Here is a 49,916-nt window from a genome sequence, read left to right on the forward strand (position 1 = left end):
GCCTGCGGCAGGACGACCGCGGTCCACACCCGCGACCTCGGGAGGTTCAGCGCGGTCGCGGCCTCCCACTGTCCTTTCGGGACAGCCTCGATCCCGGCACGGTAGACCTCGGCCGCGTACGTCGCGTAATGCACGCCGAGCGCGATGACGCCGGTGGCGAACGGGGACAAGGTCATGCCACCCACCGGCTGGATCACGTAGTAGAGCACGAACACCTGGATCAGCAAGGGCGTGCTGCGGACGAACTCGATGAACAGCAGAACCGCCTGGGACAACACGGGAATCCCCGTCCGGCGGATCAGCGCGAACACCAGGCCGAGCGCGTACGCGACCACCGAGGCCAGCAAGGTGATCTCGACGGTGACGAGAAGCCCTTCCAGCAGAAGGGGAACCGATTTCGCGGCGGATTCCCAGCTCCAATCCATCACACACCTCCCGCGGTGGCCGTCATCTTGGCCGGGGCCCGGCCGAGACGCCGCGCGGCGATCCGTTCCAGCAGCCGCATCCCGCTGGTGATCAGCAACGCGAGCAGGAGGTAGAGCACGAGTTCGGTGCCGTAGATCCAGCCGAGCTCGGCGCCGAACACCGGCCGCAAAAGTTCACCTTGCCGCGCCATCTCCGGGACGGCGATGAACGACAGCAGCGCGGTGCTCTTCAGCAACTGGATGAAGAGATTGTTGAACGGTGGCAGCATTTCCGCGAACGCCTGTGGCAGGATCACCCGCCGCATCCGCTGGGCCGGGCTCAGGTTGAGCGCGACGGCGCCCTCGAACTGCGCGCGCGGGACCGAATTCACCGCGCCGCGGACGATCTCCGCGCCGTAGGCCCCGTGGTTGAGCCCCAGCACCAGGATCCCGGCGAACATCGGCACCAGCTGGAAGCCGACCAGCACCGGGAGCACGAAGTACAGCCAGAACAGCTGGACGACTTCCGAGGTGCCGCGGAAGATCTCGACGTACACACGGGAAATCCCCCGCACCGTCCGGGACGGCGATCCCAGCGCGAGCCCGGCGGCCAGCGAGAGCACCACGGTGAGCGCGATCCCGCCGACGGCGGCGACAACGGTCGCGGTCAGTCCACTGAGGACGGACGTGATGATATGCGATACCGACGAGGACATGTGGTTCGCCCCGTCACACCGCGCAGAGTTTCTCGGTGGTGACGTCGGCCTTCGGCAGGTTGTCCGCCGAGAAGCCGAACGGCGTCACGATCTTGGTCCATTCGCCGCTGTCGTGCAGCTTCTTGAGTTCGGCGTTGAACGCCTCACGCAACGGGTTGTCGTCCTTGCGGAAGACGAAGGCACCCGCGGACACGACCGGCTTGCCGTCCTTGACCGGTGCGAAGCCGGGCGTGACCTCGGCCGCCGCGCCGGGGCTCTTCGCCAGGACGTCCTTGAGGGAAATGTCGGTGAGCGCGGCGCAGTAGACGCGGCCGTCGGTGACCGCGCGGAGCATGTTGTCCTGCGAATCGAGGGTGACGATCTGGTCCTCGACGACGCCGGAGTCGGTGGCGTACCCCTTTTCCACGGCCGCCGAGAGCACGGCGACCTTGACCTTCTTGGCCGCGATGTCCTCGAACTTCAGCACCTGCTGCGGATTTCCCTTGGGTACCAGCAAAGCGGTCAGCGCCGAGTAGTCGGGGATCGAGAAGGCCGCCGCGTCGCACCGTTCCTTCTTGATGTTCATCCCGGCCGCGACGACGTCGTACTTCCTGGCGTTGAGCGCGGGGATCAGCTGGTCGAAGGAGACCGCTTCGGCTTCCACGTTGTCGATGCCCATGGCCTTGAAGACGGCGCGGGCGACCTCGGGCGCCTCGCCGGTGACCTTGCCGCTCTGGTCCGTGAAGCCGTACGGCGCTTCGTTCGCGATCCCGATCTTGATCTTCTTCGCGTCCTTGGCCGCCTGCAGCGCGTCCCCGGAGGACGTAGACGTGCACGCGGACAGCAGCACCGGACCACCGATCGTCACCGCACCCAGAACCGCTGACCGCCGGAAGAACTCCCGCCTCGACCATTCGCCGTGCACCATCGCGGCACCTCTTTTCGATTAATCGGTTTAATCGAAACGTAGGTGGGTACCCAGGCGTGAGCAGTGTGAGCGGGTGACGAACCACCCGCTGTTACGGTACCGAGATTTACGGTGACTTTAGGTGCTCAGACCGTGGCGCTCCCGTACCAATCCGACAATCCCGTCCATGATGTCGGTGAGTTCGTAGTCCTTCGGCGTGAACACTTTCGCGATCCCCCGCTCCAGAAGGAGCTTCTCGTCGTCCGGCGGGATGATGCCGCCGACGATGACCGGGATGTCGCCCGCGCCCGCGGCCCGCAAGCCGTCCACCACCTGCGGCACGACCTCGAGATGCGAACCAGAGAGCACCGAAAGCCCGACGACGTGCACGCCCTCCTGGACGGCGGCCGCGACGATCTGCTCCGGGGTGAGCCGGATGCCCTGGTACACCACCTCGAAACCGACGTCACGCGCCCGCACGGCCACCTGCTCGGCGCCGTTGGAATGCCCGTCGAGGCCGGGTTTGCCGACCAGGATCCGCAGCCGCTCGCCGATCTCGGTGTTCGTCGCCTTGACCCGCTCGCGGACCCGGCGGATCTCCTCGTTGCCCTCACCCGCGGCCGCCGACGCGGAAACCCCGGTGGGAGCGCGGTATTCGCCGAACACCTCGCGCAGCGCGCCCGACCATTCGCCGGTGGTGACCCCGGCACGGGCACACTCGATCGTGGCCTCGAACAGGTTCTCCGACGTCTTCGCGATGGCCTTCAGCTTCTCCAGCGCCGACTCGGCGGCCGCGTTGTCGCGGTGCGTCCGCCATTCCTCGATCGCGGTGACCGCCTGCTTCTCGACGGCGGGGTCGATCGTTTCGATCGCCTTGGCCCCTTCGGCTTGCAGCGGGGACGGCTCGGTGGTCTCGAACTTGTTGACCCCGACCAGGATCCGCTCGCCGTTCTCCATACCCCGCCGGTACTCCGCGAGCGAGGCGACAAGCTGGGACTTCATGTAGCCGCTCTCGACGGCCGCCACCGCGCCGCCGAGATCCTGCACGCGCGCGATCTCCTCGCGCGCGCCCGTCATGATCTCGTCGACCTTGGCCTGGATGACGTGCGAGCCGTCGAAGATGTCCTCGTACTCCAGCAGGTCGGTCTCGAACGCGAGCACCTGCTGCATCCGCAGCGCCCACTGCTGATCCCACGGCCGGGGCAGGCCGAGCGCCTCGTTCCACGCGGGCAGCTGGATCGCGCGCGCCCTGGCGCCGCGGGAAAGCGAGACCGCGAGCATCTCCAGCACGATGCGCTGGACGTTGTTCTCGGGCTGCGCCTCGGTCAGGCCCAGCGAGTTGACCTGCACGCCGTAGCGCAGCCGTCGCGCCTTGGGATCCGTGACGCCGTAACGATCCCGGGTGATCTCGTCCCAGAGCGCGGTGAACGCGCGCATCTTCGACATCTCTTCGACGAACCGCACGCCGGCGTTGACGAAGAACGAGATCCGCGCGACCACCTTGGCCATGTCGTCCTGTTCGACCTGTCCGGAGTCGCGGACCGCGTCGAGGACGGCGATGGCGGTGCACAACGCGTACGCGACCTCTTGCGTCGGCGTCGCGCCGGCTTCCTGCAGGTGATAGCTGCAGATGTTGATCGGGTTCCACTTCGGTACATGGTGCACGGTCCACGCGATCATGTCGGTGATCAGGCGGAGGCTCGGGCCCGGCGGGAAGATGTAGGTACCTCGGGAGAGGTATTCCTTGATGATGTCGTTCTGCGTGGTGCCGGTGAGCTTGGCCAGCACCTCGTCCACGTCACGGCCCTCGGCTTCGGCCTGCTCGCGCGCGACGGAGACGTAGAGCGCCAGCAGCCACATGGCGGGCGCGTTGATCGTCATCGAGGTGTTGGCCTCGGCGAGCGGGATGCCGTCGAAGAGGCGCCGCATGTCGCCGATATGCGAAACCGGGACGCCGACCTTGCCGACCTCGCCCTTGGACAGCTGGTGATCCGGGTCGTAGCCGGTCTGCGTCGGCAGATCGAAGGCGACCGAGAGGCCGGTCTGCCCCTTCGCGAGGTTACGGCGGTACAGCTCGTTGGACGCGGCCGCGGACGAGTGGCCCGCGTAGGTCCGCATCACCCAGGGGCGGTCCCGTTCACGGTCCGTGGGATAGGGCACGGTGCACCTCCGGCGCTGGACGACCGCCCGAGTGTACCGGCCGGTAACATCAGTCGCGCAGTTGAATCGGACACAGTCGGGTCATTCTCAGGCGGCTGAATCGGACACAGTCGGGTCATTCTCCGGCCATCGATCGCTGGCGCTGTCGTGCCTCGTCGACGGCTTTCGCGAGCTTCTCGCGTACTTTCGCCACGTCACTGACACCCACGAGGATGACCGGCGGCTCGCGGTCCTTCCCGGTACCCGCGCCGAAGTTCGCCGACGCCCACGCCAGCACGCCGAGCCTGCCGAAAGTGATCGTCCCGGTCTTGCCCGGCCCGGGCGTGACGACGGGATCCGCCAGTCCGGCCAGCGCCGCGGACTCCTCCTTGCGGCGGACGAGCGAACTGGTCGCGATGACCCTGCCGTCCGTGACGGCATAAGTCGTCGAAGCAAGCCTGAGGTAGCGGATCAGGGGCCTGCCGGCGAGATGGAAGACGCCCGCGGCGGTGAGCACGACCCACACGGCCATGTGGAACGCCGTGTCGTGGTTGGCGGCGAAGAACGCCGTGACGCCACCGAGCCAGAGCAGTCCGACGGGGAGGTTGAACCGGTCACCGGGATTGAAGAGGGGCCTGCGCACCGGCTGCCCGGCCCAGATGACCCGTTCGCCCGGAAGGAGGTCGATCTGCCCCTCATGCATGCCACGGCATGCTACCCGTCCGGGGGGCGGGCGACAGTGTCCGTTCGTCGGTGAAATTCCGGGCCGAACGGACCTATCCGAGTCGTCGGCGCGGGTGGGTCGTGAGTGTGACCGAAATCCGCGAGACTCGCCCGTGCCCGGCGTCTAGCGTGGGTGACCGTGACGTGGAGTTCGTACAGCAGCTATCTGGTCATCGTCGTCCTGATCGTCCTCGCGCCGGGGCCGGACACGATGGTGATGCTCAAGAACTCGCTCTCCGGCGGCACCCGCGGCGGGTTCCTCGCCACGGCCGGGATCTTCGTGGCCAACGCCGTCCAGGGCACCGCCGCCGCGCTCGGCCTCGGCGTCGTCATCGCGCAGTCGCAGCCGGTGTTCGTGACGCTCAAATGGGTCGGTGCCGCCTACCTGGTCTTCCTCGGTTTCCAGGCACTGCGCGGCGCGTGGCGAGGTGACTACTCCGGTGTCGCGGCGGTGAAGCAGCAACGATCGAGCGGGTTCCGCCGCTTCCGTGAGGGCTTCCTTTCCAACATCACCAACCCGAAGGTGCTCGTGCTGTACCTGTCGGTGCTGCCGCAGTTCCTCGACCCCGTGACGACGTCGGCGTGGCACGCGCTACTGCTCGCCTACACCGTCGCGGTGCTGGGCGCGGTCTGGCTGCTGACGCTGTTGTTCTTCGTGCACCGCGTGCGGGCTTGGCTGGAGCGCCGCAAGGTCCGGCGCGCGCTCGACGGCGTCACCGGGACCGCGCTGGTCGGCTTCGGCGCCGCTCTCGTCCTCGAGTAACCCCTTCGGTCGTTTACGCGATACTCCGGATGTCGCAATGGCGCGACCTTAGGAGGCTTCGATGAACAAGAAGACCTACGGCGTTCTCGCCGGAGCCGCCTTCTCCCTCATTCTCCTCGGCGCGGCCCCGGCCGAGGCCGGCGAGCGCGGCAACGGCGGCACACCGCCGGGACGCGCCCAGGACACCACCAAACCGCGGCCTCCGTCCAAAGCGGACTTCTCCGGGCGCGGCGCCAACAAGCACGGGCCCTATGACTCCACACGCGACGGTTCGCCGTCGGCCAACGGCAACGGCGGCGGTGAAGCCGCTGGGAAGCCCTGCGCCGGCTGCGTCGGCAAGGCCGACAACAAGAACCCGCCCGGACAGCTGCCCGGCGGCTCGGACGCCAACGCGGGTTACGAATGCGACCGCAACCACGGCGTCGGGCGCGGCAATCCCGCGCACACCGCCTGCGTGCCGGACCGGACACCGCCCGCCACGAACCCTCCGGCCGAGACTCCCCCGCGCGGGGGACCGCACGGCGAGGTCGTTCGTCCCGCGGTCGTGCCGGCGGCGGCCCACACCGCGGCCGTCGCACCTCGCGCCGCCAGCGCGGTCAACGCGGTCGCGAGTCCCCCTTCGCTGGCCAAGACCGGTTTCGATCTCGAACCCGTGTTGCTGACCGGGCTGGGTTCGCTGGCCGCGGGTGCCGCGCTGTACACGGGGACCCGGCGGCGCAGGGACGCGTGACTACTTTCGGCGGATGACTTTCCCGCGTCCACCACGTTGAATCCCGTCTCCAGAAGCACGAGACGAGGAGGCCCTTCGTGAGGTTCACCCCCGCCGCCGCCGTCGCGGCGATGGCCGCCGCCCTGCTGCTGGGCGGCGCCACCGCCGCGCCCGCGATCAACTCCTACAACGCCACGCCCGCACCGGAGCGCACCGAGGTCGGTGCCCTCGTCGCGACCTGGGACAACGACGGCGACCCCGCCACCCCCGACCGGGTCGACTGGGTGTGCTCGGGCACGATGGTCGACGCCGACACCTTCCTCACCGCCGCGCACTGCACCACCGATTGGCCCGCCAACGTGCGGTTCTTCGTCTCGCTCGACCAGGACGTGCAAGCGGGTCTCGACGCGGCGGCGAAGAAGTACCCCGGCGACCCGGCGGCGATCGCCAAGGCCGTCGCGGTGGAAGGGGTCGCGCACAACGAGCCCGGGTACCCCGGCAACTCGGCCGACTCGCACGACATCGCCGTCGTCCAGGTGCCCGCGAAGCAGGTCTCCGCGCGCTGGACCTTCACTCCCGCCACGCTGCCGAGCGCCGGCCAGCTCGACGCGCTCGGGCCGCAAGCGCTGAACTCGACGCCGTTCGTGGTCGCCGGCTACGGCACGCAGGAGGCCGTGAACGCGCCGGGCGGGCACACCCATCCGGGCGGCGGAGTCCGGATGAAGGCGCCGGTCACCTTCAACGCGCTGAACAACACGTGGGTGCGGCTGGCGATGACGGCGCCCCAGGGCAACGGCGGCGCCTGTTACGGCGACTCCGGCGGGCCGAACTTCGCCACCATCGGCGGCGAGCGCGTCCTGGTGTCGACGACCATCACCGGCGACGGACCCTGCTACGCCACCAACGTCACCTACCGGCTGGACTCACCGACGTCGCGTGACTTCCTCGCGCCGTTCGTCGCCCTGCCCTGATCAAGCCCGGTCAGGCTCCCCGGCCACGCGCTCGATCCTGGCACCGAGCCGGTTCAGGTTCTCCACGAAGTGCGGGTAACCGCGGTCGATGTGGAAGACGTCCCAGACCTCGGTGACGCCGTCCGCGCACAGCCCGGCCAGCACCAGCCCGGCACCGGCGCGGATGTCCGCGGCCCACACCGGAGCACTCGAGAGCTTCTCCACGCCGCGCACGACGGCGTGGTGGCCATCGGTACGCGCGTCGCCGGAAAGCCGCATCATCTCTTCGATGAACCGGAACCGGGCCTCGTAGATGTTCTCCGTGATCATCGACGTGCCTTCGGAGACCGCGGACAGCGCCACCGCGAACGGCTGCAGGTCGGTCGCGAAACCGGGGTACGGCAGCGTCACCCAGTCGACGGCCTTCGGGCGCTCGTTCTGGACGATGCGGAAACCCTTGTCGTCGAACGTCTCGACCTCGGCGCCCGCCAGGCGGAGCTTGTCGAGGACCAGGTCGAGGTAGTGCGGGTTGACGCCGCGGACGGTCAGGTCGCCCCTGGTCATCGCGGCGGCGAACGCCCAGGTCGCACCGACGATCCGGTCGCCGATCACGCGGTGCTCGGTGGGGTGCAGCTTCTCGACGCCCTCGACGGTGAGGGTCGAGGTGCCCGCGCCTTCGACCTTCGCGCCCATCTCGATCAGCATCGTGCAGATGTCGACGATCTCGGGCTCACGCGCGGCGTTGTCGATGACCGTGGTGCCCTCGGCGAGCACAGCGGCCATCAGGATGTTCTCGGTGGCGCCGACACTCGGGAAGTCCAGCCAGATCTGCGCGCCGCGCAGCCCGTCGGCCTTCGCCACGACACAGCCGTGCTCGATGGTGCTGGTGGCGCCCAGCTTGCGCAGTCCGTTCTGGTGCATGTCCAGCGGACGGGAACCGATGGCGTCACCGCCCGGCAGCGCGACGACGGCCTGCTTGAGCCGTCCGACCAGCGGACCCAGCACGCACACCGACGCGCGCAGCTTGCCCATCGCGGCCGAATCGGCCCGGTGCGACAGCTCTGCCGGAGTGGTGATCTTGGCGGTGTCGCCGTCGATGACGACGTCGCAGCCGACACTGCGCAGGACGTCGCCCATCAGGGGGACGTCCAGGATCTGGGGGCAGTTCGTGATGGTCGTCGTACCCTCGGCCAGCAGGGCCGCGGCCATCAGTTTCAGGACGCTGTTCTTGGCCCCGACCACGTCGACCTCGCCGACCAGCCGTGCTCCGCCGTGCACGTCGAAGTGCTCGCTCATGGGCGCCAATCATGCCCTCTCGCCCGGATTTGCCTTACGCCGGGCCGGTAGAGTCGGCTTCATGGTCGTACGCATCAACCGCGTGTACACGAAGGTCGGCGACAACGGCACCACGGCGCTCGGCGACGGCTCCCGCGTGCCGAAGACATCGCCACGGCTGGGTGCGTACGCCGACGTCGACGAAGCCAACTCCGTCATCGGGCTCGCGCTCGCGATGGGTGGTCTCCCCGAGGAGATCACGCAGGTGCTGCGTGCGGTGCAGAACGATCTCTTCGACGTCGGCGCGGATCTGTGCGCGCCGATCGTGGAGAACCCGCCGTACGAGCCGCTGCGGATCACCGAGCGGTACATCGAGCGGCTGGAAGGCTGGTGCGACGAGTTCAACGAGCGAGTGCCGAAGCTGACGTCGTTCATCCTGCCGGGTGGCACCCCGGGTGCGGCGTTCCTGCACCAGGCCCGCACGGTCGCGCGGCGGGCGGAGCGTTCCGGCTGGACGCTTTTCGAGGCCGAGCAGGCCACGACCAATCAGCTGGCGATCAAGTACCTGAACCGGCTCTCGGATCTGCTGTTCATCCTGTCCCGGCTGGCGAATCCGGACGGCGACATCCTGTGGCAGCCCGGCGGCGCGAGCTGAAGGGGACTTTCCCCTCGTAAGAAGCGGTGAAGGACGCTTTCCCCACATCGGATGCGGGGAAAGCGTCCTTCAGCTCACAATCGGCCCTGTTCCTGTGCTGCCCAATAGCGCTCGAGGTCGACGTCGGGCGTGCCGTCCTTGCCCGGGTCGATCGCCTTCATCGTGATCGTGTCCTCCAGGGACACGGGCTCGGGAAGGTGGCTCCAGCGGTTCGTGTCCTCGCTCTGAGTCATATGCCGAGAATAGCCGCGCGGCTCACCGGAAGGCCGGTAGAAATGCCGCTTCGTGATGATCCCATGTTTCCGCGGGCGCGTTCAGAGGACTAAATGCCCCAGGAAGCCCGCAGTGAAGCGAGAGCGTCGTGGAAACCCGGGAACGTCTTCTTCACGCAACCCGGGTCGTCCAGCGTGATCCCCGGCGTCCGCAGCCCCGTGACGCTGAACGACATCGCGATCCGGTGATCCCGCCGGCACTTCACCAGCGTCCCCGTCGGCACACCCGGCTGGACCTCGATCCAGTCCCGCCCCGTCTCGACCGAGACACCCATCGCGCGCAGGTTCTCCTCGCATGCCGCGAGCCGGTCGCATTCCTTGATCCGCGTGTTGTAGACGTCCTCGATCCGCACCGGCCCGTCCGCGAACGGCGCGATGGCCGCGAGCGTCGGCACGGTGTCGGAGATGTCGCGCATGTTCACCGTGACGCCGCGCAGCCCGCCCGTCCCGGTCACGGTCACGGCGTCCGGGCCCACCTCGACGTCCGCGCCCATCTGCCGCAAGACTTCGACGAAGGCCAGATCTCCCTGCAGGGCACGGTCACCCAGGCCCGGCACGGTCACCGAGTTGCCGGTCAGCGCGGCGGCCGCGAAGAAGTAGCTGGACGTCGACGCGTCGGGCTCGATCTCGTAGTGGCAAGCCCGGTAAGGCGTGGGCGGCACGACGAACGTGTCGCCGTCCCGGACGACCTCGACGCCGAAGCGCCGCATCATCGCGATGGTGATCTCGACGTAGGGCACCGAAACGAGGTCCGTCACGGTGATCCGCAGTCCCTCGGACGTCAGCGGCCCGACCAGCAGCAACGCGGTCAGGAACTGGGAGGACAGCCCCGCGTCCAGCGTCAGCTCCCCGCCCTTGATCCCGTCGGCCCGCACGACCAGCGGATGGTGCCCCGGCGAGCCTTCGAAGGTCAGGTCGACGCCCAGCTCCTGCAACGCGTCGGTCAGCGGCCCCAGCGGCCGGGCGCGCATCTGCTCGGAGGCGTCGAAGCGGAAGGTGCCGTGCCCGGCGGCGGCCAGCGCGGGCAGGAAACGCGCGGTGGTGGCGCCGTCGCGGCAAAAGACGTCGGCGCTGTCGACGGCTGGGCCCTCGGGCCTGCCGGAAATGGTCCACTCCGACTCGGAGCGGGAGACCTGGTAGCCGAGCTTGAGAAGGCCTTCGGCGAAGCCCTCGGAGTCATCCGAACGCAGCGGCCTGCCCAGCACGGTCGTCCCGTGGGCGGCGGCCGCGAGGAACAGGCCTCGGGCGGTGATCGACTTCGAACCGGGGATGTCGACGATGGTCACGGCGTGAGCATACGGCGTGCCCGAACGGCGAACTCGCGTGATCGAAGGCGGAACTCAGGAGGCGCGTGGGAGACGGCGGCCCGGCGGGGCCGACTCCAGCCAGGAGAGGAAACCGGTGAGGGCACCGGGCCCCATCGCGATCTCGATCGCCTCCTGCGTGGCGGACTCACACCGCAGGACGATCGAACCTTCGGGGACGGCGTACGCCTCCGTGCCGGAGGGATCGCGCCGGTCCGCGATCTCCATACTCGCCCGCTGGAAGACCCGGTCCGGGCCGGTCCGCAGGCTCCACACCCGGAACCAGACGAACTCGTCGCCCTCGTAGCGGCCCAGCCCCAGATGCCAGCTGGACCGCGCCTCGTCCGGACGCCACCGCAGGGCGACACTCACGCCACCACCGCGGCGCATCCGGACCCACCGCAACGAATACCAGGCCACGACGACGGCCAGGATGGTCAGGGCCCCGAGAACACCCACGGCGATTTCCACGGCCCGGCCCCTGTCCTTCGCCCGGTCAGACTGACTGACCGGCCGCGCGAAGCTGGGCGGTCGCCCTAGCCCGCTCTTGCTCGTCTTCGCCGGTCAGCGCCTTCTTGGCCGCGTCGACGTCGATCTCGTCCGAAAGCTCCGCGCTTTCGGCGAGGATGCTCACACCGGTCGCGGTGACCGACAGGAACCCGCCGTGCACCGCGGCGGTCACGGTCTCGCCGTCCGTGGTCGTCACCTTCACGACGCCACCCTCGACGAGCTGGCCCAGAACCGGCTCGTGACCGGCCATGATGCCGATCTCGCCCTCGGTGGTCTGCGCCACCACGAACGTGGCGGTACCGGACCACAGACGGCGCTCGACGGCTACCAGCTCGACAGAAATCTCAGCCACGTAGCTTCCCTTCACCTCAGGTGCTGGCACCGAGTGTAATAGTCAATGATCCCGGTAAGCGAACGACGGGACCAGCGTCCACAGTAGACACTGATCCCGCCGCTCATCGGAACATCACTTCTTGGTGATTTCCTTGTACTTCTTCTCGAGGTCTTCGAGGCCACCGATACCCAGGAACGCCTGCTCCGGGTAGTGGTCGAAGTCGCCCTTGGTGATGCGGTCGAAGGACTCGATGGTCTCCGACAGCGGCACGGTCGAGCCCGGCTGACCGGTGAACGCCTCGGCGACCAGCATGTTCTGCGACAGGAACCGCTCGATGCGGCGCGCGCGCTGAACGGTGAGCTTGTCCTCTTCCGACAGCTCGTCCATACCGAGGATCGCGATGATGTCCTGCAGCTCCTTGTACTTCTGCAGGATCCGGATGACCTCGGAGGCCACGCGGTAGTGGTCCTCACCGACGATGGCCGGGTCGAGAATGGTCGACGTCGACGCCAGCGGGTCCACCGCCGGGAAGATGCCCTTCTGGAACACGCCACGGGAAAGCTCCGTGGTGGCGTCCAGGTGGGCGAACGTCGTCGCCGGGGCCGGGTCGGTGTAGTCGTCCGCGGGGACGTAGATCGCCTGCATCGAGGTGATCGAACGACCACGGGTCGAGGTGATCCGCTCCTGGAGCTGACCCATCTCGTCGGCCAGCGTCGGCTGGTAACCCACGGCCGAAGGCATCCGGCCCAGCAGGGTCGACACCTCGGAACCGGCCTGGGTGAACCGGAAGATGTTGTCGATGAAGAGCAGCACGTCCTGGTTCTGCACATCGCGGAAGTACTCCGCCATGGTCAGCGCGGACAGCGCGACCCGCATACGGGTGCCCGGCGGCTCGTCCATCTGACCGAAGACGAGGGCGGTGTCGTTGATGACGCCGTCCTCCGACATCTCCAGGAAGAGGTCGTTGCCCTCACGGGTGCGCTCGCCGACACCGGCGAACACCGAGGTACCACCGAAGTTCCGGGCGACACGGGTGATCATCTCCTTGATGAGCACCGTCTTGCCGACGCCGGCACCGCCGAACAGGCCGATCTTGCCACCCTGCACGTACGGGGTCAGCAGGTCGACGACCTTGAGGCCGGTCTCCAGCATCTCCGTCTTGCCTTCGAGCTGGTCGAAGGAGGGCGGGTTGCGGTGGATGCCCCAGCGCTCGAGGTCCTCGCCGTAGCCGGGCTCGTCGAGGCACTCGCCGAGCGCGTTGTAGACGTGGCCCTTGACCTTGTCGCCGACCGGCACCGTGATGGGGCCGCCGGTGTCGGTGACCTCGGCGCCACGGACGAGGCCGTCCTGCGGCTGGAGCGAAATGGTGCGGACGAGGTTGTCACCGAGGTGGCTGGCGACCTCGAGCGTCACCGTCTTGCGGAGCTGCTCGAACTCGATTTCGACCTTGAGCGCGTTGAACTGGTCGGGAACGGAACCGCGCGGGAATTCGACGTCGACGACCGGGCCGGTCACCGAGACGATGCGCCCCTTGGCACGGGCTTCAGTACTGGTCATCAGTCATCACTTCCTGCTGCGGTGAGAGCGTTCGCCCCACCGACGATTTCGGAGATCTCCTGGGTGATCTGCGCCTGGCGGGCCTGGTTCGCCTCCCGCGTCAGCGTGTTCACCAGTTCGTTCGCGTTGTCCGACGCCGCCTTCATCGCGGTGCGGCGGGCCGCGAGTTCGGACGCCGCCGACTCGAGCATCGCCGCGAAGAGCCGCGTGTTGATGTACTTCGGCAGCAACGCGGCGAGCAGCTTCTCGGCGCTGGGCTCGAACTCGTAGCTCGGGAGCAGGCTGTCGGGCTTCTCCTCTTCGCCCTCGGTGTACTCGACCTCGAGCGGCGCGACGCGCTTGGCGACGGGACGCTGGGTGAGCATCGAGACGAACTCGGTGTAGACGACGTGGATCTCGTCGACACCCAGGATGCCGTCGGCGTTGCCTGCCTCGTCGTCGGCGCCGTTCAGGAACGACTCGACGATGAGCTCACCGGCCTCCGCGGCGTTGACGTAGCCGGGCTGGTCGGAGAAGCCCGTCCAGCTTTCGGCCACCTCACGCCCGCGGAACCGGTAGAAGCTCAAGCCCTTGTTGCCGGTCACGTACAGCACCGGCTCCTTGCCCTGCTCACGCAGCAGCGTGAGGAGCTCCTCGGTCGCCTTCAGCACGTTGGAGTTGTACCCACCGCACTGGCCCTTGTCGCTGGTGATCACGAGGACCGCCGCGCGCTTCGGGTTCGGACGCTCGACCAGCAACGGGTGGTCGAGGTTCGCCGAGGCTCCGGCCAGGGCCGAGAGCACGTTCGTGATCTCGTCCGAGTACGGCCGGGAAGCCGCGACCTTCGCCCGCGCCTTGGTGATGCGCGCGGTGGCGATGAGCTCCATCGCCTTGGTGATCTTGCCGATGGACTTGGTCGCCTTGATACGCGACCGGAGTTCTCGGAGTTGTGCGGCCATGAGCTATCAGCTCACTTCTTCGGGGCGGGCTTGTTGACCTTGACGGTCTCCTGCCCGACCTTCTCGGCGTCCATCGCGTCGGAGACCTCGACCAGGCTCTTGCCCTCGGAGGTGGTGAACTCCTTCTTGAACTCGTTCACCGCGTCGACCAGCCCGGAAGCGGTCTCCTTGGAGAACTTGCCCGACTCGCGGATGTCCTTGAGGAGCTCTCCGTGCTTGCGACGCGCGGAGTCGACGAACTCGTCGCGGAAGCGGCGCACGTCCTCGGTCGGAACGGTGTCGAAGTGACCGTTCGTGCCGAGGTACACCGTGACGACCTGCTCCTCGACCGGGATCGGCGAGTACTGCGGCTGCTTGAGCACCTCGTACAGGCGGGCACCACGCTCGAGCTGCGCCTTCGACGCGTCGTCGAGGTCCGAAGCGAAGGCCGCGAAGGCCTCCAGCTCGCGGTACTGCGACAGGTCGATACGGAGCGAACCCGAAACGTCCTTCATCGCCTTGACCTGCGCGGCACCACCCACGCGGGAAACCGAGATACCCACGTCGATGGCCGGGCGCTGACCGGCGTTGAACAGGTCCGACTGGAAGAAGCACTGACCGTCGGTGATCGAAATGACGTTCGTCGGGATGTAGGCCGACACGTCGTTCGCCTTGGTCTCGATGATCGGGAGACCGGTCAGCGAGCCCGCGCCCAGCTCGTCCGAGAGCTTCGCGCAACGCTCGAGGAGACGGGAGTGCAAGTAGAAGACGTCGCCGGGGAAGGCTTCGCGGCCCGGCGGGCGACGCAGCAGCAGCGAGATCGCGCGGTAGGCGTCGGCCTGCTTGGTCAGGTCGTCGAACACGATGAGGACGTGCTTGCCCTCGTACATCCAGTGCTGGCCGATGGCCGAGCCGGTGTACGGCGCGATCCACTTGAAGCCGGCGGAGTCCGACGCGGGGGCCGCGACGATGGTGGTGTACTCCATCGCGCCGGCGTCCTCGAGGGACTTCTTCACCGCGGCGATCGTGGAGCCCTTCTGGCCGACCGCGACGTAGATGCAGCGAACCTGCTTCTTCGGGTCGCCGGTCTCCCAGTTGGCCTTCTGGTTGATGATCGTGTCCACCGCGACGGCCGTCTTACCGGTCTTGCGGTCACCGATGATCAGCTGACGCTGGCCACGGCCGATCGGGGTCATCGCGTCGATCGCGGTGATACCGGTCTGCAGCGGCTCCGACACCGGCTGGCGCTCGACCACCGAAGCGGCCTTGACCTCCAGCGGGCGGCGGTCGGTGGTCTCGATCTCGCCGAGGCCGTCGATCGGGGCGCCCAGCGGGTTCACGACCCGGCCGAGGTAGCCCTCGCCGACCGGAACCGAGAGGACCTGACCGGTCCGCTTGACTTCCTGACCTTCGACGACGGTCTCGAAGTCACCGAGGATCGCGGCACCGATGGAGCGCGCGTCCAGGTTCAGCGCCACGCCGAGGACCCCGCCGGGGAACTCGAGCAGTTCGTTGGCCATCGCCGAGGGAAGACCCTCGATGTGGGCGATACCGTCACCGGCGTCGACGACGACGCCGACCTCTTCCCGGCTCACGTCCGGGGCGTAACTCGAGACGTAGTTCTCGATCGCGCTACGGATCTCATCCGAGGAGATCGTCAGCTCCGCCATTTCGTTCCCGCTCTCGCTTCGTTCGTGCCAGTGTGCAAAGTCGTTGTTGTGGGTTCAGCCGGCCAACCGGCGACGCAGGGCGTCGATCCGCCCCGCGGTGCTGCCGTCGATGACCTCGTCGCCGACGCGGACGACGAGTCCGCCGCCGAGTGACGGGTCGACCTCGACGTGCAGCGCGAGCTGCCGCCCGTAAAGGGCGTTGAGCTTCTCGCTCAGCCGGGCCTGCTGTTCGTCGGACAGCGCGCTCGCGCTGGTCACCCGGGCGACCGAACGTTCACGGCGTTCCGCGGCCAGCTGGACCAGCTCTTCGAGGGCGTTGCCGACCCCACGGCCCTTGGCGCGCAGGACGACCTGCTCGACGAGGGTCTTGGTGACCACGTCCACCTTGTCGGCGAACAGGGTGCGGACCAGGGTCCGCTTCGCCTCCGCGGGGGCGGTCAGGTCGGACAGTGCCCGTTCGAGCTCCGGCTCACCCGCGACGATACGACTGACCCGGAACAGCTGGTCTTCGACAGCGTCGATGTTCCCGGACTTCTCCGCACTGGTGAGCAGCGCCGAGCGGCCGAGGGCCTCGAGCCCGTCGGTCAGTTCGCGCGGGCTCGACCAGCGGCTGCCAGCCACGGAGTCGAGCACCTGCAGGGCCGGCTCGGAAACCTTGCCCGCGAGGATCCCGCGGGCGAGGCCGATCCGGGCTTCGGACGAGGCCGAACCGTCGGCGACGGCCCGGCGCAGGCCGATCTCCCGGTCCAGCAGGGCGACGACCGAAAGCAACTCGTCGCCGACCGTCGCCGGGTCCGTACCCGCGGCGGCCAGAACCTCGCCGAGACGCTTCTCGGCGAGGTCGAGCGCTTCACGGCTCGCAGCATGCAGCGTCATTCTGGTCTACTTCCCCGCTCCGAGACCGGCACCGTTGGCGCCTGCGGTCTCCAATTCGGCCAGGAACCGGTCCACGGTGCCGTGACGGCGCGCGTCGTCCGCGAGCGACTCGCCGACGATGCGGCTGGCCAGCTCGACGGAGTTACGGCCGAGTTCGGCGCGCAGTTCGGCGATGATCTGCGCCTTCTGGGCCTGCAGCTGAGCCTGGCCCTGGGCGACGATGCGCTGGGACTCGGACTCCGCCTCGGCCCGCAGCTCCGCCTTGATCTGCTCGGCTTCGAGCCGGGCGTCGTCGCGGATCTTCGCGGCCTCGGAACGGGCTTCCGCCAGCTGCGCCTTGTACTGCGCAAGGTTTTCTTCGGCTTCGGCCTGAGCCTTCTCGGCCCGCTCGATGCCACCCTCGATCAGCTTGGTCCGCTCTTCGTAGGTCGCCTCGAAACGAGGGACCACGTACTTCTTCAGAACGAACAGCAGCAGAAGGAAGGCGATGAACCCGAGGATGAGCTCGGGAACGTGCGGCACGATCGGGTTGGGCGCCTCTTCGGCGGCCAACACCAATTCGGTCTTCAGCACAACGTCTCCTTAAGCGATGAGCGGAACTCAGCCCTAGGCGGAGGCGAGGAAGTAGATGACGATACCGATCAGCGCGAGCACCTCGGTCAGCACGAAGGTCGAGAAGGCGATGCCCTGCAGCTTGCCCTGGGCCTCCGGCTGACGGGCGGTTCCGTTGATGACCGCGGCGAAGATGAGACCCACACCGATACCGGGGCCGATCGCGCCGAGGCCGTAACCGATGGCGGCAAGACCCTTGTTGATGCTGACGGCCTCGGTGGCGGCCTGCGCAAGAACGATGTTGCTCACGTGCGTTTCCCTTCAAACTCGGTCCGCGCGACTCACGCGGATCGGGGGCTTTTGGTGTTTCTCAGTGCTCCGACGCCAGCGCGGCGCCGATGTACCCTGCGGACAGCAGCGCGAAGATGTACGCCTGCAGGATCTGGATGAAGGCCTCCAGGAACGTCATCGCGATGGCGAAGAGGAACGCCACCGGCGACGCGACCTTCACGATGCCTTCGCCCTCGGTCAGCAGGAAACTCCCGCCGAGCGTGAAGACCATGATGATGAGGTGCCCGGCGAACATCGCCGCGAAGACTCGGATGGCCAGGGTGGCCGGTGCGATGAAGAACTTCTGCGCGAACTCGATGGTGGAGTACAGCGGCAGAACGAATCCGGGAATACCCGCCGGAGCCAGTTCCTTCTTGAGGTAACCCTTGAAACCGTGGCGCTTGAACCCGACGTAGTGGTACACCGGGTAAACGACAAGGAACGCGAGGGCGACCGGGAAGCCGATTCGCGCCATGGTCGGGAACTGGAAGAACGGGATGATTCCGAAGAGGTTGTTCACCAGCACGAAGCTGAACAGCCCCAGGATCAGCGGAATGAACGGCTTGAAGTCGGCCGATCCGATCTGCTCACGCGCGATGTTGTTGCGGCCGAAGTTGTAAATGCTTTCGGCGATGAACTGTCCCTTGCCGGGAACGACCTTGAGGCGGCGCGACGTCACCATGAAGTAGGTGACGATGATGATCAGTGAGATGACCACCAGCAGCATCGGCTTGGTGAAGCTCAACCAATAGCCGGAGCCGAACAACGGCGGCAGGTTGAAGTCTTTGACACCAGGCGGCGCGAACTCCGCACCCTCGGCTAGTACCAGCGCGCCCACTGGGCTCCTTCCGGTTCTCCCGGCCGGCGTTCACTCCGCCGGGGGAATCGTCACGATCTGGACTTAACGTACCCGACACGTATCGGGCCGTCGGAGGCGGCCACCCCACGATGTGCTGAACACGGCTTCACGTTCCGCACACGAGGATTCTCGATGCAGTGCTCCCGGGAGACAGACGCCTACCAGCGGGTAAGAGGGACGATTCAACGCCGTCGCCACACTGCTGTTCGGGGTTCGTCATCAGGAGCCGGCGACCGAGGCCGCCGCCCATACGCGGACCATATCAGGGGGTACCGGCGGGCCGTACAGGCGTACTACATTGCCCCCGATCGGCCGAGGACCTAGGTCCCGCCCCAGGTCAGGACCTCGGTCCTCCGAATCAGCGGGAGGCGGGGATGATCGTCGGGATCTTGGTCTTCCGGAAGGCCGCGAACTCCACCGCGGCGGCCACCAGGATCGCGACGATCATGGTGACGCCCAAGGCCATCGGGTGGATCGAGCTGACCCCACGGAGCAGGGTCAGCGCCCCGAACAGGAGGACGATCTTGAGCACGTAACCACCGAGAGCGATCACCATCACGAACATCGGGTCCATGCCGGCGCTGAAGCGCATCAGGCCCAGCGTCGCGAGAGCGGACACGATGGCGAGCACGCCGCCGACGACCGAGCCGAGCAGGCCCGGGAGTCCATTGAGGATGGTGAAGACGACAATGCAGATCAGCACCGCGGGCGGAACCAGCTTCAGGGAAGCCTTCGTCATCGCGTTGGCCGCCTGCAGGACCACCTTGGCGTGAGGGTTCTCCTCCGTCTCGGCGGTCTTCTCGGTCTCGCTCACAGAAAACTCCCTGATCGTCTCAGCCCGCCAGTGTAGGCCCGCACCGATACGGCCGTTCAAGCAGTCCGGTTCCGGGACCGCAGCCGGGGCACGATCGACACCAGGGTCGCCAGCAGGAAGCCGAAGCCGACGATCCAGAAGACCGCGGCGCTGTCGAACAGCGTGACCGAAACCGCGCCGAACGCGAGCAGGCCCGCCCACAAGTAGATGAGCAGCACCGCGCGGCGCTGGGAGTGGCCGATCTCCAGCAGGCGGTGGTGCAGGTGCATCTTGTCCGCGGCGAACGGGCTCTCGCCGCGACGGGTGCGGCGGATGACCGCCATGATCAGGTCGAGCATCGGCACGAACAGCACCGCGGCGACCACGACAAGCGGCGAAAGCAACGCGAGTGCGTCCTTTCCGCTGAACTGCGGGTACGGCACGCGGCCCGACGCGGACGTCGTCGCGCCCGCCAGCATGAGGCCGATCATCATCGAACCCGAGTCGCCCATGAAGATCTTCGCGGGCTGGAAGTTGTACGGCAGGAAGCCGAGACAGGCCCCGGCGAGCGTGGCGGCGATGAGGGCGGGCGGGTACGCGCCGACGTCGCCACCCGAGGAGTCGAGCAGGCCGAGAGAGAAGGAACAGGTCGCCGCGGCGGCGATGAAGCCGAGGCCGCCGGCGAGCCCGTCGAGGCCGTCGACGAAGTTCATCGCGTTGACCATGACGACCACCAGCACGACGGTCAGCAGCGCGCCCTGGTTCTTGTCCAGCACCAGCACCTGGCCGAAGGACTCGCCACCGCCGCCCCACGGCACCCAGAACGACACCCACTGCACACCGAAGATCACCAGGATCCCGGCGCACATGACCTGGCCGGCCAGTTTCGTCCAGGCGTCCAGCTCGAACCGGTCGTCGAGGGCGCCGATCAGGGAGATCACCCCGGCGGCGAGCAGGACGCCCAGCGAATCGAAGGAGAAGTCGAAACCGCGGCTCAGCGCGGGCAGCTGGTGCGCGAGCCCCATCGCGGCGGCGACGCCGAGGAAGATCCCGATGCCGCCCATCCGCGGGATCGGGGTGACGTGGACGTCGCGGGCCCGCGGGTTGGCGATCGCGCCGATCCGGATGGCGACCCGGCGCACGACGCCGGTGAGCAGGAAGGTCACGGCCGCCGCGGTGAGGGCGACGAGGATGTACTCCCGGATCGGGAGGCCTTGCGTAGGAGGCATGATGCGTTACGCCGCCGAGGTCCAAGTCACTCGAACACGCTACCGCGCTGGGGGGATACGCCCGGACACGGTCCTAGGCGAGTGACTCCGCGGGCACTCCCAGTACTTCCGCGACGGCGGCGCGGCTGACCGCGCCCTCCCGCAGGATGACCGGGTCGTCGCCGGTGAGGTCGACCATCGTGGACGGCACGGGATCGCCGGACGAGCCGCCGTCGAGGTACACCGCGACGCTGTCACCCAGCTGGTCGACGGCTTCCTGCGCGGTGGTGGCGGGCGGGCGCCCGGACACGTTGGCGCTGGAGACCGCCATCGGGCCGACGTCGCGCAGCAGTTCCAGCGCGACCGGGTGCAGCGGCATCCGCAGCATCACCGTTCCGCGTGACTGGCCCAGATCCCACTGCAGGCTCGGCGCGTGCGGAAGAATGATCGAGAGATCGCCGGGCCAGAAGGCCTCGATGAGCGCGCGGGCCTGGGGCGGCGTGCCGAGCACGAGTCCGTCCACAGTGGACCACGAGCCGACCAGGACGCCGACCGGCATGTCCGGCCCGCGGTTCTTGGCCCGGAGGAGGGACTGGACGGCGCCGCCGTCGAAGGCGTCCGCGCCGATGCCGTAGACCGTGTCCGTCGGGAGGACGACGAGACGGCTGGAACGCACGGCGCTCGCCGCCGCGGCGAGCCCGTCGGCCCGGGATTCATGCTTGCTGCAGTCGTACACCGCGCTCATGGCCCTTGAGCCTAGCCCGGGGGCTGAAGGGCCCTTTCCCCGCATGCGATGCAGCGAAGGGGCCTTTCCAGGACCTGGACGTCGTAGCCGACGCCGCGGGTGCCGTACGAGCCGAGGTAGGANCCGAACGACGAGCCGGAGCGGGCGGGCTTCACGAAGACCGGGTAGTTCAGCTGGTCCGTGGCATGCGGCGAAAGGCCCCTTCAGCACCCGTCAGAAGGCGAAAGCGGTGCAGAACGACGTCGCCGTCTTCGCCGGATCCGCGATCGACGTCGCGGTCAGCTTGATATGCGCGACGTGGTCACCGCCCGCGGCCCGTTTGGCGTGCGCCGTCGCCGAAGACCGCCCGCCGAACGGGACGGTCGACAGCTCGTTCGGCAGCCGTACTTCCCAGCCCTTCGCGTTGGTGGACGCGCTCAGCCGGTAGGTGTCGGTGTCGAACGGCGCCGCCGCGCCCTTCGCGTCCCCGGTGTTGAACACCGGGAACGAGCAGCTCGCGAGGCCCTGCTTGGCGAACGCCGGGGCCGATGGCCACAGCGAAACACCTCTGGCCCGAGAGCCGGCGCCGTCGAGCGAAGCCACCGTGACGACGTAGGACAGCACGCCCTTGCGGTCGCGCTCGACGTCCGAGACGAGGAACTTCAGCCTGTTCGCCTCGTCGGTGTACTCGTACTTGCTCGCGGAACCGGTGCCCGCCTTGAACGCCGCGTCGTTGAGCTGGCGGTAGTCGCCGATCGTGATCGGCACCGCGGTGCCGTCCGGTTTCTTGTAGTCGGTCATGCCGATGTCGGCCGGATTCGCGTCGATGATCCATTCGAACGGCGCGTTGTCCTGGTTCTTGGTCTTCGCGATGATGACCCCGGAATCGGGGGCGAAGGAATCGCTGCCCATCCGGTCGACGACCTCGACGGTGTAATTGTGGTACCCACCGCCGTCACAGAACGGATCCTTGGACCGGTCGCATTTCGGCGAAAGGTCCCCGCTGGTCAGCGCGATGTTGATGCCGCTGTAGGCGCCCTGCCCGGGAAGAACCGAACGCGCCGTGATCCTCGCCGAAACCGGGCCGGTCTCGGCGAGCTGGTTCCGGTCGAGTTTCAGCACGTCCTCGGGGTCGATGATGTCGAGCTTCATCTTGGTGCGCAGCATGTGATGCGACCCCATCGAGCCACCCTGAGTAGCCGGGATCTGCCAGCGCGTGTGCGGTCCGCCCGGGCCGTTGAAGCTGCCGCGCGACATCATCTCCCACGGACCGGTGTAGGTCCTGGACGGCGGGGTGCCGAACGGGTTGTTGTAATTGTCGCCGATACCGAGAATGTGGCTCAATTCGTGCGCGTAGACCGCCTGACCCGAGCTTTCGGCCTGGGTCGAGGAACCGGTGACCGCGTTCGGCCAGATACTCGCCGCCGATTTCCACGACGTCCACGGAACGTACCGGGTGGACGCGGCGTTCGGCATTCCCGCGACACCGGGGCCGAATTCGTCGGGCACGTTCCCCGGCTCGCCGAACTTCATCACGCCGAATTCCTGCCAGGTCGCGCTCTCGTCCTGGCCCGCGGAAAGGTAGAAGATGAAGTCGAACTGCTTGGCGACGTCACCCACGTCCGCCCGCCAGGCCGCGCCCGCGTCGGCGCGCAGGTCACGCTTGCAGTTCGCGTCCGGCGGGCAAGCGTCGGGCTGGAACTCCATGCCGTATTCGAAGGACTTGCCGGGCAGGCGGTACGGCCCGAACGCGGTCAGTTCGACCCCCATCCTGCCGCCGGAGTCCTCCATCCAGTACTCGTTGATGGTGTGGCCGCGGTTGATCGCCTGCGGCTTGTTGAGGAAGTCCTGGTAGAACTTCGCGACGTCCGCGCGCGGGATGTTGCTCGCGGCGGGGCCGGGGTTGCCGAACACCGTCGAATGCGTCGGTTGCGTGACCGCGAACTCCTGATCGGGGTAGTCCGCGAGCACCACGGCGCCCTTGAACGTCCGCTTCGTCGGCTTCAGCGCGGGGTCGGCCCAGTTGGTGCCGGGCGGCTTGCGGTAGTCGTCCCACGTCATATGGTCCTGGTTCTCCCAGGTCGACCCGTCGATCGGGGCGGGCCAGCCTTTCACCGGCACCGCGGCGGACGCGGGTTGGGCGACCAGACCCGGCAGCAACGCGACGGTGGCGAGGACGGCGAGTGTTCTGAGTGGGGCTCGTCGGAGAGACGATCGCATCGGGGTACACCTCCCAGTCGGACCGCCGATGAGGCGGCCGTGCTCGACGTTAGGAGGTGGGCTTTGCCGTGGGCACCGCCGGAAGTCGTGAGTCTCGCTAACTATCGGCCCCCGCATCCCACCGCGTTCAGTCCTCTGAATGCAAGGGGTCAGGAGACCCGCAAGGCGGTGACGAACCGCGGCCGTCCGGCGAGATCGAGGTGTCCCTGGACGTCGGTCAGCACCCGTCGCGCCCGTACGAGCGCCGGGACGGCGGAGCCGTGCGTGTCGTCGTGCTCGATCGCCATGCCGCCGGTGGGCCGCAGCAGGCGCGCGGCCGCGGTGATCGCGTGCCGGATCACCGCCAGCCCGCTCTCCTCCGCGAACACAGCGCGCGGCGGGTCGTGCTCCGCGACCTCCGTCGGCACGGGCGTGCCTTCGGGAACGTACGGCGGGTTGCACAGGACCAGGTCGACGAGCCCGTCGAGTTCGGCGAACATCGTGCTGTCCGCGACATCACCGGAGTACAGGCGGATGGGCGTGTCCCCCGCGTCGGCGTGGACGTCCGCGTTGTGCCTGGCCCACGCGAGCGCCTGCGCGTCGATGTCGACCGCGTAGACGACGGCGTCCGGCCGCGCGTGCTGCACGGCCAGCGCCAGCGCGCCCGATCCCGTGCACAGGTCGACCACCACCGGATACTCGCGCCCGTGCAGCAGTTTGAGGCCCCATTCCAGGAGCAGTTCGGTCTCCGGCCGCGGGACGAACACCCCGGCGCCGACGTTGACGGTGATGTCGCCGAGCGCGGCCCAGCCGGTGAGGTACTGCAGCGGGATCCGTTTGGCCCGCTGGTTCACGAGCTGGCCGATCGCGTCGATGACGGGCGGGTCCACCAGCGGCACCATCGGCAGGCGGCCGCGTTCGACGCCGAGGACATGGGAGGCGATCAGTTCCGCGTCCGAACGCGGTGACGCCACACCGGCCTCGGTGAGGATGCGGGTCGCTTCCATGATGGCGAGGCGCAACGGCTGCCGGTTCACTGGTGTTCCTTCACAGAGTCAAGCCTGACACACGAGGCACGCGTGCCGGGGTCGATACACGCGGGCCCAGCGTATCGATTCCTTTCACCTCACCCGCCACGAGAGCGACGACAACGTGAGCGCCGCTTCAGCCACGCGCCGCGCAAGGTCGGTCTGAAGACTCTTCGTCGCCGAAGCGATCCACTCGTCCACGTTCCGTACACCGACATCGCGGTACTCGACGGCCTGAAGCAGCATCTCGAGCTTGTCCGCGTCGCGCGCGTAGAGCGCCTCCGGGCTTTCAGCGGACTCGTACTCGTCGACGGCGTCGCGGACCGAGTCACGCGCTGCGCCGGGAAGCGACGCCGTCTGCGCGGCGGTGATCGCCCGCGGGTCCGGCTTCTCGACGAAACCCTTGATCGTGTGCGGAAGGTCGCCGGTCCGCGTCTCCTGCGTGTCGTGCCAGAGCGCGAGGTACGCCGCCTTCGCCGGGTCGGCGCCGCCCTCGGCCGCGAGCAGACCGGCCAGCTGCGCGACCCGGGCGGTGTGCTCGGCGACCGATTCGGGATCGCGGACCCCCGCCTGCCACCACCCGGCCCGCCGGATCCGCTTGAGCACACCCAGTTCGAACCCGAATCTGGCCAGGGCTTCCACAGTTCTCCTACGCGTCGAGGGTGAGATATCCGGCCAGTGTCCCGCGCCGCCGCCGGAGGGTGTCGATGCGGTCGTCCATTTCGGCCAGTTCGCGCCGGATCTCCGCGACGACCGTCGGGCAGAGGTCGAGTTCCGGCAGTTCCCCGTTCGCGCACGGCAGTACCTTCGCGATGACCTGCGTGCTCAGCCCGGCCGCGAGGAGCGCGCGGATCTGCCGAACGGTGGTGACCGCGTCTTCGTCGAAGCTGCGATAGCAGTTGGAGTCGCGCCGCGAGACCAGCAGCCCCTGCTCCTCGTAGTAGCGCAGCAGCCGCTGGCTCACACCGGTCCGCCGGGACAGCTCGCCGATCAGCATGTGACCCCCGTCATCCGAGTTTGACCTTCACATCGATGTCAGTACCTAACGTCGCCGGCATGACGAATCATTTCGCGCGCGTCGTCCGCGGTTCCGGTCCCGGCCTGCTGCTCGCCCACGGCAGTGGCGGCAGCGTCGAGGGCAACTTCGGGAGCATCCTCGACGACCTCGCCCGCACGCACACCGTCGTCGGCCCCGACTACCCCGGCTCCGGGGCCACGCCGCGCAGCACCGAACCGCTGGACCTCGACGCCGTCGCGGACGAGCTGGTCTCCATCGCCGTCGAGGCCGGCCTCGAACGCTTCGCGATCCTCGGCTACTCGCTCGGCACCGGCGTCGCCGTCCGCGCCGCGACCCGGCACCCCGATCGGGTCACCGGGCTCATCCTGACCGCCGGGTTCACGAAACCGGACAACCGGCTCCTGCTGGCCGTCGACATCTGGCGCGAGCTGCTGACCGGCGACCGGAAGCTGCTCGCGAAGTTCCTCACTTTCGCCGCCACCGGCGAGAAGCAGCTGAACGCGCTGACCCCCTCGGAGCTCGAAGCCGCCATCGAAGGACTCGCCGGATTCATCCCGGAGGGCAGCCCCGAACACGCGGCCCTGGTCGCGAACGTCGACACCCGCGCCGAACTGGCCGGGATCTCGGTCCCCACCCTCGTCATCGCCACGACCCTGGACGGCCTCGTCCCGCCGGTCCACTCCCGCGAACTCGCGGCCGGGATCCCCGGCGCCGAATTGGTCGAGATCGAAGCCGGGCACGGTATCGGCACCGAGGCCCGCGACGAATGGCTCGGCGTGATCCAGAAGTTCCTCGACCAGGCGTAGTCCTCGCATACAGAGGGTGCCAAGTCGATCACTGTCACGGATATTCTATGGTGGCCCGGATGAGGTATCGGGAGATAGGAGTGCCCTTCGGAGCGTTTTCCGCCGCGCTGGGCGTGCTGATCGTCCGTTTCCTCATTCCACGCCCGATCGGCATGGCCGACAACGGCGACGGCTGGCGCATCCTGTGCCAGCTCGGCGCCCGCGAGCTCGACAGGCCTCCGGAGTACTTCGTCCGCTTCTCCTACGGCCCTGCCCCGGCCTGTAACAGCGAGTACATCTCCAGCCAGAGCTGGATCGACAAGATCGCCAGCGGACTCGGGCAGCTGCTCGGCTCGTCGGCGATCCTGGACCTCCTGGTGCTGGGCGTGCTGGGCTGCCTGCTGGTCGCGGGCGGGATCGCCGCGATCGTGGCGGGCCTGCGCCTTTCCGCCCGGAACAGCGTCATCGCCACGGTCGCGCTCCTTCTGGTCGTGGCGGACTCGGCCTTCTTCGGCTACTTCGCCTCGGTGCTGAGCGAGGGCGCCGCCTTCGCCGGGATGATCCTGCTCGCCGGCGGGCTCCTGCTCATGCACCGCACCGGGCCGTGGCGCTACACCGGCGCCGCGGTCACCGTGCTCGGCGCGATGATCGGGATCAACGCGAAATCGCAGACGCTGCTGCTGATCCCGCTGTTCGCGCTCGCGCTGCTGTTCGTCCGGCCGCCGGGCAGCCGCGGCCTGGCCCGGTGGGCCCTGCCGCTGGCCGTGCTCGCCATCGTCGGCACGGGCACCGCGCTGGTGCAGGGGGCGGGCGACTCGGCGAACGCGGAGTACCGCGAGGCCAACATGTACCACGTCGTGTTCAACGGGATCGTGGACGGGAAACACGACACCACCGGCGACCTCGCCGCGCTGGGTCTCCCGCCGGAGTTCGCCGAGTACGTCGGCACGGGCTGGTGGAGCGACAACGCGGCGTGGCACTCCCCCGAGTATCCGAAGTACCGCGACAAGATCAGCCGCCGCAACGTCGCCCAGTACTACCTCGAACACCCGGACCGTGTGGTCCAGATGCTGCACCGTTCCGCGCAGGAGACGCTGACGGCCCGCGTGCCGAACCTCGGGAGCTTCGGCGAGCACGCCGGGCAGCCCCCGCTGGCCAAGGAGTACCGGATCCCGGTCCTGTCCGGGATCACCGGCTGGATCGCGCCGCTGGGGTTGTCCGCCTTGCTGCCGATCTGGCTGCTCGTCGGCTGGGCGGGGCTCCGCGCCTTCCGCAACCGCACCGGGCGCCGCGACGTGGGCATCGTGGTGCTCATGTTCCTGTTGTTCGCGATGGGACAGTTCCTGGTCTCCGGCCTCGCGGAAGGCATCGAGAACATCAAGCACCAGCAGCTGACGATCTTCCCGACCTTGCTCGCCGCCGCCTTCGCCGCGCTTTCGTTCCTTCCGCAGCGAAACAACGAATCGGACGTCGAAACGGAGTCCGAGACCAGGGAAAAGGCGATTTCGGTCTCCTGAACCCGCGATATCCGGATAATTGAGCCGACTGATCCTGTTCCGGTCACCGGGGCATCGGCACCCCGCGCAGGCCCTGTCGTGCGGTCCCTGTAGGAATTCAGTCATGACCGACACGATCACGGCGGGCCCCACCAGGGTTCCCGCGGACTCCAGCGAGCGAAGAACCGGGCGCGAGCGAGTGCTCGGCTGGCTGGCCGGGGACTACGGCAAGGTCCTCCTGGTCGTCCTCGCCTGGAACGTCGCACTGACCGCGGTGGCGTGGCTGTTCGGCCCCTCCACTCCGTCGAGCGAGGGTATTCCCAAGACCGGTATCGGCTCGACGCTGAGCCTGCTGTCCCACACCTACCGCTGGGACGCCGGCAACTACGGCGAGATCGCCGAACACGCGTACACCGGCGACTTCATCCCGGTGCGGGCGTTCTATCCGGTGTTCCCGATCTGCGTGTGGCTGGTCAAGACCCTCAGTTTCGGCACTCTCGGCCTGCTCACGGCCGGGTTCGTCGTCAACCTGATCGCGACCTGGCTGGCAGGCGTCGCCCTGCTCAAGATCGCCCGGTTCTTCCTCACCGCGACTCGCTCGCACTGGCTGGTCGTCGGCGCGTTCCTGACCGCGCCCGCCGCCTTCTTCCTGCACTCGTTCTACAGCGAGGCGGTGTTCTGCGCACTCGGCTTCTGGGCGTATCTGTTCGCGTTACGACGCCAATGGCTGTGGATGGGGCTGTGCCTGATCCCGCTCACCGCGTCACGGATCACCGCGGCGGTGTTCATCGGGCTGTGTTTCCTCGAGTTCTGGCGTTCCTCCGGCTGGAAGCCGCGCGGCCTGCTGTCCTGGCCGATCCTCTGGTTCCCGGTCGCCTATGTCGGCCTCGGCGCGCACATGCTGTACATGAAGCTCGAGACCGGCAGCGCGACCGCCAGTTTCACCGCGCTCGAAAGCGCCGGCACCTGGTCGTACCACAAGTTCAACCCGAACATCTTCGGCACGACGCTGACGGAACTGAAGATCACCGCCAGCGCGCTCACCGGTGGCAGCCCGATGACCGGGTGGACGCTGATGAGCCACGTACTGCCGACGATCGGCCTGGTCCTGCTCGTGGCCTCGTCGGTTTACTTCTTCATCGCGCTGCGGTCGAAAGGCCTGCCGCTCGCGCTGTTCGGGATCGCCTCCTTCGTGATGCTGACGCTGAACAGCAACGTCGTCTCGGTGCACCGGTATCTCCTTCCGTGTCTGGTCATGTACGTGGCGTTGGTCCACTTGGCCGAATGGCGACCGAAACTGCGCGGTGTGGTTTACGCGACGCTGTACCTGAATTCGCTGATCTGTACCGCGATCTTCATCCGGTTCGCGACAGGTCACTGGGCAGGCTGAGAAACCGGCAGGGTCCCGGAAAGGCCTTTCGCCGATCTTCTAGAATCACTCCGCTCAGGCCGTGAGAGTCACTCACCGCCTTCTCTTGAAAACCGCACCAGGGGGTATCCAGTGCCCGCGGACCACGACAGACGCCGGATCGCGTTCATCTTCCCCATCTACAACGAGGAAGAGAACATCGAACTCCTCCACCGCACGGTGGACGAGACGATCGCGCCGCTCGTCGACAAGTACGACTTCAGCTTCGTCTACGTCGACGACGGCAGCCGCGATCGGTCGATGGACCTGCTCGCCGCGCTGAGCGGGCGCGACGCCCGCGTCACCGTGATCGAACTTTCCCGCAACTTCGGTCACCAGATGGCGGTCACCGCCGGGCTCGACCTGGTGGACGCGGACGCGGCGATCATCATGGACAGCGACATGCAGGACCCGCCGAGGGTGGCGCTGGAATTGATCGCCAAATGGGAAGAAGGCTTCGACGTCGTCTATGCGCAGCGTCGTTCGCGCCAGGACTCGGCGTTCAAGAAGCTCACCGCCGGCGCCTTCTACTGGTTCCTGCGGAAGATGGCGTCCGTCGAGATCCCCCGAAACACCGGAGACTTCCGGCTGATCGACCGCAAGGTCGTCGACGAACTGCGCAAATATCGCGAACAGGACCGGTTCCTGCGCGGCCTGATCAGTTACATCGGCTTCAAGCAGACAGCCGTCCTGTTCGACCGCGACAAGCGGCACGCGGGGGTGACCGGTTATCCGCTGCGCAAGATGCTCCGCTTCGCCGCGGACGGCATCCTCGGCTTCTCCGTCGCGCCGCTGCGGATGATCACCCGGCTCGGCTACCTGATCTCGCTGCTCAGCTTCCTCGGCATCCTGTACGTGCTCGGAGTCAAGCTTTTCGCGCCGACGACCGCCGTCCCGGGCTGGGCCTTCATCACCGCCGCGATGTTCTTCCTCGGCGGTATCCAGATCATCATGCTCGGGGTACTCGGCAGCTACATCGGACGGACGTACTCGCAGGTGCAGAACCGCCCGCTCTACGGCGTCGCGTCGGTCCGCTCGGGTTCACCCGTCGACGCCGGGCAAGTCGCCCGGTGAAGCCGATCAGCGGCACCCAAGTGCGCTTCGGTGTCGTCGGGGTGCTCAACACCGCCGTCGACGCGCTCGGCTATGCCCTGCTGGCGACGCTCGGCGTCCCGATGTTCGTCGCGAACTTCATCTCGACCACGGCGGGTATGCTCCTGAGTTTCACGCTCAACCGGAACTTCACTTTCCGCGCGAAGGACGGCGACATCCGCCGTCAGGCCGTTCTCTTCTTCGCCGTGACGGCCTTCGGCCTGTGGGTCGTGCACGCCGCCGTGATCTTCGGGGTCACCAAGCTCTTTCCCGGGATCAACGTGCTCATCCCGAAACTGGGCGCCATCGCGGTCGGCATGGTGTGGAACTACGTCCTCTACAAGAAGATCGTCTTCCGGCAGGCGGCAGCCGAACCCGCGGTGGTTCAGCCCGGTTCGCCGGCGAACTGAACCGCCGCGGAGATCAACGCCGGCATATCTGCCGTCCATTCACGTCCAACGCGTTTCAAACGCGTGTCACGGAGAGCCCCACCACCGGACGGGCGTCGTTCCTTGGGGCGCCCGTCCCGCGTAGGCTGAGCGCCACCTGTACGCGCCGAAGGGCTCACGAAATAGTCATGGATCTCCGGGAAACGACGGTCGTCACGCGGATATCCGCGAATATCGGGACCGAGGACTTCGCCGCGGCCGCCGCGCTGGGCGAACGTCTCATCGGCGAGTTCGAGGCCACCGAGCTGGAGATCTGCCGGGCGGACCCCGAAGGCGGCTGGACGGGTTATCTGGTCTCAGTCGGCTATCGCACGCCTCCGGCCGACGGTGAAGATCCCGCCGAAACACTGCACCGAGCCGCGGTACCCGCGCTTTTCCACTTCGGACTGAATGCGCAATTCTTCGAAATCCACGGCACGCCGGAGACCGGCCAATACGGAAGCTACGACGCCTACGACACCCGAGCGGACGGATTCACGCTCCATTCGCTGATGGCGTCCGTCGGCGGCACCGACCCACGTGAGCCCGCGTACGTCACAAGGCACGATTTCTCGCCGCGTGCGGACACCGATGTCATTTCGCGGGTGCATCTCTATGTCCCCACTGGTGACCTGCGATCGGCCGTGGACCTGTGCGGTCGTCCCGCGACCGACCTTTCGGCGTCACTGGTCCGGATCAGCACGGACGCAGGTCCTTGCGAAGCGGTGTTCCTGTCGGCTTTCCCCGCTCTGGCAGGGGAAAGCGGTGAAGAAGCGCTCAGGCGGGTCGCGAACGAGGTGACCGACAGGCTGTCGCAGGTGAACATGTCCGTCCGGGCGGTCCATACCGCGCTGGAGGACGATCCGTTCTACACCGAGCCCGGCTAGTTCGCCTCAGCCCGCGTGGGCCGCGAGCCGCTCTTCGCGGTCCGCGGTGATGAGCGCGTCCAGCACGCCGTCGAGGTCGCCGTCGAGGACCTGGTCCAGGTTGTACGCCTTGTAGTTCACCCGGTGGTCGGCGATGCGGTTCTCGGCGAAGTTGTAGGTGCGGACCCGCTCGGAGCGGTCGACGGTGCGGACCTGCGAGCGGCGCGCGTCCGACGCCTTCGCGGCGGCCTCCTCCTCGGCGATCGCCTGGAGGCGGGCCTGCAGCACCTGCAGGGCGCGGGCGCGGTTCTGGATCTGCGACTTCTCGTTCTGGCACGAGACGACCACGCCGGTCGGGAGGTGGGTGATCCGCACCGCCGAGTCGGTCGTGTTCACGCTCTGGCCGCCGGGGCCGGACGAGCGGTAGACGTCGATCCGCAGGTCGTTCGGGTCGATCTCGACCTCGACGTCCTCGGGTTCGGGGTAGATGAGCACGCCGGACGCGGAGGTGTGGATGCGGCCCTGCGATTCGGTGGCGGGCACGCGCTGCACGCGGTGCACCCCGCCCTCGAACTTCAGCCGCGCCCAGACGCCGTCGGCCTCGGCGGAACGGCTCTTGATGGACACGGTGACGTCCTTGAAGCCACCGAGGTCCGAGTCGACCGAGTCGAGCACCTCGGCCTTCCAGCCGCGACGCTCGGCGTAGCGCAGGTACATGCGCAGCAGGTCGCCGGCGAACAGCGCCGACTCCTCGCCACCTTCACCCGACTTGATCTCCATGACCACGTCGGAGCCGTCGTACGGGTCGCGCGGCAGGAGCAGTTCGGTAAGCTTGGCCTCGAGCACGGGGATCTTGGCGGAGATCTCCTCGGCCTCGGCCGCGAAGGCGGAGTCTTCCGCCGCCAGTTCCTTCGCCGTCTCGAGGTCTTCACGGGCGGTGTCGAGCTCGCGGACCGTCTTGACGACGGGGCTCAGCTCCGCGTACCGGCGGCCGAGCTTGCGAGCGCGCGCCTGGTCGGCGTGCACGGACGGGTCGGCCAGCTGCTCTTCCAGCTGGGCGTGCTCTTCGAGCAGACCCTTCAGCGAACTCGAATCCACCACTCCACCTCTCAACGGACCCTGATAGAACCATGAAAAACGGCGCCCACCCGGACATGCGGGTAGGCGCCGTCATTCAAGCTACTTGGCGTCTTCGGCCTTCTTGCGCTTGCCGTAGCGAGCCTCGAAGCGCGCGACGCGGCCGCCGGTGTCCATGAGCTTCTGCTTGCCGGTGTAGAACGGGTGGCAGTTCGAGCAGATCTCGACGTGGAGGTTGCCGGAGGTCTTGGTGCTGCGCGTGGTGAATTCGTTGCCACAGTCACAGTTCACGTGCGTGACGACGTACTCGGGGTGAATACCGCTTTTCATGGTGTCCTCTCTCGTTGGCCCCGGGTCCCCGAGCGGGGTGAACCGGTGCCGGACTTCAGCGGATGATTTTGCCAGATGTGCTGGCAGTGGCGTCAACGCACCCCACCCTCGGCATATTCCAGCACGTTGAGTTATCAACCATCTACGCCCAGTTGTACGAAATTTGTACTTGGTCACGCGATGCTCTTCCTGTTGGTGATTCCTCAACAGGAGGTACTGATCATGCGCACCATCCTCGCCAAGGTGGCGAAGCCGGCCTCCGTCGCCGCGCTGGCCATCGCGGCCCTCGCAGTGGCTCCGATCGCAGGAGCCGCTCCGGCCGCCCCCGAATCGGGCGCCAGCATCACCGCCGCCGACATCAACCCGGCCGCGGGGACGTTCACCACCCTGTCCGACGGTGACCTGGCCATCCAGGGCGCCGGCGACGGCACGCCCGCCGGCGCCGTCCAGTGGTTCAAGAACCACATGGGCTCCACCGCGTACCAGGGCCTCTGCGAGAAGGCCGTCGAGAACGCCTACGGGACCACCGGCGTCTGGGCCTCGGCCAACGCGCACTGGAACGGCGCGAGCCCGAAGCACACGACCGGGACGCCGCCGAAGGGCTCCTTCGTGTACTGGAACATCAGCCAGTGGGGCCACGTCGGCATCGCCGACGGCTCCGGCGGGATCTACGCCTCCAGCATCGGCGGCAAGATCGGCCACGCGTCGAGCGTGCACTACTTCAACAACTACCGCGGCTGGACCCCTGCGGCGGTTCCGCACCGCTGAGCCCTCGGGTCGCGTGAAGGCCCCCTTCCCTTCGCTGAGCCGAGGGAAAGAGGCCTTCACGCGCTACCCAGCTGCTTCAGCCAGCGCTTCGTCGTGCGCGGCGAGGTCAGCCGCACCACGGGCACCGCCGGATCCGCGACCCAGCCGCGGATCGTGCGCCGTTTGCGCGCGAACGAGCGGAAGTGCCACACGATGATCGAGTCGCCGGAGAGCATGCCCCGCAGCGTCTCGACGTTGCCGTTGCAGATCCGCCGACGGGTGACACACCGCACCACGGTCCGGCGCACCAGACGGCTCAGCGAAACCCAGCGCGGATAGTCCAGCGCGACGATCAGTTCGGCGCGGGGCAACGCGATGTCGCGCCATTTGGCGAACATCCCGTCGATGACCCAGCGCTCCCCCGCGACCAGCGCGCCGATCCGGCGTCGCTGCTCGTCGTCGGGGACGGGCACCCAGCCTGGCTGCCAGGCGAGCTCGTCGTCGACCGAATGGCACGGCAGCCCGGTCCGCTCGGCCAGCTTTCGCGCCAGCGTCGACTTACCCGACCCGGTGACCCCGTACACGACGATGCGCCCCGGCACCGAACCCACGGCTTCCTCCCCTGCATGGACCACCGTCCGTGAAGGCCTCCTTCCCTACCTTGAGAGTAGGGAAGGAGGCCTTCACGACCTCACCTTGCGGCGCGCGCCCCAGTACAGGAAGGCCCCCTTCCTCACGCCTGGCGCGAGGANTCAGGCTCGACAGGTCGTACCGCGCGCGGACGTCCTCGGGCAGCTGCTGGATCTCTCTTCCTCACGCCTGGCGCGAGGAAGGGGGCCTTTCTGTACTGGACCGACCGAAAAGGTCAGTCGTCGTCGTTCGAGCCGAGGGCCGTCTTCGAGACCTGCATGAGGAACTCGATGTTGGTCTTCGTCTTGCGCAGTCGCGAGATCAGCAGGTCGATGGCCTGCTGCGAGTCCAGCGCGTGCAGCACCCGGTGCAGCTTGTGGGTGACCGCGAGCTCGTCCGGCGAAAGCAGCAGGTCTTCCTTGCGGGTACCGGACGGGTTGATGTCCACCGCGGGGAACACGCGCCGCTCGGCGATCTTCCGGTCGAGCTTGAGGTCCGCGTTCGCGGTGCCCTTGAACTCTTCGAAGATGACCGTGTCGCCGGTGGACCCGGTTTCGACCATCGTCGTGGCGAAGATCGTCAGCGAACCACCGTTCTCGATGTTGCGCGCCGCGCCGAGGAACCGCTTCGGCGGGAACAGCGCCGTCGAGTCGACACCACCGGAGAGGATCCGGCCGGACGCCGGGGCCGCCAGGTTGTACGCACGGCCGAGACGGGTGATCGAGTCGAGCAGCACGACGACGTCGTGGCCCATCTCGACCAGGCGCTTCGCCCGCTCGATGGCCAGCTCCGCGACCGAGGTGTGGTCGGACGGCGGGCGGTCGAAGGTCGAGGCGATGACCTCACCCTTCACCGACCGCTGCATGTCGGTGACCTCTTCCGGACGCTCGTCCACGAGCACGACCATCAGGTGGCACTCGGGGTTGTTCGTCGAGATCGCGTTCGCGATGTCCTGCATGATCGTCGTCTTGCCGGCCTTCGGCGGCGACACGATCAGGGCACGCTGCCCCTTGCCGACCGGCATCACCAGGTCGATGACGCGGGTGGTGAGCTTGTGCGGCTCGGTCTCGAGGCGCAGCCGCTCGTTCGGGTACAGCGGCGTCAGCTTCGTGAACTCGGGACGGCGCTTGGACTCGTCCGGGTCCAGGCCGTTGATCGAGTCGACGCGCACCAGCGGGTTGAACTTCTGCCGCTGCTGCTCACCGTCACGCGGCTGGCGCACGACACCGGTGATGGCGTCACCGCGGCGCAGGCCGTACTTGCGGACCAGCGAAAGCGAGACGTACACGTCGTTCGGCCCGGCGAGGTAGCCCGAGGTGCGCACGAACGCGTAGTTGTCGAGCACGTCCAGGATGCCCGCGACCGGCAGCAGGACGTCGTCCTCGCGGATCTCGGTGTCGGGCGAACCGCCCTGTTCACGGCCACCGCCGGAACCACGGCGGCGACGGTCGCGGAAGCGACGGCCGCGACGGCCGCCTTCCTCGTCGTCGTCGCCCTGCGGGCCCTGGCCCTGCCGCTGGCTGTTGTCCTGGCCGCCGCCCTGCTGGTTGCGCTGGCGGTTGTCCTGGCCACGGCCGTCGCGGTTGCCCTGACGGTTACCGCCTTCGCCGCGGTCACCCCGGTCACCACGCTCGCCACGCTCACGCTGTTCACCGCGCTCACGCTGCTGACCGCCCTGCTCGGGCGACCCCGCGGCACGGTTGGAGCCGCGGCGACGACGGTTGCGGCCGCCCTCTTCCTGCTGCGGCTGGCCGTCCTGCTGGGAGTTCTCCTGCTGCGCCGGCCGCTCGGCGGCGGGCGCGGAGCCGTTCTCCGAGACCTTCTCGGTCTTCTCGGCCTTCTCGGCGCGAGGAGCCTCGGCCGGAGCGGCTTCGGCCTTCGGGGCCTCCTGCTTCGGGGCCTCCGTCTTGGGCGCTTCGGCCTTGGGAGCCTTGCGCGGTGCATCGATCCCCTCGAGCGGAAGCGTTTCGCTCGCCGCGGCGGGGGTCTTGCGCTTGGTCTTGCCCTGGCGCTCGCGGATGGCCGCGATCAGATCGCCCTTGCGCATACCCGTGGTCTCGCCGATGCCAAGGTCCCCAGCGATCGAGCGCAGCTCGGCGACGGTCTTGCCGGTCAATCCGCCGACCGTGCGCTTGGGAGCCACGGCGCCGTTCGACTCGGCGGCGCCACCTTCGACGTCGCTCAAAAGATCGGTGTTGCTCACAAATGTCCTTCCTGACCGATCCACGCCTCCAGGTGGATCAGCGGACCGCCGCTCGCGTCCGATTGCGAAACGGCGTAATTGGCCCCCGATACGGGCGATCAGCTCCTCGGCCGTGTTGAACACAGCTAGAAGGCCTCCAGCACAGGGATTTGCGTCCTCCAAACGGAGGAAGCGGAATTCGGCACCGCCGGAACCGGGAACCCGCCTGCGTCCATCCGCTACTCCCCGCTTGCCAGGCGGTGTACGGAACTGGCGGATCAACGAAGGATGCGGGCCAAGGATGACACTGGTCACCTGGACCGGCACCGGGTGCGGAAACGCACGGTGATCGAACGCCCCCGAGGGTAGACCGCACCACGGCCGGGTGCAACAACCACCCCCCGCGTGGCGGGGCGAGGCTCTCGCATGTGACCGAGGCTTTACTGAGCCGCAACCTGAACGCCGCCCGGATCGATCGGCAGCTCGGTGACGTCGAAGGACGTAACGTCGACGCCCGCCGGGAGTATTCCCCCGGTGGTCAGCGCGAGCACCGTCGGACCTGCTCCGGAGATGGCCGCGGCCACTCCTTCGGCCCTCAGCGCGCGCACCAGTTCGCTGCTCGCCGGGTACGCGGGCGCCCGATAGTGCTGATGGAGCCGATCTTCGGTCGCGGAGAGCAACAGGTCCGGGCGCGAGGTGAGCGCGTGGACCGCGAGCGCCGCCCGGCCCGCCGTGAACGCCGCGTCGGCATGCGGGACCTGGGCGGGGAGCAGCCCGCGGGTGGCGTCGGTCGAGGACCGCAGCGCCGGGACGGCGACCACGGGCCGGATGTCGTGATGTGGCTGGAGCCGTTCGGCACGGAACCGCTCGCCCTCGGTCCACGCCACCACGAAGCCGCCCAGCAGGCTCGCCGCGGCGTTGTCGGCGTGTCCCTCGAACCCGGCGGCCAGCTGCAGCGCGTCTTCGTCCAGGGGCTTCTCAGCCAGCGCGTACGCCGCCGCGACACCGGTCACGACGGCGGACGCGGACGACCCGAGGCCGCGAGCGTGCGGGATGGCGTTGAAGCAGCGCAGGTGCAGGCCCGGCGGGCGGACGCCGAGGTGCTCACAAGCGCGCCGGAAAGCGCGGACGACCAGGTGCGACTCATCGGTCGGGACGTCCTCCACACCGCCCGCGCCGACGTCGATCACCTCGATCTTGAGGCCGGCGTCGGTGATCCGGAGTTCGACCCGGTCGTACAGCGCCAGGGCGAGGCCGAGCGAGTCGAATCCCGGGCCGAGGTTCGCCGATGACGCCGGGACCTTGACCTCGATCAGCGTCATCGCAGGTCCAGCGCGGCGGCGACGGCGGTCGGGTCGACGGCCAGCGGCTCGACCTCGACGTTGCCCTCCAAGGCCGTGGCCGGATCCTTCAGACCGTGTCCGGTGACGGTGCACACGACGGTCGAGCCCTTCGGCAGGCGCCCGTCGGCGGCCGTGGCGAGCAGGCCCGCGACGCTGGTCGCCGAAGCGGGCTCGACGAATACGCCTTCCTTGCGGGCGAGCAGCCGGTACGCCTCGAGGATCTTATCGTCGGTGATCGCTTCGAACAGGCCCGCGGACGCGTTCTTCGCCTTCATCGCGCCGTCCCAGGACGCGGGGCTGCCGATGCGGATCGCGGTCGCGATGGTGTCCGGATCGGCCACCGGCTCGCCGTGCACGAGTGGCGCGGCACCGGCCGCCTGGAACCCGAACATCCGCGGGGTGTTCTTCACCACACCGTCGCCCGCGTACTCGGAATACCCGGCCCAGTAGGCGGTGATGTTGCCCGCGTTGCCGACGGGCAGGCAGTGGATGTCCGGCGCCCGGCCGAGGACGTCGCAGATCTCGAACGCGGCCGACTTCTGGCCGGCGATGCGCACCGGGTTCACCGAGTTGACCAGGGTCACCGGGTAGTCGATCGCGGTCTTCTGCGCCAGTTCGAGGCAGTCGTCGAAGTTGCCGTCCACCTGGAGGATCCTCGCACCGTGCAGCACGGCCTGGGCGAGTTTGCCCATCGCGATCTTGCCCTGCGGGACGAGCACCGCGCAGGTGAGCCCGGCGCGGGCGGCGTAGGCCGCGGCCGACGCCGAAGTGTTGCCGGTGGAGGCGCAGATGACGGCCTTGAGCCCGCTGGCGAGCGCGTGCGTGATGGCCACGGTCATCCCGCGGTCCTTGAACGACCCGGTCGGGTTCGCGCCTTCGACCTTGAGGTGGACCTCGCAGCCGGTCAGTTCCGAGAGGTGCGGGGCGGGCAGCAGCGGGGTGTTGCCTTCGCCGAGGGTGATCACCTTCGCGCCGGACGGCACCGGGATCCGGTCGGGATAAGCCTGGATGATCCCGGGCCACGGTTGGGGAATCACTGGTCTTCGCCTTCCACACGCATCACACTGACGACCTGGTTCACCACATCGAGTTCGGCAATGTCGTCCACAGTGGACCGCAATGCCGCGTCCGGCGCCAGGTGGGTGACCACGACCAGGCTGGCCGTGTCGTTCGCGTCGCGCTGCCGCACCGCGGCGATGCTGACACCGTGCCCGGCGAACGCCTGGGCCACCTGGGCGAGGACGCCCGCTCGATCGGCCACGTCGAGACTGACGTGGTACCGCGTCGGCGTCTGGCCCATCGGCCTGACCGGGAGCGCGGCGTGCGCGGATTCGCGCGGGCCACGGCCGCCGACGACCCGGTTTCGAGCCACCGCGACGAGGTCGCCGAGCACGGCACTCGCGGTCGGCGCGCCACCGGCGCCCTGACCGTAGAACATGAGCTCACCGGCGGCGTCGGCCTCGACGTAGACGGCGTTGTACGCGCCACCGACCCCGGCGAGCTGGTGGTTGCGCGGGATCATCACCGGATGCACGCGCGCCGAAACGGATTCGGTGCCGTCGTCGGCGGTCACACGCTCGCAGATGGCGAGCAGTTTCACCGTGCGGCCCAAGACGTTCGCCGCGGCGAGGTCCGACGCGGTGACGTCGGCGATGCCTTCGCGGTGCACGTCGGACGCGGTCACCCGGGTGTGGAACGCGAGAGAGGCGAGGATCGCGGCCTTGGACGCCGCGTCGTAACCGTCGACGTCGGCGGTCGGGTCCGCCTCCGCGTAGCCGAGCCTGCTCGCCTCTTCCAGCGTTTCCGCGTAACCGGCGCCGGTGGAGTCCATCGCGGACAGGATGTAGTTGGTGGTGCCGTTGACGATGCCCATCACGCGGGTGATGCGGTCGCCGGCCAGCGATTCGCGCAGCGGGCGCAGCAACGGGATCGCCCCGGCCACGGCCGCCTCGAAGTACAGGTCGACGCCCGCCGCGTCGGCGGCCTCGAACAGCTCCGCGGAGTGCTCGGCCAGCAGCGCTTTGTTCGCCGTGACAACGGATTTCCCGGCCTTGAGCGCGTCGAGCAGCCACTGCCGCACCGGCTCGATGCCGCCGACCAGTTCGACGACGACGTCGACGTCCGGGGAGGTCACGAGCTTCGCCACGTCGGAGGTCACCAGCTCCGGCGGCAGCTCGGGGTGCTTGTCGGGGCGCCGCACCGCGATACCCGCCAGCTCCACCCTGGCGCCCGCCCTGGCGGCGAGCTCCTCGGCCTGCTCGGTGAGCAGCCGGACCACTTCGCCACCGACCGTCCCGCAGCCCAGCAGGGCGACCTTGATCACGCGTCCGTCCACAGTAGACACTTGCTAGACCTCCAGGCGCAGCATGTCGTCCGTCGTCTCTCGCCGCAGCAGCACGCGGGCGCTGCCGTTGCGCACGGCCACCACCGCGGGCCGCGGCTGCCGGTTGTACCCGCTGGCCATCGAGTAGCAGTACGCCCCGGTGGCCGCCACGGCGAGCAGGTCGCCGGGAGCAAGGGTGTCGGGGAGCCAGCAGTCACGGACGACGATGTCGCCGGACTCACAGTGCTTTCCCACGACCCGGGACAGCGCGGCGCTCGCCTGGCCGTCCCCGTCGTCGTCGGCCGACCGGGATACGAGACGACAGTCGTACACCGCGTCGTAGAGGGCGGTGCGGATGTTGTCGCTCATGCCGCCGTCGACGCTGACGTAGCGGCGGGCGGCCTTGTCGCCGAGCGAGACGTCCTTGATGGTGCCGACCTCGTACAGCGTGATCGTGCCGGGGCCGGCGATGGCGCGGCCCGGCTCGCCGGCGATCTTCGGCACCGGAAGGCCCGCGTACTCGCATTCCTTGCGGACGATCTCGCGGATCTGCGTGATCATCTGCGCGGGCGGGGGCGGGTTGTCCTTGTCGGTGTAGGCGATACCGAAGCCACCGCCGAGGTCGACGATCGACAGCTGGTCGAGCAGATCGGTGCCGTGCTCCTTGGCGAGTTCGGCCAGCAGGCCGACCACGCGGCGGGCGGCGACCTCGAAACCGTCGGCGTCGAAGATCTGCGAACCGATGTGGCTGTGGAGGCCGATCAGCTTGAGCGACGGCGCGTTGAGCACGCGGCGCACGGCCTCGGCCGCGTCACCGGAAGCCAGCGAGAAACCGAACTTCTGGTCCTCGTGCGCGGTCGCGATGAATTCGTGGGTGTGCGCCTCGACGCCGACGGTCACCCGGATGAGGACGTTCTGCACGACGTCGTTCCGGGCGGCGACGTCGGCCAGCCGCGCGATCTCGTGATAGGAGTCGACCACGACCGTGCCGACGCCGGCTTCGACGGCGGCTTCCAGCTCGGGCAACGACTTGTTGTTGCCGTGGAAGGTGATCCGCTCGGCCGGGAAGTTCGCGCGCTGCGCGACGGCGAGCTCGCCGCCGCTGCAGACGTCCAGGCTCAGCCCCTGTTCGGCCACCCAGCGGGCGATCTCGATGGACAGGAACGCCTTGGACGCGTAGTGCACGAGCGCCGGGTCGTCGAACGCCTCGGCGTAGTCGGCGCACCGGGACTTGAAGTCGGCCTCGTCGACGACGAACAGCGGCGTGCCGTATTTCTCGGCGAGCTCGCGGACGTCGACACCGGCGATGCGGACGACGCCGTCACCGCCGCGGAAAGTGTTTCGAGGCCAGACTTTCGGGTACAGCCTGTCGAGTTCTTCGGGACTCGACGGCGGGAAACCGGAGGCGTCGGCGTGGGGGTAGACGTCGGCGTGGCGGGGGCCCGCGGGGTGAGCCATTTGCTTTTACATCCGTTCCGGAGCAGAGACACCGAGCACGTTGAGGCCGTTCGCCAGCACCTGGCGGGCGGCCTGGCACAGCGCGAGCCGGGCGAACGTGAGGGGGGTGGCCTCCTCGTCGCCCTGGGGAAGGACACGGCCGACGGTGTAGAACTTGTGGTACGCGGCGGCGAGTTCTTCGAGGTACCGGGCGACGCGGTGCGGTTCACGCAGCTGTGCGGCCCGGCGGAGGACGGTCGGGAATTCGCCGATCGTGCGGATCAGATCGCCCTCGGCGGGCAGCGTAAGCAGGCCGAAGTCGACTTCGCCATCGGTTTTCAGGCCCAGGTCGGAAGCGTTGCGCTGCAACGAGGCCAGCCGCGCGTGGGCGTACTGGACGTAGTAGACCGGGTTGTCGTTGGAATGCTTACGCAGCAGGTCGAGGTCGATGTCCAAAGTGGAATCGACCGAGTAGCGGATCAGCTCGTAGCGAGCCGCGTCGACGCCGACGGTGCCGACCAGGTCCTCCATGGTGATCACGGTGCCGGCGCGCTTGCTCATCCGGACGGGTTTGCCCTCGGAGACCAGGTTGACCATCTGGCCGATCAGCACCTCGACCACGGCCGGGTCGTCACCGAACGCGGCCGCGGCGGCCTTCAGGCGGGCGATGTAGCCGTGGTGGTCCGCGCCGAGCATGTAGATGCAGAGGTCGAAGCCGCGCTTGCGCTTGTCCTGGAAGTAGGCGAGGTCACCGGCGATGTAGGCCGGGTTGCCGTCCTTCTTGATGACGACGCGGTCCTTGTCGTCGCCGTGCTCCTTGGACTTGAGCCACCAGGCACCGTCTTCGAAGTACAGGTTCCCGGAGTCCTTCAGCTGCTGGACCGAGGACGCCACGGCGCCGGACTCGTGCAGCGAGTTCTCGTGGAAGTAGACGTCGAAATCGGTGCCGAAATCGTGCAGGCTCTGCTTGATCTCGGTGAACATCAGCTCGATGCCGACCCGGCGGAAGGTCTCGGCCCGCTCGTCGTCGGGCAGCGAGAGCGCGCTCGGTTCCTGGCGGATGACCTCGGCGGCGATGTCGTTGATGTAGCCGCCCGCGTAGCCGTCCTCGGGGGCGGGCTCGCCCTTGGCGGCGGCGATCAGGGACCGGACGAAGCGGTCGATCTGCGCGCCGTGGTCGTTGAAGTAGTACTCGCGGGTGACCTGGCCGCCCTGCGCGGACAGCACGCGGCCCAGCGCGTCGCCGACCGCGGCCCAGCGGGTGCCGCCGAGGTGGATCGGGCCGGTCGGGTTCGCCGAGACGAACTCGAGGTTGATCTTGACGCCCGCCAGCGCGTCACCGAGGCCGTACTTCTCTCCGGCGTCGAGCACCTGCCGGACGATCTGGCCCTGCGCGTCGGCCGCGAGCCGCAGGTTGAGGAAGCCCGGCCCGGCGACCTCGGCAGATTCGATGCCGTCGGTGGCCGAAAGCGCCTCGGCCAGCGCGTCGGCGAAGTCGCGGGGCTTCATGCCCGCCTTCTTGGCCACCTGCAGCGCCAGGTTGGTCGCGTAATCGCCGTGCTCGGGATTGCGGGGACGCTCGATCGTCACCTTCTCCGGCAGCACGGAATCGTCGAGGCCGCGCGCGGCGAGAACCTGCACGGCGGAGTTACGGACCAGGTCGGCGAGAGCTGCGGGAGTCACTCGCGGAATTCTAGGTGTGACCTGGTCCGGGCTTCGCAGCGACCGCCGGAAGGTGTGAGCCAAGCCGGTGATCTTCCGGCTGTTCACGGTGATCAGACGCGCGGTCTCTACACTGGCCCGCGCAGGGACCACCCCCTTTGGAGAACGCAGGAGCCATGGCTAACGGGACAACCAGAAAAAAGGGCGCGTCGTCGAAGAACGCCATGAAGGCCGCCCGTAGTTCCGTCGTGTCCAAGAAGGGCACGCCCTGGGGCACGATCATCGCCGTCGTCGCGATCGTCGTCCTGGCGGCCTCGGTGGTCACCTACTACATGGTCGCGTCGGCGCCCAAGCGCGAGCAGAAGACCCGCGAAGAGGCCGCTGCCGCCTTCGCGCCCTCGCAGCAGGACCCGGACCCCTCGAAGCGCATCCCCGGGGTGACCACGGCCACCTACGAGGGCTCCGTCCACGTCTCGGCCGCCGAGCGCGTCAACTACGACAAGACCCCGCCCTTCGGCGGTCCGCACGACCAGGCCTGGGCCGCGTGCAACGGCGTCGTCTACGAAAAGGCCGTCCGCAACGAGAACATGGTCCACGGTCTCGAGCACGGCGCCGTCTGGATCGCTTACAACCCGCAGCAGGTCACCGGCGAAGCGCTGGACCTGCTGAAGGTGCGCGTCGAGGGCAAGCCGTACATGGTGATGTCGCCGTACCCGAACCTGGACAAGCCGATCTCCGTGCAGTCCTGGGGCCACCAGCTGAAGCTGGACTCCGCCTCCGACGAGCGGATCGACCAGTTCGTCGCCGCGCTGCGGACCAACCCGTTCGGCGCGTACCCCGAGCGTGACGCCACCTGCGACGCGCAGATCGAGCCGGGCGACTTCGACCCGACCCCGCCGGGCCCGGACGCGAAGCCGATGGACTACAAGGGCACCGCGGGCACGGAGCAGGACCGGCCCGGCACCGGCCAGAGCGGCGTGCCTTCCGTGCCCGCCACCCAGCCCTCGGCGCCCGCGAGCAAGTAGTGAGCCAAGTGGACCCCGATCCCCAGGACGAAGCCTCACGGTCGGCCAAGAGCCGATGGCTGGTGATCGGGGCCGCCCTGGTCGTCATGCTGATCCTCGGCTTCGGCCTCGGCGCGCTGACGACCAGGCTGATCGACTCCGAACCGGAGCAGACGACGCCGGGCGCGGGCTCGGTCGAGGTCGGCTTCGCGCAGGACATGTCGGTGCACCACCTCCAGGCCGTCACCATGGCGGGCTGGGCGCGGGACCACACGACCGATCCGGCGATCAAGACCCTCGCGTTCGACATCGAGCGCACGCAGACCGGCCAGGTCGGCCGGATGAAGGGCTGGCTGGGCCTGTGGGGCCAGCCCGAGCAGACGACCGGCGCCTACATGACCTGGATGACCGAGCCGATGTCCGGCCACGGCGGGCACGGTGGCGGCGACATGAAGCCGCCGAACGGCGCGCCGATGCCCGGGATGGCGACGTCGGCCGAACTGGCCAAACTGCGGTCGCTGACCGGCAAGGAGATGGACGTCTTCTTCCTCCAGCTCATGCTGCGGCACCACGAGGGCGGGACGGCGATGGCGCAGTACGGCCACGATCACACGTCGATCGCGGACGTGAAGTCGCTGACGCGGAGCATGCTCGTGTCGCAGGGTGCCGAGATCACCCTGATGAAGGGCATGCTCCAGGAGCGCGGCGCGGCCCCCCTCCCCGCCTGACGCCTTCCTCTCACGCATTTCGTCCTCTGAATGCGTCAGGGGAGCTACCAGGAGAGTTCCCGGCAGCGTTGAGCGCATTGGGGCACTTCTATCTGCAGGGTCGCGTGCTCGATCGAGTAGCGGTTCGCCAGGAGGTTCTGCGCCTCGGTCAGCACCTCGGCCTGCTCCACGGTCGGCGCGATGGTGAGGTGCGCCGAAGCGACCTCCATGCCCGAAGTCAGCGTCCAGACGTGCAGGTCGTGGACGTCCTCGACACCCTTCAGCCCGCCGAGTTCGGCCTGGATCCCGGCGACGTCGACGCCCTTCGGCGCGTGCTGGAACAGGATCCGCAGCGCGCGGCGGGCGAGGGCGTAGGTGCGGGGCAGGACGAAGAGGCCGATAGCGACACCGATGATCGGGTCGGCGTAGCGCCAGCCGGTCAGCAGCGTGATCGCGCCGCTGAGCAGCACACCGACGGACCCGATCAGGTCCGCGAGGACTTCGAGGTACGCGCCGCGGACGTTGATGCTCTCCTCCGCGCCCTTGCGCAGAATCAGGAACGAAGCGATGTTCGCGACGAGGCCCGCGGCCGCCGCCAGCAGGACGGGCAGGCCGGGCACGGCGGGCGGGTCGCTGATCCGGCCGATGGCCTCGACCAGGACGTAGCCCGCGACACCGAAAAGCAGGATGGCGTTGGCCAGGGCCGCGAGCACTTCGGCGCGGTAGAAGCCGAACGTCCGGGTGAGGGTCGGACCGCTGCGCCGGGCGAGCAGGATGGCCGCCAGCGCCATGCCGACACCGAGGACGTCAGTGAACATGTGCGCGGCGTCGGAGATCAGCGCGAGCGAGCCCGTGGCGAACCCGACGATGAACTCCATGACCATGAAGCCGGCGCCGATGACCAGGGCGATCGTCAAGCTCTTGAGGTAGCGGCCTGACGCGCTCGACGGCGAGGCCGTTCCATGCCCGTGCCCGTGACCCATTGCTCCGCCTCTCGTGAAGTCGACAGGCCGAATATATTGTCACATGCGCATATGTGCAATACAGGTGAGCCTAAATTCACCATGTCTTAAGCCACACATGGAAGCCATCCCCCAGGAGGGCCTTCCCGAAACCTGGACTCGCCACGCACCGCTACCGAAGCGACCGGAAGAACCCCCGCAACTGACCGACGAAGGCCTCAGGCTGCTCGAACGCGGCGAAGTGACCGCCCTCGGCCAGCACCTCGTACCAGCGAAGACCGGTGTAGCGCAGCTCCGCCCAGCGCCGGGACAGCCGGATGATCTCGCGCGGGAAGATCGAGATACCCGAAGGAACTTCAACGGCCGAGACGTCCTGTTTTTTGTTCTCCCAGTAGATCCGCGCCGACGAGGCCGCCGTCGCGGTGAACCAGTAGACGGAGATCGCGTCGAGCATCTGCCGCCAGGACAGCGCGGTCTCCGGCGAGCCGTCGTTGTCGGTCCACTCCCAGAACTTCTCGGCGATCCACGCCGCCTGTGCCGCCGGCGAGTCGGCGAGCCCGTAACCGAGCGTCTGCGGACGCGTGGCCTGCTGTTGCGCGTACGCCGACCCGACCGCGCGGAATCGCGCCAGGTCGCTGATCGCCGCCTTCTCCTCGGCCGTCGGTTCACCGAGAACGGCCTCGTCATACGGGACGCCCGCCATGGTGACGTGGACACCGACGAGCCGCTCCGGCACGAGCTTGGCGAGCATGTTCGTCACCCCGGCACCCCAGTCGCCACCCTGCGCGACGTAACGCTCGTAGCCGAGCCGCCCCATCAGCTCGTCCCAGGCCCGCGCGATGCGCTCGACGTTCCACCCCGTCGACGACGGCTTGTCACTCCAGCCGAACCCCGGCAGCGACGGCGCCACGACATGGAACGCGTCCGCCGGGTCACCCCCGTGCGCGGCAGGATCGGTCAGCGGCCCGAGCACGTCGAGGAACTCCACGACCGATCCCGGCCAGCCGTGCGTGAGCACGAGCGGTGTCGCGTCCGGCTCCGGCGAGCGAACGTGCAGGAAGTGGATCCCGAGACCGTCCACAGTGGTCTTGAAGCCCGGGAAAGCGTTGACCCGATCGGCCAGCCCGAAGTCGTAGTCCTCCGCCCAGTACCGGCACAGCTCCCGCGCGAAATCCAGCGGGACACCCTGCTCCCAGTCGTCCACGGTGGCCGGCTCGGGCCAGCGCGTGGCGCGCAGGCGGGCACGCAGGTCGGCAAACAGGACACGTTCCTCACGCCACTGGACCGCGCCGAACCGGAGCAGTCGACCGGGCTACTGGCGCGCCTCGTGGAGCACCACGCCGGTTAACGACCACCACTCGTGAGACCCTGCGGGGACATGCGCTAAGCTTCTAACGTCGCTCAGGCGGCAACGCCCTCGTAGCTCAGGGGATAGAGCACTGCCCTCCGGAGGCAGGTGTCGCAGGTTCGAATCCTGCCGAGGGCACACAGATCGACCATACGGTTCAGTTGCACATTTGTTCCATCGTCGGCGAGCGCGAACCGCTAGGTGCCCACTCTCTCAAAGAGAGCCGACGCCAATCGGTGACGCCTTACGAACGCCATCTGCTCAGCAGTAACGCCGCGACCGCCATCCGAAGGTCGCTTCGGGTCCGCTCCTCGCGCAAGCAAGTAAGCCGTGACATCCGCGTGCAGTGGCTCGCCCGTCTGCGTGTGACTGTCAACCTCGACGTCAATGGCATGGTGCAACAACGTAAGCCCAGCATGCTCTTCGTTGATGTCAGCGCCGCCATCGAGGAGTTCACGAAGAAGCGGAAGATCACCCCTCTCGACTGCCTGATGAGCAGGGCTCAAGTCATTCATCAGGGCCACCCCCGGAAACTCAGACGACGGAGCGGGTCCATGACCATCCTTCACATCCGCGCCTTCAGTACATCGATCTCGCAGCCCGGCGCGGCCGGATCGAAGCCGTGCTCGATCAGCCAGCGGACCGCTCGCAGGCTTCGCAACGACCACCACGCGTGGATCACGTTGAGGTCCACGTCGGCGCCGTAGCCCGACAAGACGTCTTCGAGACGCTCCTCGTGTCCGAGGGTCAAGGTGGCGAGGTCGAAGAGGGCATCGCCCTGCGCCGCCTCGGACCAGTCGATCACGCCGGTGATCTCGTCACCGTCGGCGAAGACGTGGGCGAGCTGCAGATCGCCGTGCGTGAACACCGGTGTCCACGGTCGAAGCGCGGCTTCGGCGATCTGGCGGTTGCGCTCGACCAGCTTCGGGGGCAGGACATCCTGCGTGATGAGCCATTCGCATTCGTTGTCGAGGTGCGCCGCGACCTCGTCGGGGCTTCGGCCCGGCCACGGTGGCAGCGGCGCGTCGTGCAGCGTCCGCAAGGCGGCGCCCGCCGCGGCCCATGCCTCCGGTGACGCGGTCGACGGACGGCCGAGGCGGCCGAGCGCTTCGCCGGGCAGGGCGGCAAGCGCGAGCACGGGCGGCTTTCGCCACAGAACCTCCGGGGTCGGGATCGGCGCCATGGTCATCGCCGCCACTTCCACGTCGGTGCGCGTTTGATCGGCGTCGATCTTCAGGAACACGTCACCGGCGCGCACGGTCGCGCAATCATGGTGGGCGACGACCACCTGGACCTCTTCCATAGCGGTCAGTATCGTCGCATACGGCGGACGGCGGAAATCATCCGATGACCGGAAAGAATGATCGCGGACAATTCGCTGAGCTGTCTCCAGAATTCACGGGACGTATTTCACCGAGCGGTTTATGGGCTTCCCTCCGTCGACGGGTCAAGTCCAGATTGCGTGGCTTCCGCGCTCCCGTCAAGCGACTTGCTGCCGTTCGGCCGTATGACGACGGACAGTAGCCGAGAACACTGGACACCGTCGAACACTCTGGCGACGCCGGAACCACCGATTGCGACTCACAGACCTTGACATCCACTCACACCAGCTCGAACATTGAAAAGGTTTGATATTCACCAAGTGTTCTGGGGGCTGGAAGATGTTAAACTGGCATAAGGAGAAAACTGCGGAGGGCGCGCAGATCCCCGCGGCCAGAAGGGAAGACGAGTGGGTCGCGGTCGGCTCGGACCCGCCGCTCGGCGAGATCGTCGAGGTCCCGCTCGACGAGTTGTCCGTGCGGGACACCCCGCGGGCGGCGGGCGTGGATCCCGCGTACGCACGGGTGCTCGCCGAGACGGATGCCCCGCTACCGCCGATCCTCGTCCACCGTCCCACGATGCGGGTGATCGACGGGACGCATCGGCTCCAGGCGGCGAAGCTGAAGCACGCCACCACGATCAACGTGCAGTTCTTCGACGGCGACGAGCAGGCCGCCTTCATCCTCGCCGTGAAGGCGAACATCGCGCACGGCTTGCCGCTTTCCCTCGCCGACCGCAAAGCCGCCGCCTGCCGGATCCTCGGCGCCCGCCCGCACTGGTCCGACCGGGCGATCGCGGCGGTCACGGGCCTTTCCCACAAGACGGTCGGCAAGTTGCGGCGGCGTTCGAGTGGGGAAGTTCCCCAGTCGAACGCCCACGTCGGCCGCGACGGCCGTGTCCGCGCGCTGGACCCGGCACAGGGCCGCCGCCGTGCCCACGAGCTGATCACGAGCAACCCATCCGCCTCGATCCGCGAGATCGCGCGCGGCGCCGGCGTTTCCCTGGCGACCGCGCACGACGTGCGTCACCGGCATCGCCTCGGCGAAGAGCAGGCGGCACGCGCCGCGGCCAGGCCGCGCCCCCGTCCGGCCGACGGCGGTGATCCCACGGGAGCGGACACCCAGGCGGCGGTGGAGCGGCTCCGGTCGGACCCCACCATCCGCTACACCGAGTCCGGCCGCACCCTCGTGCGACTGCTGGACGGGCATCTGAACGACCGCGACAAATGGGACCAGGTCGCGAGGAACATCCCCGAACACCGGCTGGAATTGATCTCCGAACTCGCCAGGGCGCGAGCGGAGGACTGGCGGCAGTTCGCGGAACTGCTGCAGAAGCGCAAGCGCTGACCGGACGTGAAGGGGGCTTTCCGTGCACGCGATGCACGGAAGATCGGAAGAG

At 68.1% G+C, this 49,916-nt stretch carries 52 protein-coding genes and 1 tRNA gene (1 of these 53 running past the window's edge); 15 read left to right on the forward strand and 38 right to left on the reverse strand.

Translation table 11 applies throughout. The features are described from left to right. The 5 genes from ehuD to LCL61_RS35235 form a co-directional block, all read right to left on the reverse strand. Positions 1-425, reverse strand: partial view of an ectoine/hydroxyectoine ABC transporter permease subunit EhuD gene (gene ehuD, locus LCL61_RS35215; RefSeq protein WP_340683740.1) — the 5' portion only. It extends 232 nt beyond the left edge of the window; only the first 425 of its 657 coding nucleotides appear in the window; its start codon is at positions 423-425; the stop codon falls past the left edge of the window. Next, complete coding sequence (gene ehuC / locus LCL61_RS35220; protein ID WP_340683741.1) at positions 425-1,120, reverse strand: ectoine/hydroxyectoine ABC transporter permease subunit EhuC; 696 nt, start codon at positions 1,118-1,120, stop codon at positions 425-427. The genes ehuD and ehuC overlap by 1 nt, the downstream gene beginning before the upstream one ends. Before the next feature lie 13 nt (positions 1,121-1,133). Then, complete coding sequence (gene ehuB / locus LCL61_RS35225; protein WP_340683742.1) at positions 1,134-2,027, reverse strand: ectoine/hydroxyectoine ABC transporter substrate-binding protein EhuB; 894 nt, start codon at positions 2,025-2,027, stop codon at positions 1,134-1,136. A 117-nt stretch (positions 2,028-2,144) separates the two neighbouring features. Continuing rightward, the gene (locus tag LCL61_RS35230; RefSeq protein ID WP_340688751.1) at positions 2,145-4,124 is read right to left on the reverse strand and encodes a protein meaA; all 1,980 of its coding nucleotides are present in this window, start codon (positions 4,122-4,124) and stop codon (positions 2,145-2,147) included. A 157-nt stretch (positions 4,125-4,281) separates the two neighbouring features. Beyond that, positions 4,282-4,848 carry a hypothetical protein gene (locus tag LCL61_RS35235; RefSeq protein ID WP_340683743.1) on the reverse strand — a complete coding sequence of 189 codons (567 nt, stop codon included), beginning with the start codon at positions 4,846-4,848 and terminating at the stop codon, positions 4,282-4,284. A gap of 159 nt (positions 4,849-5,007) precedes the next feature. Between LCL61_RS35235 and LCL61_RS35240 the strand changes: the two genes are divergently transcribed. From LCL61_RS35240 to LCL61_RS35250, 3 genes are all read left to right on the forward strand, one after another. Continuing rightward, positions 5,008-5,631 (forward strand): LysE family translocator, encoded by a 624-nt coding sequence (locus tag LCL61_RS35240; protein WP_340683744.1) that lies wholly within the window; start codon positions 5,008-5,010, stop codon positions 5,629-5,631. A 61-nt stretch (positions 5,632-5,692) separates the two neighbouring features. Next, positions 5,693-6,361 carry an LPXTG cell wall anchor domain-containing protein gene (locus LCL61_RS35245; RefSeq protein ID WP_340683745.1) on the forward strand — a complete coding sequence of 223 codons (669 nt, stop codon included), beginning with the start codon at positions 5,693-5,695 and terminating at the stop codon, positions 6,359-6,361. Positions 6,362-6,438: 77 nt separating this feature from the next. Continuing rightward, positions 6,439-7,311, forward strand: coding sequence for a trypsin-like serine protease (locus LCL61_RS35250; protein ID WP_340683746.1), 873 nt, complete (start codon positions 6,439-6,441; stop codon positions 7,309-7,311). On the opposite strand, the gene murA is transcribed toward LCL61_RS35250, so the two are convergent. After that, on the reverse strand, positions 7,312-8,586 hold the full coding sequence (gene murA / locus LCL61_RS35255) for a UDP-N-acetylglucosamine 1-carboxyvinyltransferase (RefSeq protein WP_340683747.1): 1,275 nt from the start codon (positions 8,584-8,586) through the stop codon (positions 7,312-7,314). It abuts the gene before it with no gap. Between the two features lie 61 nt (positions 8,587-8,647). Between murA and LCL61_RS35260 the strand changes: the two genes are divergently transcribed. After that, positions 8,648-9,220 carry a cob(I)yrinic acid a,c-diamide adenosyltransferase gene (locus LCL61_RS35260; protein ID WP_340683748.1) on the forward strand — a complete coding sequence of 191 codons (573 nt, stop codon included), beginning with the start codon at positions 8,648-8,650 and terminating at the stop codon, positions 9,218-9,220. A gap of 74 nt (positions 9,221-9,294) precedes the next feature. Here LCL61_RS35260 and LCL61_RS35265 read toward each other — a convergent pair whose 3' ends face one another. The 19 genes from LCL61_RS35265 to LCL61_RS35350 form a co-directional block, all read right to left on the reverse strand. Further along, positions 9,295-9,453, reverse strand: coding sequence for a hypothetical protein (locus LCL61_RS35265; protein WP_228688237.1), 159 nt, complete (start codon positions 9,451-9,453; stop codon positions 9,295-9,297). Between the two features lie 89 nt (positions 9,454-9,542). Continuing rightward, positions 9,543-10,778, reverse strand: a complete 1,236-nt coding sequence (gene aroA / locus LCL61_RS35270; protein WP_340683749.1) for a 3-phosphoshikimate 1-carboxyvinyltransferase — start codon at positions 10,776-10,778, stop codon at positions 9,543-9,545. Between the two features lie 54 nt (positions 10,779-10,832). After that, positions 10,833-11,267, reverse strand: a complete 435-nt coding sequence (locus LCL61_RS35275; protein WP_039915170.1) for a DUF2550 domain-containing protein — start codon at positions 11,265-11,267, stop codon at positions 10,833-10,835. Positions 11,268-11,292: 25 nt separating this feature from the next. Then, the gene (locus tag LCL61_RS35280; RefSeq protein WP_016336851.1) at positions 11,293-11,658 is read right to left on the reverse strand and encodes a F0F1 ATP synthase subunit epsilon; all 366 of its coding nucleotides are present in this window, start codon (positions 11,656-11,658) and stop codon (positions 11,293-11,295) included. 114 nt (positions 11,659-11,772) lie between these two features. Then, positions 11,773-13,197, reverse strand: a complete 1,425-nt coding sequence (gene atpD, locus LCL61_RS35285) for a F0F1 ATP synthase subunit beta (RefSeq protein ID WP_038508936.1) — start codon at positions 13,195-13,197, stop codon at positions 11,773-11,775. Beyond that, a complete protein-coding gene (locus LCL61_RS35290; protein ID WP_340683750.1) occupies positions 13,197-14,135 on the reverse strand; it encodes a F0F1 ATP synthase subunit gamma in 939 nt (312 codons plus the stop codon). The genes atpD and LCL61_RS35290 overlap by 1 nt, the downstream gene beginning before the upstream one ends. An 11-nt stretch (positions 14,136-14,146) precedes the next feature. Beyond that, on the reverse strand, positions 14,147-15,784 hold the full coding sequence (gene atpA, locus LCL61_RS35295) for a F0F1 ATP synthase subunit alpha (protein WP_125673802.1): 1,638 nt from the start codon (positions 15,782-15,784) through the stop codon (positions 14,147-14,149). Positions 15,785-15,838: 54 nt separating this feature from the next. Next, positions 15,839-16,660 carry a F0F1 ATP synthase subunit delta gene (locus tag LCL61_RS35300; RefSeq protein ID WP_340683751.1) on the reverse strand — a complete coding sequence of 274 codons (822 nt, stop codon included), beginning with the start codon at positions 16,658-16,660 and terminating at the stop codon, positions 15,839-15,841. 6 nt (positions 16,661-16,666) lie between these two features. After that, a complete protein-coding gene (locus LCL61_RS35305) occupies positions 16,667-17,233 on the reverse strand; it encodes a F0F1 ATP synthase subunit B (RefSeq protein ID WP_034308950.1) in 567 nt (188 codons plus the stop codon). Positions 17,234-17,266: 33 nt separating this feature from the next. Next, a complete protein-coding gene (locus LCL61_RS35310) occupies positions 17,267-17,521 on the reverse strand; it encodes an ATP F0F1 synthase subunit C (protein WP_063277150.1) in 255 nt (84 codons plus the stop codon). A 61-nt stretch (positions 17,522-17,582) separates the two neighbouring features. Further along, a complete protein-coding gene (gene atpB / locus LCL61_RS35315) occupies positions 17,583-18,380 on the reverse strand; it encodes a F0F1 ATP synthase subunit A (RefSeq protein ID WP_340683752.1) in 798 nt (265 codons plus the stop codon). Between the two features lie 379 nt (positions 18,381-18,759). Further along, positions 18,760-19,215 (reverse strand): hypothetical protein, encoded by a 456-nt coding sequence (locus LCL61_RS35320; protein ID WP_340683753.1) that lies wholly within the window; start codon positions 19,213-19,215, stop codon positions 18,760-18,762. Between the two features lie 56 nt (positions 19,216-19,271). Further along, complete coding sequence (locus LCL61_RS35325; RefSeq protein WP_340683754.1) at positions 19,272-20,423, reverse strand: MraY family glycosyltransferase; 1,152 nt, start codon at positions 20,421-20,423, stop codon at positions 19,272-19,274. A 73-nt stretch (positions 20,424-20,496) separates the two neighbouring features. Further along, positions 20,497-21,147, reverse strand: a complete 651-nt coding sequence (locus LCL61_RS35330; RefSeq protein WP_340683755.1) for an L-threonylcarbamoyladenylate synthase — start codon at positions 21,145-21,147, stop codon at positions 20,497-20,499. A gap of 11 nt (positions 21,148-21,158) precedes the next feature. Next, on the reverse strand, positions 21,159-21,320 hold the full coding sequence (locus tag LCL61_RS42720; RefSeq protein WP_425342077.1) for a hypothetical protein: 162 nt from the start codon (positions 21,318-21,320) through the stop codon (positions 21,159-21,161). A gap of 40 nt (positions 21,321-21,360) precedes the next feature. Next, positions 21,361-23,346, reverse strand: coding sequence for a M6 family metalloprotease domain-containing protein (locus LCL61_RS35335; protein WP_340683756.1), 1,986 nt, complete (start codon positions 23,344-23,346; stop codon positions 21,361-21,363). Positions 23,347-23,495: 149 nt separating this feature from the next. Then, the gene (prmC, locus tag LCL61_RS35340; protein WP_340683757.1) at positions 23,496-24,362 is read right to left on the reverse strand and encodes a peptide chain release factor N(5)-glutamine methyltransferase; all 867 of its coding nucleotides are present in this window, start codon (positions 24,360-24,362) and stop codon (positions 23,496-23,498) included. An 84-nt stretch (positions 24,363-24,446) separates the two neighbouring features. Next, positions 24,447-24,995, reverse strand: coding sequence for an HD domain-containing protein (locus LCL61_RS35345; protein ID WP_340683758.1), 549 nt, complete (start codon positions 24,993-24,995; stop codon positions 24,447-24,449). Positions 24,996-25,002: 7 nt separating this feature from the next. Then, positions 25,003-25,350: a MerR family transcriptional regulator gene (locus LCL61_RS35350; protein ID WP_340683759.1), complete on the reverse strand. Its 348-nt coding sequence runs from the start codon at positions 25,348-25,350 to the stop codon at positions 25,003-25,005. Positions 25,351-25,409: 59 nt separating this feature from the next. Between LCL61_RS35350 and LCL61_RS35355 the strand changes: the two genes are divergently transcribed. The 6 genes from LCL61_RS35355 to LCL61_RS35380 all read left to right on the forward strand — a co-directional run bounded on the left by LCL61_RS35355 (position 25,410) and on the right by LCL61_RS35380 (position 31,467). Beyond that, a complete protein-coding gene (locus tag LCL61_RS35355) occupies positions 25,410-26,177 on the forward strand; it encodes an alpha/beta hydrolase (protein WP_340683760.1) in 768 nt (255 codons plus the stop codon). Between the two features lie 59 nt (positions 26,178-26,236). Further along, positions 26,237-27,673, forward strand: a complete 1,437-nt coding sequence (locus LCL61_RS35360; protein WP_340683761.1) for a hypothetical protein — start codon at positions 26,237-26,239, stop codon at positions 27,671-27,673. Positions 27,674-27,776: 103 nt separating this feature from the next. Further along, positions 27,777-29,042 (forward strand): hypothetical protein, encoded by a 1,266-nt coding sequence (locus tag LCL61_RS35365; RefSeq protein WP_340683762.1) that lies wholly within the window; start codon positions 27,777-27,779, stop codon positions 29,040-29,042. A gap of 111 nt (positions 29,043-29,153) precedes the next feature. Continuing rightward, entirely contained in the window at positions 29,154-30,134 is a 981-nt protein-coding gene (locus tag LCL61_RS35370; protein WP_340683763.1) for a glycosyltransferase family 2 protein, read from the forward strand. After that, positions 30,131-30,562 carry a GtrA family protein gene (locus LCL61_RS35375; RefSeq protein ID WP_340683764.1) on the forward strand — a complete coding sequence of 144 codons (432 nt, stop codon included), beginning with the start codon at positions 30,131-30,133 and terminating at the stop codon, positions 30,560-30,562. Before LCL61_RS35370 ends, LCL61_RS35375 begins: the two co-directional genes overlap by 4 nt. Before the next feature lie 167 nt (positions 30,563-30,729). Next, the gene (locus tag LCL61_RS35380; protein WP_340683765.1) at positions 30,730-31,467 is read left to right on the forward strand and encodes a hypothetical protein; all 738 of its coding nucleotides are present in this window, start codon (positions 30,730-30,732) and stop codon (positions 31,465-31,467) included. Positions 31,468-31,473: 6 nt separating this feature from the next. Here the strand turns inward: LCL61_RS35380 and prfA are convergent, their stop codons facing one another. Together prfA and rpmE are read right to left on the reverse strand one after the other, a co-directional pair. Beyond that, positions 31,474-32,544 (reverse strand): peptide chain release factor 1, encoded by a 1,071-nt coding sequence (gene prfA / locus LCL61_RS35385; RefSeq protein ID WP_340683766.1) that lies wholly within the window; start codon positions 32,542-32,544, stop codon positions 31,474-31,476. An 81-nt stretch (positions 32,545-32,625) separates the two neighbouring features. Beyond that, the gene (gene rpmE, locus LCL61_RS35390) at positions 32,626-32,853 is read right to left on the reverse strand and encodes a 50S ribosomal protein L31 (RefSeq protein ID WP_007028345.1); all 228 of its coding nucleotides are present in this window, start codon (positions 32,851-32,853) and stop codon (positions 32,626-32,628) included. 222 nt (positions 32,854-33,075) lie between these two features. Between rpmE and LCL61_RS35395 the strand changes: the two genes are divergently transcribed. Next, positions 33,076-33,621, forward strand: a complete 546-nt coding sequence (locus tag LCL61_RS35395; RefSeq protein ID WP_340683767.1) for a CHAP domain-containing protein — start codon at positions 33,076-33,078, stop codon at positions 33,619-33,621. 56 nt (positions 33,622-33,677) lie between these two features. Here LCL61_RS35395 and LCL61_RS35400 read toward each other — a convergent pair whose 3' ends face one another. The 7 genes from LCL61_RS35400 to argS form a co-directional block, all read right to left on the reverse strand. Then, positions 33,678-34,211: an AAA family ATPase gene (locus LCL61_RS35400; protein WP_340683768.1), complete on the reverse strand. Its 534-nt coding sequence runs from the start codon at positions 34,209-34,211 to the stop codon at positions 33,678-33,680. Positions 34,212-34,465: 254 nt separating this feature from the next. Next, a complete protein-coding gene (gene rho, locus LCL61_RS35405) occupies positions 34,466-36,433 on the reverse strand; it encodes a transcription termination factor Rho (protein ID WP_340683769.1) in 1,968 nt (655 codons plus the stop codon). A 419-nt stretch (positions 36,434-36,852) separates the two neighbouring features. Then, positions 36,853-37,734, reverse strand: coding sequence for a homoserine kinase (gene thrB / locus LCL61_RS35410; protein WP_340683770.1), 882 nt, complete (start codon positions 37,732-37,734; stop codon positions 36,853-36,855). Further along, a complete protein-coding gene (gene thrC / locus LCL61_RS35415; RefSeq protein ID WP_340683771.1) occupies positions 37,731-38,792 on the reverse strand; it encodes a threonine synthase in 1,062 nt (353 codons plus the stop codon). Before thrC ends, thrB begins: the two co-directional genes overlap by 4 nt. Beyond that, the gene (locus tag LCL61_RS35420) at positions 38,789-40,099 is read right to left on the reverse strand and encodes a homoserine dehydrogenase (RefSeq protein ID WP_340683772.1); all 1,311 of its coding nucleotides are present in this window, start codon (positions 40,097-40,099) and stop codon (positions 38,789-38,791) included. The genes thrC and LCL61_RS35420 overlap by 4 nt, the downstream gene beginning before the upstream one ends. Positions 40,100-40,102: 3 nt before the next feature. Further along, positions 40,103-41,536: a diaminopimelate decarboxylase gene (gene lysA, locus LCL61_RS35425; protein WP_340683773.1), complete on the reverse strand. Its 1,434-nt coding sequence runs from the start codon at positions 41,534-41,536 to the stop codon at positions 40,103-40,105. A gap of 6 nt (positions 41,537-41,542) precedes the next feature. Then, positions 41,543-43,198, reverse strand: a complete 1,656-nt coding sequence (gene argS, locus LCL61_RS35430) for an arginine--tRNA ligase (RefSeq protein ID WP_340683774.1) — start codon at positions 43,196-43,198, stop codon at positions 41,543-41,545. Positions 43,199-43,401: 203 nt separating this feature from the next. On the opposite strand from argS, the gene LCL61_RS35435 reads away from it, so the two are divergent. Further along, on the forward strand, positions 43,402-44,202 hold the full coding sequence (locus LCL61_RS35435) for a DUF3105 domain-containing protein (protein ID WP_340688752.1): 801 nt from the start codon (positions 43,402-43,404) through the stop codon (positions 44,200-44,202). An 8-nt stretch (positions 44,203-44,210) separates the two neighbouring features. Further along, entirely contained in the window at positions 44,211-44,909 is a 699-nt protein-coding gene (locus LCL61_RS35440) for a DUF305 domain-containing protein (RefSeq protein WP_340683775.1), read from the forward strand. 44 nt (positions 44,910-44,953) lie between these two features. Here the strand turns inward: LCL61_RS35440 and LCL61_RS35445 are convergent, their stop codons facing one another. Together LCL61_RS35445 and LCL61_RS35450 are read right to left on the reverse strand one after the other, a co-directional pair. Then, positions 44,954-45,871, reverse strand: coding sequence for a cation diffusion facilitator family transporter (locus LCL61_RS35445; RefSeq protein ID WP_340683776.1), 918 nt, complete (start codon positions 45,869-45,871; stop codon positions 44,954-44,956). Positions 45,872-46,022: 151 nt separating this feature from the next. Next, complete coding sequence (locus LCL61_RS35450) at positions 46,023-47,111, reverse strand: epoxide hydrolase family protein (protein ID WP_340688753.1); 1,089 nt, start codon at positions 47,109-47,111, stop codon at positions 46,023-46,025. 152 nt (positions 47,112-47,263) lie between these two features. Here LCL61_RS35450 and LCL61_RS35455 point away from each other — a divergent pair. Then, positions 47,264-47,336 (forward strand) — tRNA-Arg (locus LCL61_RS35455). Between the two features lie 59 nt (positions 47,337-47,395). On the opposite strand, the gene LCL61_RS35460 is transcribed toward LCL61_RS35455, so the two are convergent. Together LCL61_RS35460 and LCL61_RS35465 are read right to left on the reverse strand one after the other, a co-directional pair. Further along, positions 47,396-47,713 (reverse strand): ankyrin repeat domain-containing protein, encoded by a 318-nt coding sequence (locus LCL61_RS35460; RefSeq protein WP_340683777.1) that lies wholly within the window; start codon positions 47,711-47,713, stop codon positions 47,396-47,398. 50 nt (positions 47,714-47,763) lie between these two features. After that, complete coding sequence (locus LCL61_RS35465; protein ID WP_340683778.1) at positions 47,764-48,501, reverse strand: phosphotransferase family protein; 738 nt, start codon at positions 48,499-48,501, stop codon at positions 47,764-47,766. Between the two features lie 358 nt (positions 48,502-48,859). On the opposite strand from LCL61_RS35465, the gene LCL61_RS35470 reads away from it, so the two are divergent. After that, positions 48,860-49,864 carry a ParB/RepB/Spo0J family partition protein gene (locus LCL61_RS35470; RefSeq protein ID WP_340683779.1) on the forward strand — a complete coding sequence of 335 codons (1,005 nt, stop codon included), beginning with the start codon at positions 48,860-48,862 and terminating at the stop codon, positions 49,862-49,864. The last annotated feature ends 52 nt before the right edge of the window (positions 49,865-49,916 follow it).

The organism is Amycolatopsis coloradensis, assembly GCF_037997115.1.
GTDB classification, from domain to species: domain Bacteria; phylum Actinomycetota; class Actinomycetes; order Mycobacteriales; family Pseudonocardiaceae; genus Amycolatopsis; species Amycolatopsis coloradensis_A.

What these genes read in the sequence shown, in the direction of transcription:
- LCL61_RS35290 (WP_340683750.1), bottom strand. Translation starts at nt 14,135, where the DNA reads ATGGCCGCACAACTCCGAGAACTCCGGTCGCGTATCAAGGCGACCAAG.
- LCL61_RS35380 (WP_340683765.1), top strand. Translation starts at nt 30,730, where the DNA reads ATGGATCTCCGGGAAACGACGGTCGTCACGCGGATATCCGCGAATATC.
- rpmE (WP_007028345.1), bottom strand. Translation starts at nt 32,853, where the DNA reads ATGAAAAGCGGTATTCACCCCGAGTACGTCGTCACGCACGTGAACTGT.
- LCL61_RS35360 (WP_340683761.1), top strand. Translation starts at nt 26,237, where the DNA reads ATGAGGTATCGGGAGATAGGAGTGCCCTTCGGAGCGTTTTCCGCCGCG.
- LCL61_RS35460 (WP_340683777.1), bottom strand. Translation starts at nt 47,713, where the DNA reads ATGAATGACTTGAGCCCTGCTCATCAGGCAGTCGAGAGGGGTGATCTT.
- LCL61_RS35325 (WP_340683754.1), bottom strand. Translation starts at nt 20,423, where the DNA reads ATGCCTCCTACGCAAGGCCTCCCGATCCGGGAGTACATCCTCGTCGCC.
- LCL61_RS35470 (WP_340683779.1), top strand. Translation starts at nt 48,860, where the DNA reads ATGTTAAACTGGCATAAGGAGAAAACTGCGGAGGGCGCGCAGATCCCC.
- LCL61_RS35435 (WP_340688752.1), top strand. Translation starts at nt 43,402, where the DNA reads ATGAAGGCCGCCCGTAGTTCCGTCGTGTCCAAGAAGGGCACGCCCTGG.
- atpA (WP_125673802.1), bottom strand. Translation starts at nt 15,784, where the DNA reads ATGGCGGAGCTGACGATCTCCTCGGATGAGATCCGTAGCGCGATCGAG.
- LCL61_RS35230 (WP_340688751.1), bottom strand. Translation starts at nt 4,124, where the DNA reads ATGCGGACCTACGCGGGCCACTCGTCCGCGGCCGCGTCCAACGAGCTG.
- thrB (WP_340683770.1), bottom strand. Translation starts at nt 37,734, where the DNA reads ATGACGCTGATCGAGGTCAAGGTCCCGGCGTCATCGGCGAACCTCGGC.
- murA (WP_340683747.1), bottom strand. Translation starts at nt 8,586, where the DNA reads ATGAGCGAGCACTTCGACGTGCACGGCGGAGCACGGCTGGTCGGCGAG.
- LCL61_RS35445 (WP_340683776.1), bottom strand. Translation starts at nt 45,871, where the DNA reads ATGGGTCACGGGCACGGGCATGGAACGGCCTCGCCGTCGAGCGCGTCA.
- LCL61_RS35245 (WP_340683745.1), top strand. Translation starts at nt 5,693, where the DNA reads ATGAACAAGAAGACCTACGGCGTTCTCGCCGGAGCCGCCTTCTCCCTC.
- LCL61_RS35330 (WP_340683755.1), bottom strand. Translation starts at nt 21,147, where the DNA reads ATGAGCGCGGTGTACGACTGCAGCAAGCATGAATCCCGGGCCGACGGG.
- LCL61_RS35465 (WP_340683778.1), bottom strand. Translation starts at nt 48,501, where the DNA reads ATGGAAGAGGTCCAGGTGGTCGTCGCCCACCATGATTGCGCGACCGTG.
- LCL61_RS35365 (WP_340683762.1), top strand. Translation starts at nt 27,777, where the DNA reads ATGACCGACACGATCACGGCGGGCCCCACCAGGGTTCCCGCGGACTCC.
- LCL61_RS35395 (WP_340683767.1), top strand. Translation starts at nt 33,076, where the DNA reads ATGCGCACCATCCTCGCCAAGGTGGCGAAGCCGGCCTCCGTCGCCGCG.
- LCL61_RS35300 (WP_340683751.1), bottom strand. Translation starts at nt 16,660, where the DNA reads ATGACGCTGCATGCTGCGAGCCGTGAAGCGCTCGACCTCGCCGAGAAG.
- ehuC (WP_340683741.1), bottom strand. Translation starts at nt 1,120, where the DNA reads ATGTCCTCGTCGGTATCGCATATCATCACGTCCGTCCTCAGTGGACTG.
- lysA (WP_340683773.1), bottom strand. Translation starts at nt 41,536, where the DNA reads ATGGCTCACCCCGCGGGCCCCCGCCACGCCGACGTCTACCCCCACGCC.
- LCL61_RS35235 (WP_340683743.1), bottom strand. Translation starts at nt 4,848, where the DNA reads ATGCATGAGGGGCAGATCGACCTCCTTCCGGGCGAACGGGTCATCTGG.
- LCL61_RS35335 (WP_340683756.1), bottom strand. Translation starts at nt 23,346, where the DNA reads ATGCGATCGTCTCTCCGACGAGCCCCACTCAGAACACTCGCCGTCCTC.
- LCL61_RS35350 (WP_340683759.1), bottom strand. Translation starts at nt 25,350, where the DNA reads ATGCTGATCGGCGAGCTGTCCCGGCGGACCGGTGTGAGCCAGCGGCTG.
- atpD (WP_038508936.1), bottom strand. Translation starts at nt 13,197, where the DNA reads ATGACCAGTACTGAAGCCCGTGCCAAGGGGCGCATCGTCTCGGTGACC.
- ehuB (WP_340683742.1), bottom strand. Translation starts at nt 2,027, where the DNA reads ATGGTGCACGGCGAATGGTCGAGGCGGGAGTTCTTCCGGCGGTCAGCG.
- LCL61_RS35260 (WP_340683748.1), top strand. Translation starts at nt 8,648, where the DNA reads ATGGTCGTACGCATCAACCGCGTGTACACGAAGGTCGGCGACAACGGC.
- LCL61_RS35265 (WP_228688237.1), bottom strand. Translation starts at nt 9,453, where the DNA reads ATGACTCAGAGCGAGGACACGAACCGCTGGAGCCACCTTCCCGAGCCC.
- LCL61_RS35355 (WP_340683760.1), top strand. Translation starts at nt 25,410, where the DNA reads ATGACGAATCATTTCGCGCGCGTCGTCCGCGGTTCCGGTCCCGGCCTG.